The 57,671-nt window shown below is 69.3% G+C and carries 58 protein-coding genes, 1 pseudogene and 1 riboswitch (2 of these 60 only partly in view); of the genes and pseudogenes, 44 read left to right on the top strand and 15 right to left on the bottom strand.

What is annotated here, in order from left to right; genetic code table 11:
- Positions 1-511, bottom strand: partial view of a polyketide cyclase gene (locus QE397_RS18135; RefSeq protein WP_027506497.1) — the 5' portion only. It extends 5 nt beyond the left edge of the window; the window shows 511 of its 516 coding nt (coding positions 1-511); it begins with the start codon at positions 509-511; its stop codon lies off the left edge, out of view.
- 81 nt (positions 512-592) lie between these two features.
- On the opposite strand from QE397_RS18135, the gene QE397_RS18130 reads away from it, so the two are divergent.
- Positions 593-1,339 (top strand): 3-hydroxybutyrate dehydrogenase, encoded by a 747-nt coding sequence (locus QE397_RS18130; RefSeq protein WP_027506496.1) that lies wholly within the window; start codon positions 593-595, stop codon positions 1,337-1,339.
- Here QE397_RS18130 and QE397_RS18125 read toward each other — a convergent pair whose 3' ends face one another.
- Positions 1,340-2,152: a GAF and ANTAR domain-containing protein gene (locus tag QE397_RS18125; protein ID WP_056443510.1), complete on the bottom strand. Its 813-nt coding sequence runs from the start codon at positions 2,150-2,152 to the stop codon at positions 1,340-1,342.
- A 200-nt stretch (positions 2,153-2,352) separates the two neighbouring features.
- A complete protein-coding gene (locus QE397_RS18120) occupies positions 2,353-2,811 on the bottom strand; it encodes a hypothetical protein (RefSeq protein WP_307096508.1) in 459 nt (152 codons plus the stop codon).
- Between the two features lie 40 nt (positions 2,812-2,851).
- Here QE397_RS18120 and QE397_RS18115 point away from each other — a divergent pair, with 40 nt between their 5' ends.
- A complete protein-coding gene (locus QE397_RS18115) occupies positions 2,852-3,505 on the top strand; it encodes a DedA family protein (RefSeq protein WP_051613522.1) in 654 nt (217 codons plus the stop codon).
- Here the strand turns inward: QE397_RS18115 and speB are convergent.
- Complete coding sequence (speB, locus tag QE397_RS18110) at positions 3,469-4,410, bottom strand: agmatinase (RefSeq protein ID WP_222638891.1); 942 nt, start codon at positions 4,408-4,410, stop codon at positions 3,469-3,471. The genes QE397_RS18115 and speB overlap by 37 nt on opposite strands.
- Positions 4,411-4,485: 75 nt before the next feature.
- Between speB and QE397_RS18105 the strand changes: the two genes are divergently transcribed.
- From QE397_RS18105 to QE397_RS18065, 9 genes are all read left to right on the top strand, one after another.
- Positions 4,486-5,058 carry a helix-turn-helix domain-containing protein gene (locus QE397_RS18105; protein ID WP_056443515.1) on the top strand — a complete coding sequence of 191 codons (573 nt, stop codon included), beginning with the start codon at positions 4,486-4,488 and terminating at the stop codon, positions 5,056-5,058.
- Positions 5,055-6,770 (top strand): NAD(P)/FAD-dependent oxidoreductase, encoded by a 1,716-nt coding sequence (locus QE397_RS18100; protein WP_027506492.1) that lies wholly within the window; start codon positions 5,055-5,057, stop codon positions 6,768-6,770. The genes QE397_RS18105 and QE397_RS18100 overlap by 4 nt, the downstream gene beginning before the upstream one ends.
- A gap of 62 nt (positions 6,771-6,832) precedes the next feature.
- Positions 6,833-7,618: a M23 family metallopeptidase gene (locus tag QE397_RS18095; protein ID WP_307096504.1), complete on the top strand. Its 786-nt coding sequence runs from the start codon at positions 6,833-6,835 to the stop codon at positions 7,616-7,618.
- A gap of 47 nt (positions 7,619-7,665) precedes the next feature.
- Positions 7,666-8,517, top strand: a complete 852-nt coding sequence (locus tag QE397_RS18090; RefSeq protein WP_307096502.1) for a triacylglycerol lipase — start codon at positions 7,666-7,668, stop codon at positions 8,515-8,517.
- A gap of 189 nt (positions 8,518-8,706) precedes the next feature.
- Entirely contained in the window at positions 8,707-9,174 is a 468-nt protein-coding gene (locus QE397_RS18085; RefSeq protein ID WP_307096500.1) for an RNA polymerase sigma factor, read from the top strand.
- Positions 9,171-9,743: a methylated-DNA--[protein]-cysteine S-methyltransferase gene (locus QE397_RS18080; RefSeq protein ID WP_056443522.1), complete on the top strand. Its 573-nt coding sequence runs from the start codon at positions 9,171-9,173 to the stop codon at positions 9,741-9,743. Before QE397_RS18085 ends, QE397_RS18080 begins: the two co-directional genes overlap by 4 nt.
- Positions 9,744-9,762: 19 nt before the next feature.
- Positions 9,763-11,541: an acyl-CoA dehydrogenase gene (locus QE397_RS18075; RefSeq protein WP_307096497.1), complete on the top strand. Its 1,779-nt coding sequence runs from the start codon at positions 9,763-9,765 to the stop codon at positions 11,539-11,541.
- A 284-nt stretch (positions 11,542-11,825) separates the two neighbouring features.
- Complete coding sequence (locus QE397_RS18070; RefSeq protein ID WP_037186307.1) at positions 11,826-12,482, top strand: GntR family transcriptional regulator; 657 nt, start codon at positions 11,826-11,828, stop codon at positions 12,480-12,482.
- Between the two features lie 11 nt (positions 12,483-12,493).
- Positions 12,494-13,705, top strand: a complete 1,212-nt coding sequence (locus tag QE397_RS18065) for an MFS transporter (RefSeq protein ID WP_027506487.1) — start codon at positions 12,494-12,496, stop codon at positions 13,703-13,705.
- Here the strand turns inward: QE397_RS18065 and QE397_RS18060 are convergent.
- Positions 13,688-14,986, bottom strand: a complete 1,299-nt coding sequence (locus QE397_RS18060) for a M1 family metallopeptidase (RefSeq protein ID WP_051613539.1) — start codon at positions 14,984-14,986, stop codon at positions 13,688-13,690. The genes QE397_RS18065 and QE397_RS18060 overlap by 18 nt on opposite strands.
- On the bottom strand, positions 14,986-18,846 hold the full coding sequence (locus QE397_RS18055; protein WP_307096495.1) for a Pls/PosA family non-ribosomal peptide synthetase: 3,861 nt from the start codon (positions 18,844-18,846) through the stop codon (positions 14,986-14,988). Before QE397_RS18055 ends, QE397_RS18060 begins: the two co-directional genes overlap by 1 nt.
- A gap of 163 nt (positions 18,847-19,009) precedes the next feature.
- A riboswitch (SAM riboswitch) is annotated at positions 19,010-19,125 on the top strand.
- 63 nt (positions 19,126-19,188) lie between these two features.
- Between QE397_RS18055 and QE397_RS18050 the strand changes: the two genes are divergently transcribed.
- Together QE397_RS18050 and QE397_RS18045 are read left to right on the top strand one after the other, a co-directional pair.
- Positions 19,189-20,442: an aminotransferase class V-fold PLP-dependent enzyme gene (locus tag QE397_RS18050; RefSeq protein WP_285187298.1), complete on the top strand. Its 1,254-nt coding sequence runs from the start codon at positions 19,189-19,191 to the stop codon at positions 20,440-20,442.
- Between the two features lie 132 nt (positions 20,443-20,574).
- A complete protein-coding gene (locus QE397_RS18045; RefSeq protein WP_037186306.1) occupies positions 20,575-20,991 on the top strand; it encodes a hypothetical protein in 417 nt (138 codons plus the stop codon).
- A 3-nt stretch (positions 20,992-20,994) separates the two neighbouring features.
- On the opposite strand, the gene QE397_RS18040 is transcribed toward QE397_RS18045, so the two are convergent.
- Entirely contained in the window at positions 20,995-21,486 is a 492-nt protein-coding gene (locus QE397_RS18040; RefSeq protein WP_027506483.1) for a YbaK/EbsC family protein, read from the bottom strand.
- A 68-nt stretch (positions 21,487-21,554) separates the two neighbouring features.
- Between QE397_RS18040 and QE397_RS18035 the strand changes: the two genes are divergently transcribed.
- Positions 21,555-22,385, top strand: coding sequence for a crotonase/enoyl-CoA hydratase family protein (locus tag QE397_RS18035; RefSeq protein ID WP_222646831.1), 831 nt, complete (start codon positions 21,555-21,557; stop codon positions 22,383-22,385).
- Positions 22,386-22,409: 24 nt separating this feature from the next.
- Here the strand turns inward: QE397_RS18035 and QE397_RS18030 are convergent, their stop codons facing one another.
- Positions 22,410-22,862 (bottom strand): histidine kinase, encoded by a 453-nt coding sequence (locus QE397_RS18030; protein ID WP_027506481.1) that lies wholly within the window; start codon positions 22,860-22,862, stop codon positions 22,410-22,412.
- A gap of 109 nt (positions 22,863-22,971) precedes the next feature.
- Entirely contained in the window at positions 22,972-23,463 is a 492-nt protein-coding gene (locus QE397_RS18025; RefSeq protein WP_027506480.1) for an inorganic diphosphatase, read from the bottom strand.
- Between the two features lie 182 nt (positions 23,464-23,645).
- Between QE397_RS18025 and dacB the strand changes: the two genes are divergently transcribed.
- The 23 genes and pseudogenes from dacB to QE397_RS17910 all read left to right on the top strand — a co-directional run bounded on the left by dacB (position 23,646) and on the right by QE397_RS17910 (position 46,786).
- The gene (gene dacB / locus QE397_RS18020) at positions 23,646-25,034 is read left to right on the top strand and encodes a D-alanyl-D-alanine carboxypeptidase/D-alanyl-D-alanine-endopeptidase (RefSeq protein WP_056443541.1); all 1,389 of its coding nucleotides are present in this window, start codon (positions 23,646-23,648) and stop codon (positions 25,032-25,034) included.
- A 34-nt stretch (positions 25,035-25,068) separates the two neighbouring features.
- Complete coding sequence (locus QE397_RS18015) at positions 25,069-26,091, top strand: zinc-dependent metalloprotease (protein ID WP_027506478.1); 1,023 nt, start codon at positions 25,069-25,071, stop codon at positions 26,089-26,091.
- 13 nt (positions 26,092-26,104) lie between these two features.
- Positions 26,105-27,100: a tRNA lysidine(34) synthetase TilS gene (gene tilS / locus QE397_RS18010; RefSeq protein ID WP_307096489.1), complete on the top strand. Its 996-nt coding sequence runs from the start codon at positions 26,105-26,107 to the stop codon at positions 27,098-27,100.
- A 10-nt stretch (positions 27,101-27,110) separates the two neighbouring features.
- Positions 27,111-27,665, top strand: a complete 555-nt coding sequence (gene hpt / locus QE397_RS18005; RefSeq protein ID WP_027506476.1) for a hypoxanthine phosphoribosyltransferase — start codon at positions 27,111-27,113, stop codon at positions 27,663-27,665.
- A 4-nt stretch (positions 27,666-27,669) separates the two neighbouring features.
- Positions 27,670-29,016: an amidase gene (locus QE397_RS18000; protein WP_222638881.1), complete on the top strand. Its 1,347-nt coding sequence runs from the start codon at positions 27,670-27,672 to the stop codon at positions 29,014-29,016.
- Positions 29,017-29,220: 204 nt separating this feature from the next.
- Positions 29,221-31,848, top strand: coding sequence for an ATP-dependent zinc metalloprotease FtsH (ftsH, locus tag QE397_RS17995; RefSeq protein ID WP_307096486.1), 2,628 nt, complete (start codon positions 29,221-29,223; stop codon positions 31,846-31,848).
- Between the two features lie 103 nt (positions 31,849-31,951).
- Complete coding sequence (gene folE / locus QE397_RS17990; RefSeq protein ID WP_027506473.1) at positions 31,952-32,578, top strand: GTP cyclohydrolase I FolE; 627 nt, start codon at positions 31,952-31,954, stop codon at positions 32,576-32,578.
- A 45-nt stretch (positions 32,579-32,623) separates the two neighbouring features.
- Complete coding sequence (gene folP, locus QE397_RS17985; protein ID WP_051613538.1) at positions 32,624-33,451, top strand: dihydropteroate synthase; 828 nt, start codon at positions 32,624-32,626, stop codon at positions 33,449-33,451.
- Complete coding sequence (folB, locus tag QE397_RS17980) at positions 33,448-33,813, top strand: dihydroneopterin aldolase (RefSeq protein ID WP_307096484.1); 366 nt, start codon at positions 33,448-33,450, stop codon at positions 33,811-33,813. The genes folP and folB overlap by 4 nt, the downstream gene beginning before the upstream one ends.
- Entirely contained in the window at positions 33,810-34,337 is a 528-nt protein-coding gene (gene folK / locus QE397_RS17975) for a 2-amino-4-hydroxy-6-hydroxymethyldihydropteridine diphosphokinase (protein WP_027506470.1), read from the top strand. The genes folB and folK overlap by 4 nt, the downstream gene beginning before the upstream one ends.
- Entirely contained in the window at positions 34,334-34,801 is a 468-nt protein-coding gene (locus QE397_RS17970; protein ID WP_307096482.1) for a DUF3180 domain-containing protein, read from the top strand. The genes folK and QE397_RS17970 overlap by 4 nt, the downstream gene beginning before the upstream one ends.
- 79 nt (positions 34,802-34,880) lie before the next feature.
- Positions 34,881-35,996, top strand: coding sequence for a DUF6779 domain-containing protein (locus QE397_RS17965; protein ID WP_051613517.1), 1,116 nt, complete (start codon positions 34,881-34,883; stop codon positions 35,994-35,996).
- 156 nt (positions 35,997-36,152) lie between these two features.
- A complete protein-coding gene (locus tag QE397_RS17960; RefSeq protein WP_027506467.1) occupies positions 36,153-37,079 on the top strand; it encodes a Rossmann-like and DUF2520 domain-containing protein in 927 nt (308 codons plus the stop codon).
- Between the two features lie 10 nt (positions 37,080-37,089).
- Positions 37,090-38,019 carry a pantoate--beta-alanine ligase gene (gene panC / locus QE397_RS17955; RefSeq protein WP_307096479.1) on the top strand — a complete coding sequence of 310 codons (930 nt, stop codon included), beginning with the start codon at positions 37,090-37,092 and terminating at the stop codon, positions 38,017-38,019.
- Positions 38,020-38,114: 95 nt separating this feature from the next.
- Positions 38,115-38,555, top strand: a complete 441-nt coding sequence (gene panD / locus QE397_RS17950; RefSeq protein ID WP_222633175.1) for an aspartate 1-decarboxylase — start codon at positions 38,115-38,117, stop codon at positions 38,553-38,555.
- Positions 38,555-39,349 (top strand): type III pantothenate kinase, encoded by a 795-nt coding sequence (locus QE397_RS17945; RefSeq protein WP_307096476.1) that lies wholly within the window; start codon positions 38,555-38,557, stop codon positions 39,347-39,349. The genes panD and QE397_RS17945 overlap by 1 nt, the downstream gene beginning before the upstream one ends.
- 139 nt (positions 39,350-39,488) lie before the next feature.
- Positions 39,489-40,025 carry a cysteine dioxygenase family protein gene (locus QE397_RS17940; protein WP_235579015.1) on the top strand — a complete coding sequence of 179 codons (537 nt, stop codon included), beginning with the start codon at positions 39,489-39,491 and terminating at the stop codon, positions 40,023-40,025.
- Positions 40,025-40,471, top strand: a complete 447-nt coding sequence (locus tag QE397_RS17935; protein WP_027506462.1) for a rhodanese-like domain-containing protein — start codon at positions 40,025-40,027, stop codon at positions 40,469-40,471. Before QE397_RS17940 ends, QE397_RS17935 begins: the two co-directional genes overlap by 1 nt.
- A 22-nt stretch (positions 40,472-40,493) precedes the next feature.
- Entirely contained in the window at positions 40,494-42,026 is a 1,533-nt protein-coding gene (lysS, locus tag QE397_RS17930) for a lysine--tRNA ligase (protein ID WP_307096475.1), read from the top strand.
- A gap of 111 nt (positions 42,027-42,137) precedes the next feature.
- Positions 42,138-42,491: an Lsr2 family protein gene (locus QE397_RS17925; RefSeq protein ID WP_222633172.1), complete on the top strand. Its 354-nt coding sequence runs from the start codon at positions 42,138-42,140 to the stop codon at positions 42,489-42,491.
- 388 nt (positions 42,492-42,879) lie between these two features.
- Positions 42,880-45,416 (top strand): annotated as a pseudogene (locus QE397_RS17920) (ATP-dependent Clp protease ATP-binding subunit).
- A gap of 103 nt (positions 45,417-45,519) precedes the next feature.
- Entirely contained in the window at positions 45,520-46,272 is a 753-nt protein-coding gene (locus QE397_RS17915) for a VOC family protein (protein ID WP_307096472.1), read from the top strand.
- 76 nt (positions 46,273-46,348) lie between these two features.
- The gene (locus QE397_RS17910; protein WP_027506457.1) at positions 46,349-46,786 is read left to right on the top strand and encodes an OsmC family protein; all 438 of its coding nucleotides are present in this window, start codon (positions 46,349-46,351) and stop codon (positions 46,784-46,786) included.
- On the opposite strand, the gene QE397_RS17905 is transcribed toward QE397_RS17910, so the two are convergent.
- Complete coding sequence (locus QE397_RS17905) at positions 46,783-48,198, bottom strand: serine hydrolase (RefSeq protein ID WP_307096470.1); 1,416 nt, start codon at positions 48,196-48,198, stop codon at positions 46,783-46,785. The two genes, QE397_RS17910 and QE397_RS17905, sit on opposite strands and share 4 nt — an antisense overlap.
- Before the next feature lie 83 nt (positions 48,199-48,281).
- Positions 48,282-48,608, bottom strand: coding sequence for an antibiotic biosynthesis monooxygenase (locus tag QE397_RS17900; protein ID WP_027506456.1), 327 nt, complete (start codon positions 48,606-48,608; stop codon positions 48,282-48,284).
- A 36-nt stretch (positions 48,609-48,644) separates the two neighbouring features.
- Between QE397_RS17900 and QE397_RS17895 the strand changes: the two genes are divergently transcribed.
- Positions 48,645-49,433, top strand: coding sequence for an alpha/beta fold hydrolase (locus QE397_RS17895; RefSeq protein WP_307096468.1), 789 nt, complete (start codon positions 48,645-48,647; stop codon positions 49,431-49,433).
- On the opposite strand, the gene QE397_RS17890 is transcribed toward QE397_RS17895, so the two are convergent.
- Positions 49,365-50,237: an A/G-specific adenine glycosylase gene (locus QE397_RS17890; protein WP_037186305.1), complete on the bottom strand. Its 873-nt coding sequence runs from the start codon at positions 50,235-50,237 to the stop codon at positions 49,365-49,367. The genes QE397_RS17895 and QE397_RS17890 overlap by 69 nt on opposite strands.
- 69 nt (positions 50,238-50,306) lie before the next feature.
- Between QE397_RS17890 and QE397_RS17885 the strand changes: the two genes are divergently transcribed.
- The gene (locus QE397_RS17885) at positions 50,307-50,999 is read left to right on the top strand and encodes a carbonic anhydrase (protein WP_051613514.1); all 693 of its coding nucleotides are present in this window, start codon (positions 50,307-50,309) and stop codon (positions 50,997-50,999) included.
- Positions 51,000-51,041: 42 nt separating this feature from the next.
- Positions 51,042-51,755 (top strand): hypothetical protein, encoded by a 714-nt coding sequence (locus tag QE397_RS17880; protein WP_056443587.1) that lies wholly within the window; start codon positions 51,042-51,044, stop codon positions 51,753-51,755.
- Between the two features lie 204 nt (positions 51,756-51,959).
- On the opposite strand, the gene disA is transcribed toward QE397_RS17880, so the two are convergent.
- The 3 genes from disA to QE397_RS17865 form a co-directional block, all read right to left on the bottom strand.
- Positions 51,960-53,051 (bottom strand): DNA integrity scanning diadenylate cyclase DisA, encoded by a 1,092-nt coding sequence (gene disA, locus QE397_RS17875; RefSeq protein WP_027506453.1) that lies wholly within the window; start codon positions 53,049-53,051, stop codon positions 51,960-51,962.
- 121 nt (positions 53,052-53,172) lie between these two features.
- Positions 53,173-54,594: a DNA repair protein RadA gene (gene radA / locus QE397_RS17870; RefSeq protein ID WP_307096463.1), complete on the bottom strand. Its 1,422-nt coding sequence runs from the start codon at positions 54,592-54,594 to the stop codon at positions 53,173-53,175.
- A gap of 53 nt (positions 54,595-54,647) precedes the next feature.
- A complete protein-coding gene (locus tag QE397_RS17865; protein WP_056443593.1) occupies positions 54,648-55,232 on the bottom strand; it encodes a hypothetical protein in 585 nt (194 codons plus the stop codon).
- A gap of 259 nt (positions 55,233-55,491) precedes the next feature.
- On the opposite strand from QE397_RS17865, the gene QE397_RS17860 reads away from it, so the two are divergent.
- The 4 genes in view from QE397_RS17860 to cysS are tightly spaced (at most 11 nt apart) and all read left to right on the top strand, a layout consistent with a single transcriptional unit that may run on beyond the window.
- Positions 55,492-55,980 (top strand): CarD family transcriptional regulator, encoded by a 489-nt coding sequence (locus tag QE397_RS17860; protein ID WP_027506450.1) that lies wholly within the window; start codon positions 55,492-55,494, stop codon positions 55,978-55,980.
- A 7-nt stretch (positions 55,981-55,987) separates the two neighbouring features.
- Positions 55,988-56,668, top strand: coding sequence for a 2-C-methyl-D-erythritol 4-phosphate cytidylyltransferase (gene ispD, locus QE397_RS17855; RefSeq protein WP_307096460.1), 681 nt, complete (start codon positions 55,988-55,990; stop codon positions 56,666-56,668).
- Between the two features lie 10 nt (positions 56,669-56,678).
- The gene (gene ispF, locus QE397_RS17850; protein ID WP_222638871.1) at positions 56,679-57,191 is read left to right on the top strand and encodes a 2-C-methyl-D-erythritol 2,4-cyclodiphosphate synthase; all 513 of its coding nucleotides are present in this window, start codon (positions 56,679-56,681) and stop codon (positions 57,189-57,191) included.
- Positions 57,192-57,202: 11 nt separating this feature from the next.
- Positions 57,203-57,671, top strand: partial view of a cysteine--tRNA ligase gene (gene cysS / locus QE397_RS17845; protein ID WP_027506447.1) — the 5' portion only. Its footprint extends 938 nt past the window's final position; the window shows 469 of its 1,407 coding nt (coding positions 1-469); its start codon is at positions 57,203-57,205; the stop codon falls past the right edge of the window.

Genomic DNA, 57,671 nt, shown 5'->3' with positions numbered 1-57,671 from the left:
CCGTGTCGGATACCCGCAGCGGTCGAGGGTAACCGCGACGCACGGTGCGCTCGAGAATGCCGAGGGTCACGCGCAGGGACGATCCGGACACCACGGGGAATATGTCACGCTCCCGCCAGTCGGGATGGATGTCGGACCAGTCGTAGTAGGACGTGACGAGGGTGCCCTCCGTGCCGTCCTCGAAGGAGTGCGGCGCGAGCCGGTACCCGTAGCGGTGACCGATGGGCGGTCGGACCGTGCCGACGATCGTCCACGAGATGTCCCGATCGCGCTCGAAGGTCGCGATGGTGACCTCGACGTCGTAGGTACCCATCGGGAGGTCGCCGAGTGCCTCGCGATCCATGTGCACGACGAAGGTGTCTCCCGCGGACGTCACGGGTGCGCCGTCCGCGCTCATCAACATGCCCGAGCCGTCGATGGCGACGTGGCCGTCGGGATCGCAGAGCACGTCGAAGATGTCCGCCGCGGGCAACGGCATCACGCGCTGAAACTCGAGTCGTTCGTCGGTCATGGGTCCAGTCTGCACTTGTGCAGGAAGCGGGTGCGCAGGTCGTCATTGAAGACGGAGCGCGACGGGCACAGACTCGTGACCATGACGGACCTCACAGGACGATCGGCTCTCATCACCGGTGGTGCCAGCGGAATCGGGGCCGCGATCGCCCGCGCCCTCGCGGCGAACGGCGCTCGGGTCACCGTCGCCGACCTCGACGGTGACGCCGCCACGGCGCTGGCACACGAGATCGGGGGAGACGCGTGGCAGGTGGATCTTTCCGACGTCGACGCGCTCGCGGACCTCACCCTCGAGACCGACATCCTGGTGAACAACGCGGGAATCCAGCACGTGTCGCCGATCGAGGACTTCGACCCGGTGATGTTCCGCCGCATCCTGACACTCATGGTGGAGGCACCGTTCCTGCTGGTGCGTGCCGCTCTGCCGCACATGTACGAGTCCGGGTACGGACGCATCGTCAACATGTCGTCCGTGCACGGCATCCGGGCATCGGCCAACAAGTCGGCGTACGTCACGGCGAAGCACGCGCTGGAGGGACTGTCGAAGGTCACCGCTCTCGAAGGCGCCGAGCGGGGCGTCCGCAGCAACTGCGTCAACCCCGGCTACGTGCGAACACCCCTCGTGGAGAAGCAGATCGCCGATCAGGCGCGCGTCCACGGCATCGACGAGTCCGAGGTGCTCGAGAAGGTGCTGCTGACCGAGAGTGCGATCAAGCGGATGGTGGAGCCGGAGGAGGTGGCCGCACTGGTGTCCTTCCTCGTCGGAGACGAGGCGTCGATGATCACCGGCGCGTCGTACACGATGGACGGCGGCTGGAGCGCGAGCTGATCACTCGCCGCGCGAGACGCTCTCCACGAAGTCGCGGGCGATGTCACGGAGCTTGCGGTTGGCACGCTGTGACTCCGCGGACAGCATGCCGAACGCGGTGTCGCTGTCGACGCCGTGCAGCGCCATGAGAATGCCCTTGGCCTGCTCGATGGGGGCGCGGTGCTCGAGTGCGTCCTGCAGGCCCGACGCGACCTCGCGGGCCGACCGCACGCGCGCGTAGTCGCCGATCGCCGTGGACACGGTGGACGTCAGCAGCTCGAGGATCGACTCGTCGATCGACCCGAACGCGTCGGGGGCGGTGCCGTACAGGTTGAACGATCCGAGCTTCATGTCGGCGGTGTGCAGGGGCGCGGCGAGGAACGAGCGCACGCCCTCCTCGCGAGCAGCGTGTACGAACTCCGGCCAGCGCTGCTGCGCCGCATCGACGTCGACGCGCACGATCTCCCCGGTCCGGGCGGCCTCGAGGCACGGACCCTCACCGATCTCGTACTGATGGCGGTCGACCTCGAGCGTGCGGTCGTCGGTGTGCACGGCCGTGTACGTCAGGCCGCCGAACAGGATGCTCACACCAACGCTGGACGCACCGTCGACGGCCTCGTGTGCGATCTCCGCGGTGCGCTTCAGCAGCACCGCAAGATGGTCGTCGTCGCGGACGCTGCCGCCGACCACGCTCAGCATGGCCGCGAGTCGACGGGGAGCGACCGACCCGGTGGCCACCTCGGTGACCAACTCCGCCGCACGCGACGTCGACTCGTCCGCCTCCGCGCGCTCCGAGTCCGCTGTCGCCGCCACGGCGCTGTCCCTGCTCTCCACGGTTGAGAATCATCGCACGACGCGGGGACACCAGCAGCGACTCCGGTTGAGTTCGGTGGCCAGCGGGTATCGCAAGCATCAGGTACTCGTGTTGTCCGGACATCACGAAGTGCCAGAGCCGTCGAGTGAAGAAGCCCGCCGATGTCTCGGAGACCCCCACTGTGTGCCTGCGCACCGGTGGGGTTCTTCGTGTCGTGGGCTCAGCCGCGGCGTGCGTGCTCCTCGATCACGGCGGCATTGAGCGCGGCCGCGGCGCTGACGATCGCGGCGGCGTCGTCCGGGTCGCACTCGCCGTCGGCGACGCGCGCGACGGCATCCTGCATGCGTACGCACAGTGTGGCGACGGAATCGTCGTCGGTCGGCTCGTCCGCCACGGCGCTCGTACCCGCCGATTCGTCGTCGGCCGGCTCGGTCTGACGGACGTCCTCGATCACGTCGTCCCGCCCCGCGTCCGCGAGTCGCTCGAACTTCTCGGCCGGTGTCTCGGGACGGTAGTTGCGAGGGCTGCCGTTCACTACGGTGCGCGTGCCCGGCGACAGCGCCACGAAATTGACCCGAGTCCCGCCGGGATCGCCGCTGACCCGGAAGACCCGATCCGGGCGTGTGACACTGCGCACGATCATGCCGTCCGCGATGGCGTGCGGATTGCGTGGAGCCACATCGAACCTCGATTCACTGGTTGTGGGCCATCATGGTCGTATGACTTCCGTGATGGAGCGCCTGCTGGACATCGCACCGATCTGGGTGTTCCTCATCGTCTTCCTGCTGGTGTTCCTCGAGGACGCGATCTTCGTCGGTTTCGTGATCCCGGGAGAGACGGCCGCGGTCATCGGCGGTGTCGCGGCGAGTCAGGACCACGTGAGTGTCGTGGCGATGGCGGCGGTCGTGGTCGTCGCGGCCGTGGTGGGTGACTCGGTGGGCTTCGAGATCGGCAAGCACTTCGGCCCACGACTGTTGGCCATGAAGATTCTGGACAAGCGTCGCGACAAGCTGGACAAGGCGCGGGACCTGTTGGCGCGCAAGGGCGGGACGGCCGTCTTCCTCGGCCGGTTCGTCGCCTTCTTCCGAGCGGTGATGCCGGCGTTGGCCGGAATGTCGCGCATGCCATACCCGAAGTTCCTCGCGTACAACGCACTCGGTGGGCTCGTCTGGGGGACGGGGTTCGTGGTGCTCGGATTCGTCGCCGGCAACTCGTACGAACAGGTCGCGAAGACGGTGGGGCGGGACGCGGCGATCATCGTGGTCGCGGTGGTGGTGATCGCGCTGATCGTGTGGCGCGTCCGGGCTCATCGCTCCGAGAAGGGCGCGGCGCGGGCCTACGATCCCAGCGCGAGCACCGACAGCAGCTCGTAGGCCACGTGTGACGCGGCGATTCCGGTGATCTCCGCGTGGTCGTACGCGGGCGCGACCTCGACGATGTCCGCACCGACGATGTTCGCTCCCACCAACCCGCGCAGGGTGTTCAGCAGTTCCCGCGACGTCATGCCGCCCGCCTCGGGTGTGCCGGTACCCGGGGCGTGGGCCGGGTCGAGGACGTCGATGTCCACGGAGACGTAGACCGGGCCCGTGTCGAGACGGCGGCGCATCCGCTCGACGATCGAAGCCACCCCGTCCATCTCGTAGTCGTCGGACCGGATGATCTGAAACCCCAGGACGGCGTCGTCCTCGAGGTCCTTCTTGCCGTACAGCGGACCGCGGATCCCGATGTGCTGCGACCGCTCGAGGTCGATCAGCCCCTCCTCGCTGGCCCGTCGGAACGGTGTCCCGTGCGTGAAGGGTGCACCGAAGTACGTGTCCCACGTGTCGAGGTGCGCGTCGAAGTGCAGCACGGCGATCGGCCCGTGGTCGCGGTGCAGCGCGCGCAGGATCGGCAGCGCGATGGTGTGGTCGCCACCGAGAGTGAGGACCGTGCTGCCGTCCTTGCGCAGATCGGTGATCGCGTGCTCGACCGTCGTCAGTGCCTCGGCGATGTCGAACGGATTGACCGCGATGTCGCCGGCATCGGCCACCTGGCGGTGCGCGAACGGCGACACGTCCAGCGCGGGGTTGTACGGCCGGAGCAGTTTGGACGACGCGCGGATGTGGCCGGGACCGAAGCGCGCGCCCGGCCGGTAGCTCACGCCCGAGTCGAAAGGCACTCCGACGATGCTCACGTCCGCCCGGGAGACCTCGTCGAGTCGCGGCAGCCGCGCGAAGGTCGACGGTTCCATGTACCGCGGGTATCGCGAGCCGTCCAGAGGTCCCCTGATGTCGGTCATGAGCAGTGATGTTTCCTCACTTCAGGCGGTTGGTCAACACTTGTTTCCTGACGCGGAGCAGGGCATGATCGCGGCGTGTCCACCATCGGAAACCGGCTGCGGGAGGCCCGGGCCGCCCGTCGTCTCACTCTCGACGCGCTCGCGTCGACCGTCGGTGTGACCAAGGGCTACCTGTCCAAGGTCGAGAACGACCGCGCGTCCGCGTCCGTCGCCGTCCTGGTGCGCTGGTGCGACGCGCTCGAGATTCCCATGGGGTCGCTGTTCGACGACGTTCCGCACGGCGACGTCGTCCGCGCCGGCGAGTACCCCCCGATCGCCCTCGGGGGTCATGCCCAGACGGAGTACCTGCTGACCCCGGCGGGCGAACAGCGCGTGCAGGTCATCCACGGCAGGATCGAGCGCGGAGGAGGCAGCGGCGACGAGTCGTACGAGCTGCCGGCCGAGGTGGGGTTCGTCCTGGTGCTCACCGGTCGGCTGATCCTGACGCTCGACGAGCGCACCGTGCAACTCGACGACGGTGACGCGCTCACCTTCGATCCTCGTCGTCGGCACAGCTTCCGCGCGGAGGTCGACACCACTGTGCTGTGGGTCCTGACGCCGTCCCTGCCCTCCCGCCACGACAGAACCAGAATCGAGACGACCCCATGACCACGCCCGTCACTCCCGACAGCTCGGTCCACGAGCGATCAGCAGGGGACCGTGAGCAGCCGGTCACCATGTTCGGCCCCGACTTCCCCTTCGCCTACGACGATTTCCTCGCGCACCCGGCCGGGCTCGGGTCGGTCCCTCCGGACCGCCGCGGCACCCGCGTCGCCATCGTCGGGGCCGGTCTCGCCGGCACCGTCGCCGCCCGGGAGCTGCTGCGGATGGGACTCGAACCCGTGGTGTACGAGGCGGGGTGGATCGGCGGCCGCATGCACTCGGTCCCGTTCGAGGGGCACGAGGACACGGTCGCCGAGATGGGCGCGATGCGGTTCCCGCCGTCGTCCACCGCCCTGTTCCACTACCTCGACCACCTCGGCATCGAGACCACCCCGTTCCCCAACCCGCTCGCCGAGGCGACGCCCAGCACCGTCATCGACCTCAAGGGCACCAGTCACTACGCGCGGCAGCTGACCGATCTCCCCGACGAGTACGCCGAGGTGGCCAGGGCGTGGCAGCGCACGCTCGAGGAACAGTCCGAACTCGTCCCTCTCCAGCGCGCCATCCGCGCTCGGGACGCGGCGGCGGTGAAGCGCATCTGGAACGACCTCGTGGTGCGACTCGACGACACGACGTTCTACGGGTTCCTCGTCGGATCCCCCCACTTCGCGTCGTTCGCGCGTCGAGAGCTGTTCGGGCAGGTCGGTTTCGGCACCGGTGGCTGGGACACCGACTTCCCGAACTCGATACTCGAGATCCTGCGCGTCGTGGCCACGGAGGCGGACGATCACCACCGCGGCATCGTCGGCGGATCCAGCCGCCTGCCACGTGGTCTGTGGTCGGAGGCCGTGTCGGACGCGGCGCACTGGTCGGCGGGCACCTCGGTCGCGTCGCTGCACGGCGGCACACCCCGCCCGGGTGTCACGGAGATCCGGCGACGGACCGACGACGCCACCGGCGACCACACCTTCGCGGTGACCGACTCCTCGGGCCGGACGGACGAGTTCGCCTCGGTCGTCGTGACCGCGCAGAGCTGGATGCTCCTCAACACCATCGACACCGACGACGACCTGCTGCCCATCGATCACTGGACGGCCGTCGAACGCACCCACTACATGGGGTCGACCAAGGTGTTCGTGCTCGTGGACCGACCGTTCTGGAAGGACGTCGACCCCGAGACGGGGAGGGAACTGGTCAGCATGACCCTCACCGACCGGTTGAGTCGGGGAACGTATCTCCTCGATCACGGCGACGATCGGCCCGGCGTGATCTGTCTGTCGTACACGTGGAGCGACGACTCGCTGAAGCTGCTGCCGCTCTCACCCGACGAGCGGTTGACGCTGATGCTGGGATCGCTCGAGGAGATCTATCCCGGGGTGGACTTCCGCAGCCACATCGTCTCCGATCCGGTGACGCTGTCGTGGGAGACCGAGCGCCACTTCATGGGTGCCTTCAAGGCCAACCTGCCCGGCCACTATCGCTATCAGGAACGCCTCTTCTCGCACTTCGTGCAGGACGAGCTCGCCCCCCGGCATCGCGGGATCTTCCTCGCCGGCGACGACATCTCGTGGACGGCGGGATGGGCCGAGGGCGCCATCCAGACCGCGCTCAACGCGGTGTGGGGAGTCATGAACCACCTCGGCGGATCGACACATCCGGACAATCCCGGGCCGGGCGACGTCTTCGAGAGCATCGCCCCGCTCCGCCTCGGGGACTGATGCGTCGACCGGCGCGGTGAATCTCGGTCCGGGAGGACTTACCGAGCGGTAGCGTTCCTCCGGTGGTTCAGTTGCTCTCGCGCTCACAGGCGGCCGATCGGCCGCCCGTGACGACGCCTGCGACCGTTCCGGTGCGGACCGTCTCGGCGCAGGCGCTGGCCATCGTGCTCGTGCTCGCCGTCGCGGTGCTCGTGTTCCATCTGACCCGGCCGACGGCCGAGGAACCGGCCGTCGGGGCGGTCGCGGCTCCCGCTGCGGACCTGCGGCCGAGCTTCCTGGCGGAACCGGAGCGCAACCTGGGCCCGCTGCGCCAGATCGCGAAAGTCAACCGCGCCACGGCGGAGGAGGAGTACGCGGCCGCGATCGCCGTGCTCTCGACGGCGGCGAGCGCCGAGGAGAAGGATCGCCGACTGTACGAGCTGCCGCCGGCCGTGATCGGCGCCCGTATCGGCAGCTACGCCTCGCCGGCTCGCGGCACGTACACGTCCGGTTTCGGCCCGCGGTGGGGAACGATGCACAACGGCATCGACATCGCCGGCCCGATCGGCACACCGATCCTGTCGGTGGCGGACGGCCAGGTGATCGAGGCCGGCCCTGCGAGCGGCTTCGGGTTGTGGGTGCGCGTGCGACACGACGACGGCACCGTGTCCATCTACGGTCACGTGGACACCCTGGTCGCGGTGGCCGGTCAGCGGGTCGCGGCGGGGCAGCAGATCGCGACGATGGGGAACCGCGGCGACTCCACCGGGCCGCACCTGCACTTCGAGACCGTCGTCGCGGACAAGCACGTGGATCCCGAACTGTGGTTGATCGGCCGCGGTATCTCGCTCGGACCGGAAGGCGACTGACGAGTCCCATCCGTCACACCAGTAACACGCTCGGATACGATCAGGGCATGAGACGGGCACTTCTGACGGCGGCGACGGCACTCGCCGTGGCCGTGGGCACCGCACCTCTCGGCGCCGGTCCGGCCGCGGCCGACACCGCCGGCTCCTGCTCACCCGAGCATCCCCGTCCCGTCGTGCTGGTGCACGGCACCTGGGTCGACGGTCCGGACACCTGGTCCACCCTCACCCCGCAGCTCGAGGCGGAGGGCTACTGCGTCTTCACTCTCGAGTACGGCTACCGCGCCGAACCCGGCGAGAACCTGCTGCAGACCTACGGCGGCGACGACATCGCCACGTCCGCGCGAGAACTGCGCGCCTTCGTCGACGACGTCCGATCACGCACCGGCGCAGCCGACGTGGACGTCGTCGGGCACTCCCAGGGCGGTGTCGTGGCGCGTCAGTTCCTGAAGTTCGAAGGTGGAGCCGACGCCGTGCACACCCTCGTCACCCTCGGCGCCACCAATCACGGCACCACGTTCTCGGCGGGGCAGCTCATCGGATCGCTCGCGCAGCAGTTCGGACTGCCGGTCGGCGAGGTCGCCGCCGCGGCCGTCGGACCGTCGTTCGTCCAGCAGGTGGTCGGCTCGTCGTTCCTCGACGTGCTCAACGCGGGCGGCGACACCGTCCCGGGCGTCGACTACACCGTGATCGCCACCCGCGCGGACACCGTCTCCACGCCGCCCGAGAACACCTTCCTCGCCGCGGGCCCGGGCGCGACCGTGGACAACGTATGGGTGCAGGACGGCTGCCCGAGCAACACCGCCGGGCACATGGAACTGACCACCGACCCCCGCGCATTGTGGATGGTGCAGCGCGGGCTCGACCGGTCCTACGCCGATCGGGTCCCCAGCCCCTGCTGAGTGCCGGGGTGTGCGCGCTGGTGCGGTGGCCGGCTGGAAGGGGTGCACACGGCCGGCGTGTGGTGAACACCCGTTGCTGCAGGCTGGAGGGTGTGTGCGGTTGACGCAGGGGGTGTGCACGCAGCTCGGTGCACCTCGCGATCCCGTGGATTCTCACGTTCCGCCGCCCTCACGCGTTTACTGATCGTGATGCTTCCGTTCGAGACCGTCGTGGCCACCCACGGCCCCGTGGTGCTGCGGGTCTGTCGCGCCGTGGTCGGTCCCGTCGACGCCGACGACGCGTGGTCGGAGACCTTCCTCGCCGCACTCCGGGCGTACCCCGACCTGCCCGAGGACGCGAACGTGCAGGCCTGGCTGGTGACCATCGCGCACCGCAAGGCCGTCGACGTTCATCGCGCGGCAGCTCGTCGGCCCGTGCCCACCGACTCCGTTCCGGACGTCGCCACGATGGTGCCCGACGAGAACCACGCCCTGTGGTCCGCGGTCGCGGCCCTGCCCGACACTCAGCGACTGGCCGTCGCGTACCACCACATCGGGGGGCTCCCTCATGCGGTCGTCGCTGCGCTGCTGGGTAATTCGACCACCGCCGCCCGGCGTGCCTGTGCCGACGGCATCGCGACGCTACGCCGCACGACCACGAGGAGTGAGCTGCTGTGACCACCGCCGCCGAACTGACCGCGCTCCACGAGCGACTGACGCACCGCGCCGCCGAGGAAGGACTGCTCGACGTCGCGTACCGCACCCTCGACTCACCCGTCGGCACGCTCCTCGTGGCGGCCACCGAGCGAGGTGTCGTGCGCGTGGCCTTCGACGTCGAGAACCACGACACGGTCCTGCAGACGCTGGCCACCCGCATCAGTCCGCGGGTGCTTCGAGCGCCGGCCCGGCTCGACCCGGTGGTCCGCGGGCTCGACGCGTTCTTCGCCGGGACGTCCCGCGTCGTCGACGTCGACCTGGATCTGCGCCTCGCTGCAGGGTTCCGTCGCGACGTCCTGACGCATCTCCAGCGCATCCCCTACGGCGAGACCCGGAGCTACGCCGCCGTGGCCGCGGAAACGGCCAGCCCGAAGGCCGTCCGCGCCGTGGGATCGGCCTGCGCGCGCAATCCGCTGCCCCTGGTCATCCCATGTCATCGCGTGGTGCGGTCGGACGGAACGCCCGGTCGTTACGCCGGCGGTGAGGCCGCCAAGCAGCTTCTGCTCGCGCTCGAGACACAGAACTACTAGGCGGTATTAGTCTCGAAGCATGTCCTCTGCTGCTGATGTTCCCGCGCACCTCGTTCTGTCTCGTCGCGATCTCGAGTTCCTCCTCTACGAATGGCTCGACGTCGAGTCGTTGACCGAGCGGAAGCGCTTCTCCGATCATTCTCGGGAGACGTTCGACGCGGTGATGGAGCTCAGCGAGCAGATCGCGGTGAAGCACTTCGCGCCGCACAACAAGAAGGCGGATGCGAACGAGCCGCACGTCGGCGAGGACGGCAAGGTCGTCCTGATTCCCGAGGTCGAGCAGGCGCTGAAGGTGTTCAACGACGCCGGCCTCATCTCCGGGCAGTTCGACGACTCGCTCGGCGGCATGCAGCTGCCGACCACGGTGTCGAAGGCGTCGCTCGCGTGGTTCCAGGCCGCGAACACCGGCACCGCGACCTATCCCTTCCTCACGATCGGCAACGCCAATCTCCTCATCGAGTACGGCAGCGAGGAGTTGGTCGACGCCTATGTCCGGCCCATGCTCGAAGGCCGTTTCCACGGGACCATGTGCCTGTCCGAGCCCGGTGCCGGATCGTCGCTCGCCTACATCACCACCAAGGCCGTCGAGCAGGGTGACGGCACCTACGCGGTGACCGGAACCAAGATGTGGATCTCGGGCGGCGAGCACGAACTCGGTGAGAACATCGTGCACCTCGTCCTCGCCAAGATCCCCGGCGGTCCGGCGGGCGTGAAGGGCATCTCGCTCTTCGTCGTTCCCAAGACGCTGGTGAACGCGGACGGGTCGCTGGGCGAGCGCAACGACGTGAACCTCGTCGGCCTGAACCACAAGATGGGGTACCGCGGAACCACCAACACGCTCCTCGCGTTCGGCGAGAACGGCGGCGCCACAGGCTATCTCGTCGGCGAGCCGCACAAGGGCCTGTCGTACATGTTCAAGATGATGAACGAGGCGCGCATCGGCGTCGGCATGGGCGCGACCGCGCTGGGCTACACCGGCTACCTGCACTCGGTGGCGTACGCCCGGGACCGTGCACAGGGCCGGCCCGTCGGTGACAAGGATCCGGCTGCCCCGCAGGTGCCGATCATCGACCACTCCGACGTGCGTCGCATGCTGCTCGCGCAGAAGTCCTACGTCGAGGGCGGTCTGGCCCTGGGTCTGTACTGCTCCCGGCTGGTCGACGAGCAGATCACCGGCGAGCAGGACGCGGCGGATCGCGCCGGGTTCCTCCTCGACGTGCTCACCCCCATCGCCAAGGCGTGGCCGTCGCAGTGGTGCCTCGAGGCCAACAACCTCGCGATCCAGGTGCACGGCGGGTACGGCTACACCCGCGACTACAACGTCGAGCAGTTCTACCGCGACAACCGCCTCAACCCCATCCACGAGGGAACGAACGGCATCCAGGGCCTCGACCTCCTCGGACGCAAGGTCGTCGCGCAGGGCGGCCGAGGGCTCCAGCTCCTCGTCGAGACCATCACGGAGACCATCGACGCGATGTCGGGCGAGTACGCCGACGCCCTGCGAGCGGCAGTGGATCGCCTCGTGGCCGTCACCGGCACGCTGTGGGGTCAGGGCGACGCCGAGGTGGCGCTGGCCAACTCGTCCGCGTACCTCGAGGCGACCGGTCACGTGGTCGTCGCGTGGCTCTGGCTCGACCAGCTCCGCGCGATCGGCGACAAGGAAGGCGCCTTCTACGACGGCAAGCGTGTCGCGGCGCAGTACTTCTTCCGGTACGAGCTCCCCAAGACGGGCCCACAGTTCGACCTGCTCGAGAACCTGGACCGTACGACGCTGGACCTCGACACCTCGGTTCTGTAGGGCAGCGCTTGCCGGGTGGGGTGCTGCCGGGCATACCGCGCGGTGTTGCGCGCACCGTTCAGCGTGCGCAGAGAGTCGGGCGCTGCGCGTGGGGAGGCACCGCACTGCGGGTGGTGCGGTGCGTGCCTGATCACGGGTGTGCCTGGCGCACCGCGCGGTGTTGCGCGCACCGTCCAACCTGCGCACACCACCGCGCGCAGCGCCCGGACGCCCGGCGACGGTACCCAGTAATCCCAGTCACACCTACCTGGTCAGGTCGCGCAGCGACTGCTTAGATACAAGATGTGCGCAACACAGATGCAACCGAGACGTCGTCCGACCGGGCGTACGCGACGGTCAAGGAGCTCATCGTCTCCGGCGAGCTGCCGGGCGGGGAGCTGATCAGCGAGGGGCAGATCGCCGAGCGCACCGGCACCAGCCGCACCCCGGTCCGTGAGGCCTTCCTCAGGCTCGCGGCCGAAGGATGGATGCGGCTCTACCCCAAGCGCGGGGCCCTCGTGGTTCCCGTCGCCCCCGACGAGGCCACCCATCTCGTCGCCGCCCGTCGACTCGTCGAGACCGGATCGCTCGAAGCGTTCGCACAGGATCCGGGCAGCCGGGCCTCCGCCGCCGCACAGATGCGCGAGAGCCTCGACCGGCAGCGCGTTCTCGCGGAGGCGGGCGACTCCCTCGGCTTCGCTGCCGAGGACGCAGACTTCCACACCATCGTCGTCACGCACGGGGACAACCCCCTGCTGTCGACCTTCTACTCAGGATTGCGTGACCGGCAGCGCCGCATGACCGCGAACTCCGTGGCGCGCAATCCGGACGTGTTGGCGTCGATCATCGGCGACCACACCCGTCTCACCGCACTCGTCGAGCAGGGCGACGTCGCCGCGTACGACGACGCCCTCTCCCTCCACATGGCAGCCACGCACGCGCTGCCGCGTGGAATCCGCTGAAGGACCCCACCATGACCGTTCTCGACCGCACGACCACCACCCGCACCTGGCTGCCCGTGGCGCTCGGCATGCTCGCCGTCGCCTGGGGCGGCAACGAGTTCACGCCGCTCCTCGTGATGTACCGCGAGGGTCACGGCTTCTCGCCCGTCGTCGTCGACGTGTTCCTCTTCGCCTACGTCGTCGGCATCGTGCCGGCCCTGCTGATCGGGGGCCCGCTCTCGGATCGCTACGGACGGCGGCCGCTCATGGTGCCCGCGCCGGCCGTCGCCGCCGCGGGATCTCTCGTCATCGCCCTCGGCGCGCACTCGGCCCCGATCCTCGCGACCGGCCGCGTGCTCAGCGGCATCGCGTTGGGGCTGGGTATGGCCGTCGGCGGCAGTTGGTTGAAGGAGCTGTCCGCGGACGGCTCGGGTGCCCGCCGTGCCGCCATGTCGCTCACGGGCGGATTCGCCACGGGCGCGGGGGTCGCCGGGGTGCTCGCGCAGTGGGCGCCGTGGCCCGAGGTGCTGCCGTACCTGGTGCACGTCGCGTTGGCAGCACTGGCCACCGTGGCCCTGCTCGGGGTGCCCGAGACGCGAGCGCGTGCGGTGGACGGCGCCTCGTTGCTGTCCGATCTGCGTATCCCGTCGGCGGGTCACCGTCGGTTCGTGTCCGTCGTTCTTCCCATGGCGCCGTGGGTCTTCGGCGCGGCCAGCGTCGCGTACGCAGTGCTGCCTGGTCTGATGGCCGACCACTCCGGCGCGTTCCCCATCGCGTTCTCCGCACTGCTCGGCGTGGTCGCGCTGTCGTCCGGCTTCGCCATCCAGGCCGTCGGCCGACGCATCGACACCGCGTCGAGTGCGCGCGCCGTCCTGGTCGCGCTGGGCATCATCGTCGTCGGCATGGTGCTGGTCTCGGTCGCCGCCGACGTGCTGACGATCCCGATGGCGCTGCTCGCCGCCGCGGTGCTCGGGTGCGGCTACGGCATGGCGATGGTGTCGGGCCTGCAGGAGGTGCAGCGCATCGCGGGACCGCGTGATCTGGCCGGACTCACCGCGGTGTTCTACTCGGTGACCTATCTCGGCTTCGCGGTGCCGGCGATTCTGGCGCTGCTCGTGCAGGAGTTCCCCGACGCGATCACCTACCCCGAACTGTTCACGGCCGGTGCGGTTCTCGCCGCGGTGTCATTGGTGCTCGTCGCGACGAGAACGCGGTCGCACCTGCCGTCAGGGCAGTCGGGGTAGCCGCTTCTTCTCGAGCCAGGACTCCCAGAACTCGTCGGTGCTGCCGTACTGCTTCGCCAACCCGACGAAGTCCGACGTCGCCACGGTGGCGTGGCGGAAGGTCGTGGTCCACTCGCGGATCAGATCGAAGAACGCCGCGTTGCCGATGGTGCGCCGAAGTGCGTGCAGGGCAAGGGCTCCGCGCTTGTACACGCGGTCGTCGAACATGTCCTCCGGTCCTGGATCTCCCAGCACGATGTCCTGCGGCAGGGACGACAGGCGGCTGTGTGCGCGGGTGGCCTCCTGGTGCGCGGACGGTCCGCCCGAGCTCTCCGACCAGATCCACTCGGAGTAGCAGGCGAAGCCCTCGTGCAACCAGATGTCGCTCCACCGCGCGATGGTGAGGCTGTTGCCGAACCACTGGTGCGCCAGTTCGTGGGCGACGAGTCGCTCGTACTCGCGGTCGCCGTCACAGTGATTGGCGCCGAAGATCGACAGCGTCTGTGCCTCGACGGGGATCTCCAACTCGTCGTCGGTGACGACGACGGAGTACGACTCGAACGGATAGGGGCCGAACGACTCGACGAACGTCTCCATCATCTGCTGCTGACGGCCGAAGTCGTGATCGAAGTTCTGGCGCAGACGCGCCGGCAGGATCGCGTCGATCGGCACGGGGGAGTCGCTGACCCGGTGCTTCTCGTACTGGCCGATCTGCACGGTCGCGAGGTACGAGGCCATCGGTTCGGGCTGGTCGTACACCCAGGTGGTGCGCGAGGACTTCACGTACTTCCGCGTCAGTGTCCCGTTCGAGACGACGTGGTACGGGGAGTCGGCGGTGATCGAGATGGTGTACGCCGCTTTGGAACTGGGATGGTCGTCGCACGGGAACCACGATGCGGCGCCGTTGGGTTGGCTCGCGACGAGGGCGCCGTCGGTGAGCTCCTCCCACCCGACCTCACCCCACACGCTGCGAATCGGTGCGGGGTTGCCGCTGTAGGCGACGGTGGCCGTGAAGGAGGCGCCCTCGTCGATGGCACGCTGCAGCGTGACCGTCAGCTTGCCGCCCCGATGGGTGAACCGGACACCGCGCATTCCGGCGACACTCACCTTGGACGGGGTGAGGGCCGGACCCATGTCGAGTGAGAACTTGGTGATCGACCGGGTGGCCACCGCATGCACGACGGCCTTGCCGGACAGGCGGTTCGACTGCACCTTGTACTCGAGGTCGAGGGCGTATCGCTCGACCGAGTACCCGCGGTTGCCGTTCTGCGGCAGGTACGGGTCGATGGGAGAGTCCGGCATCACTTCTCGGTCCAGGGTGCGATGGGGTTGCCCTGCCACCGGCTCGACTCGGGGACGGTGTCGCCGCGCATGACCAGCGAGGCCGGTCCGACCGTGGCACCCGCCCCGATTCCCGCTGCGGGCAGTGCGACGCAATGCGGGCCCAGCGTGGCTCCCGCCCCCAAACTCACCGTGTCCATGCTCATGATCCGATCATGGAACAGATGTGTCTGCACGACGCACCCTCTGTTGACGGTCGCGCCGTCGCCGAGGGTGATGAGGTCCGCCTCCGGCAGCCAGTAGGTCTCACACCAGACTCCCTTCCCGATGTGGGCGCCGAGCCAGCGCAGCCACAGGTTCAGCACCGGGGTTCCCTCGGCGGCGCGGGCGAACCACGGGGCGGCGACGACCTCGACGAACGTGTCGGCCACTTCGTTGCGCCACACGAACGAACTCCACAGCGGGTGCTCCACCGCACCGATGCGGCCGACGAGCGACCACTTGGCGACGGCGGAGATTCCGGCCGCGACGGCGCCGGCGATCAGTAACACGACGCCGCTGAGCAGGGCGGCGGCCCAGTAGCCGAGCGTTCCGGCGATCCAGGTCAGGGCGGCGAGCACGCCGAACCCGATGCCGAACGACACGACGACGGGCACGAGTCGACAGGTCTCGACCACGGCGCGGGCGATCTTGAGTCGCCGCGGCGGGTCGAAGGTGCGGGTGGTGTCGGACGAGTTGGGCGCTCGGCGCAGGCGCACCGGCGGGCTGCCGAGCCACGACGATCCCGACTTCGCCTTGGCGGGTGCGGCCGACAGCACGGCGACGAGGCCGTTCTTCGGCACGCGTCGACCCGCGGCCGCCATGCCGGAGTTGCCGAGGAACGCACGCTTGCCCACCTTGGCCTCGCCGAGCAGCATCCAGCCGCCGCCGAGCTCGTAGCTGGCGATCATGGTGTCGTCCGCCAGGAACGCACCGTCGCCGACGGTCGTGAACTTCGGGACCATCAGGACCGTCGATGCCTCCACGTCCTTGCCGATGGTCGCGCCGAGCAGCCGGAGCCATCCCGGAGTGAGCAGACTCGCGTAGAGCGGGAAGAGGAACGTACGGGCCGAGTCCATCAGGCGTTCGGTGGCCCACACCTGCCAGCCGATGCGACTGCGTACCGCGTGGTGGCCGGGAATCAGCCCGATCGACAGCAACCGCACGGACACGAGCGTGACCGCTGCGAAGACGAGCAACGACACCGCGGTGGCGGGAGCGAGCAGCGCCAGCCCGAGGCCGATCGCACCGAGCAGGGTGGTCGCGTGCGCGACTCCGACGGCGACGAGGAGCAGGCCCGCAGCAATGGACAGGAGGGGAAGTCCCGACAGCAACAGCGACGTCACGCCGTAGACGGGCACCCAGCCGCGACCGCGCGGCGGCGCCTCGTCCGGCCACGGGTGCATCGCCTTGCCGACCTTCGCGGCGGGCGAGCCGGACCACTGCTGACCGGCTTTGACCTTGCCGGAGACGGCCGATCCCGCGGTGATCTCGGCGCGGCGGCCGATCCTGGCTCCGGGGAGCAGGGTCGACCGCGCACCCACCGTGGCGCCGGCGCCGACCTCGATCGAGCCGATGTGCACGACGTCGCCGTCGATCCAGTAGCCGGACAGATCGACCTCCGGCTCGAGCGAGCATCCGTCACCGAGAGTCAGCATGCCGGTCACCGGAGGCAGGGTGTGCAGATCGACGTCGCGGCCGACCGTCGCACCGAGTGCGCGGGCGTAGTAGACCATCCACGGCGCGCCCGACAGGTTCGAGGCACCGCTGGCGTCGGTCAACCGGTTGGCGGTCCACAGCCGGAGGTGCACGCTGCCGCCGCGCGGATGGGCGCCCTCCGTGACGCCGCGCATGAGGAGCCGTGATCCGGCGACGGAGATCGCCATCCGGCCCACGGGCGTCACGAACAGCAGGAACCCGAGCGCGAGCCACCACCAGGACACCGTCGGCAGCCAGGGGCGGGGAGCGAACCAGCTGAACGTGTTCGCCATGATGCCGAGCCAGGTCACCCACTGCAGCCCGGTCAGCGTCGTCAGCGGCAGGGTCGCGAGGACCTGCACCACCTGGGCCGTCCGGGGTGTGGGGACCACGATGCGCTTCTCGGTCACCGGCGGGGGGACGAGCGAGTCGAGCAACGCGACGAGCGAGCCGAGTCGCGGATGGTCGTAGAGCTGCGCGACCGTGATCTCGGGGAAACGCTCGCGCAATCGGGTCACGAGCAGTGCGGCCGAGAGCGATCCGCCACCGGCAGCGAAGAAGTCCGCGTCCAGGGATCCGATCTCGGCGCCCAGCACGTCGCTCCACAGCTCGGCCACCCAGCCGGCGGTCCCGGCGAGAGAGGCGTCGTCCGGAGTCGAACCACGCTTGGGCAGCGGCCACGGCAGAGCGGCGCGGTCGACCTTGCCGGAGGTGCGGGTGGGCAGTTCGTCGACGAGTGCGAGACGCGGAACCATCGCGGCGGGAAGCTGTTCCGCGAGGAGCTCGCGCGCGCGGACGAGGTCGAAGTCCGGGTCGGTGCTGGCGAGATAGCCCACCAGCACGGGTGTTCCGGAGCCGGTGGTCCGCACTGCGGCGGCTGCGCCGCTCACACCGGGGAGGGCCTGCAGGGCGTTGTCCACCTCACCGAGCTCGATGCGGCGCCCGCCGACCTTCACCTGATCGTCGGCGCGGCCCTGGAAAAGCAGCCCCTCGAGCTCGAGCCGCACGAGATCGCCGCTGCGGTAGGCGCGGTCCCATCCGAGAGTCGCCATGGGAGCGTACTTCTCGGCGTCCTTCACCGGATCGAGGTAACGCGCGAGGCCGACGCCACCGATGACGAGCTCACCCACCTCGCCCACCGCGACCGGCTCCTCGTCCGGGCCCACGACGGCGAGGTCCCATCCGTCGAGCGGCAGCCCGATGCGCACCGGTCCGACACCGTCCATGAGAGCGGCGCAGGCGACGACGGTGGCCTCGGTGGGCCCGTAGGTGTTCCAGACCTCGCGGCCCGGAACAGCCAGTCGCTCAGCGAGATCCGGCGGGCAGGCCTCGCCGCCGAAGATGAGCAACCGGACGTCCTCGAGCGCTTCGCGAGGCCACAGCGCCGCCAGGGTCGGCACCGTCGACACCACGCTGATGTCACGTGCGACGAGCCAGGGGCCGAGGTCCATGCCACTGCGCACGAGGGAGCGAGGCGCGGGAACGAGGCACGCGCCACTGCGCCAGGCGAGCCACATCTCCTCGCACGACGCGTCGAACGCCACGGAGAGCCCCGCCAGCACTCGATCGCCCGGGCCCATGGGTCGGTCCTGCAGGAACAGTCGTGCCTCGGCGTCCACGAACGCCGCCGCGTTGCGATTGCTCACCGCGACGCCCTTGGGCTTGCCGGTCGAGCCCGAGGTGAAGATGACCCAGGCGTCGTCGTCGGGTGTGGGATGGCCGACCGCGCGACCGGTCCCCGCGGTGTCGGTTCGGGTCACGCCGCCGTCCGCGATGATCGCGGTGACGCCGGCCTCCGAGAACACCAGCTCGGCCCGCTCGTCCGGGTCGTCGACGTCCACCGGGACGTAGGCCGCACCGGCGGCGATGACCGACAGGATCGCCGCGTAGAGCGAGTAACTGCCCGACGGCATGCGGACCCCGACGCGATCGCCGGCGCAGACGCCGTGTCGGGACAGCCACCGAGCGCCCTCGTCGATGTTGTCGAGCAGTTCGCTGTAACTGATGGTGGTGTCGCCGTCGTCGATGGCCGGCGCATCAGGGAATGCCCGCGCGGTGTCCTCGAGGATGTCGACGAGGGTGCGCACCGGGGCCGCCACGGAGGAACGGAGGTAGGCCTCGGGAACACGGGTCTGCAGTGACAAGACGAACGGCCTCTCGCATCGAACAGGGACGACGGAACGCTGGCGGGTGTGACGACACGTTATTGCACGCCCAGTTTGCGGGTTGGTGAACAACTCCGCCGACCAGGCGCGCGTGCGGCGAACCGGTTGACAACTCGGGCGACCGTTTGCCATCCTGCTTCCAGGTCACGAGTACCAGCATCAAGCCCCGGCTCGCTGGTCGGCAACCCTCCTCCGCGGTGGGGTGCTCCGGGTGACGACCTGGCCGCGCTCCGACGACGGAGGCGGCAAGCGCGGATCGACGCCTCTCGTCAGATCGCGGCCCTCGTGCCGTGCGTCGATCCCTCGACGGAGGGATTCATCATGACCACAGTTCTGCAGCGCCCCATCGCATCCGTGCACGGCCGCGACCAGCAGGTGACGTGTGCCGACGGTCGCACCACTCGCAGCATCGATCTCGACTACGCGGCCAGCGCTCCCGCGCTCGACGCGGTGGTCGAGCGAGTACGGGAGGTGTTGCCGCACTGCGCGAGTGTGCACCGCGGCGCCGGCCACAAGTCGCAGGTCTGCACCCGGGAGTACGAGTCCGCCCGGAACACGGTGCACCGCTTCTGCGGCGCGGATCCCGACGACGTGGTCGTGTTCACGCGGAACACCACCGACGCGCTGAATCTCCTGGCGGGCTGCGTTCCCGGGGACACGGTGGTGCTGGACATCGAGCATCACGCGAATCTGCTGCCGTGGCGGAACCGCCGGGTGGTGCGATCGGCGGACTCGGTCGAGGAGACTCTGACTCGGCTCGGCGACGAACTCGCGTCGAGACCTGCTGCGCTCCTTGCCGTCACGGGTGCCTCCAACGTGACGGGCGAGGTCCTGCCCCTCGATCGACTCGCGGATCTGGCGCACCGACACGGTGCCCGCATCCTCGTCGACGGGGCGCAACTCGTTCCGCACCGCGCCGTGGACATCACCGCGGCGGGCATCGACTACCTGGCTTTCAGTGGTCACAAGCTGTACGCGCCCTTCGGAGCGGGAGTGCTCGTGGGACGGCGTGACTGGCTCGATGTGGCCGAGCCGTACCTCGCTGGCGGTGGAGCCACCCGGCACGTGTCCGTCCTCGGTGCGTCGGTCGACATCGACTGGGCGCCGTCCCCGGCGCGGCACGAGGCCGGCACACCCAATCTCCTCGGCGCCGTCGCGATCGCCGCGGCGTGCGACGAGATCGGCGCGATCGGCCACGGTGCCATCGCCACTCACGATCAGGAGTGCACGGACGCCCTGCTCGGCGGGCTCACCGCTCTGGCCGGTGTGTCGGTCCTCCGCCTGTGGAGCGACTCCGCCGACATCGTCGGCATCGTGTCCTTCACCGTCGACGGTGTCGACGCGGGTGCACTCGCCACCACACTGGCCGACGATCACGGCATCGCGGTGCGGGCCGGGAAGTTCTGTGCCCACCCCCTCCTCTCGCGGGTCGGCGCGGCCGACGGTGCCGTGCGGGCGAGCATCGGGCTGGGGACCACCGCCGACGATGTCGACCGGTTCGTGGAGGCGGTGCGTGTGACGTGCCTCTCACTGCGGGATCGCGTCACCACCGGATCGTTAGCATCAGCATCATGACGAGGAGCAGGTTGTGGGGTCGACGACACGTCGACCTCTGCCGTGCGACCTCGACCGCCTGTCCGGTCCGGTGATCGTGCGACTCACTTCACCCCACAGCCTCCGCTGCACCCACGACTGACTGGACAACTCATGACCACGGTGTCTTCCGACTCCCTCGTCTTCCTCGACGGCGTCTCCGGTACCTCCCCGGACGTCGTCCGGTTCTCCGCCGCCGATCTCTCCGAGGCCCAGAGCCGCTACGCGACCCTCAAGGCCGAGCACCCCGGTGCTCGTGTCGTGGTGGACATCGACGTGCACATCGCCGCCGACGCCCGGACCGCCCGCCGCGAGGTGCTGGCGTCGGACAGCAAGCCTCGCCCCGGCACGCTGCAGTACGTCGGGACCGCGTCGGGTCTCGCAGGCCTTGTCGCCGACATCGTGACGGTCGACGTGGCGGACGGCGTGACCCTGCGTCCGGTGGTGGAGCAGACGCGGGAGTCCGTCGTCCGGGCGATCACCACCGAGGTGGTGCCCGCCCTGGAGGTTCGGCGTCTGCGCGCGTCCTGAGGCTCAGCCCTCGCGGGTCTCGGGGCCCATGTCCACAGCGAGCCCGGCGGTGATGCGCAGCAGTTCGGGGTAGGTCGTGCGGAAGAGGGTCGCGGGGTGACCCGCTGCAGCCCACAGCCGTTCGAAGCGTTCCAGCGCCGTGTCGACGAACGTCGGCAGATTCGTCGGGTGGCCCACGGGAGCGATCCCGCCCACCGGTTGCCCGGTGGCGTGTTCGACCACGTCGATCGGTGCGCGGGTCAGCGTGCCCTCGAGACGTCGACCGGTGGCATCGAGGTCCACGTTGTGTGCACCCGACACCAGCAGCAACACCGGGTCGTCGTCGAGCAGGAACACCAGCGACTTGCAGACGGCACCGAGCGGAACCCCGCTCACCGCCGCGGCCTGACGCGCCGTGTGCGTCGGCTCGGACTGCGTCACGATCACGCCGTGATGACCTCGGGCGATCAGAACGTCCGACACGTGTGCCGCAGCGGGATGGTGGATCCGCGTCATGGTCGCAGGATAGTCAGTCCACGCCGCCGGGACATCCGGTGAGCGGGAGCGCTGGCTATCCTGACCGGATGACACACACGGATGCGTGGAAAGCCTTCACGGTGACGACCGACGCCCATGTCGCGACGGTGACCCTCATCGGCCCGAACAAGGGCAATGCGATGGGTCCCGACTTCTGGTCGGAACTGCCTCTCGTCTTCTCCGCGCTCGACGCGGACCCCGAGGTACGCGCCATCGTGCTCGCCGGCTCGGGCCGCAACTTCAGCTACGGTCTCGACCTGCCCGCCATGGCAGGCGATTTCGGTGCGGTCATGGGGGACAAGGCACAGGCCGGTCCGCGCAGCACGTTCCACGACATGATCAAGCGCATGCAGGCGTCGATCAACGCGGTGGCCGACTGCCGCAAGCCCGTGGTGGCCGCCGTGCAGGGGTGGTGCATCGGCGGTGGGATCGATCTCATCTCGGCCGCCGACATCCGCTACGCCAGCACGGACGCGAAGTTCAGTGTGCGCGAGGTGAAGGTCGCCATCGTGGCGGACATGGGGTCGTTCGCCCGTCTGCCCGCGATCATCGGCGACGGTCATCTTCGCGAACTCGCGTTGACCGGAAAGGACATCGACAGTGCCCGGGCGCAGCAGATCGGTCTGGTCAACGACGTGTTCGAGGACGCGGAGGCCGTGCTCGCCGCAGCGCGTGCCACGGCCACCGAGATCGCGGCGAACCCGCCTCTCGTGGTGCACGGGATCAAGGCGGTTCTCGACCACGGTCGCGTTGCGGCAGTGGAGGATTCGCTGCGGTACGTCGCCGCGTGGAACGCTGCGTTCCTGCCGTCCGAGGATCTGACGGAGGCCATCACCTCGGTGTTCGAGAAGCGCCCCGCGTCGTTCCAGGGCAAGTAGAGAGACCCCGGTGGAGCGGCCCGATCAGCGGAAGGCGCTCTTCGGGTCGTTCCACAGCTGATCGGTGAAGTCCTCGAGGACGACGAGCACCACCGAGTCCTCAGCGCGGCGCAGGATCGACTTGCTCGCCCGGACCTGGAGGATGTCGCCCTTCGAGTCCGTCATGCGCCAGAGCGAGTCGGCGCGGGTGGCGACGGTGGTCAGGAACGTCTCGGCGATGTTGACTCCGAGCGGTTCGTTGGCCGGGAAGATGTCCTGCAGTGTGAGGGTCTCGTTCGACCGGGGGGACTCCTCGTCGAAGCCCATCAGTTCGTCGAAGGCCTCGTTGGCGAAGACGACCGTGCCGCCGGGCTCGACGGCGAGGACGGCCAACGGAATGCGGTCGAGCACGACGGTCACCGGCAGTGACGGGAACTGCGTCGTGGTCGAGACCGCCTCGGACGTGGGATTTCTCCGGTCGCTCACAGCGTCACTCATCGGTGGTACCGCACCCTTACGTCGTGGCTCGTTCGTCCTGACACGGCCCGGGGGACCGCGGATGCGATGCTATCAGCGGACAGCACCGCATCCGGGTTTCCGACGGTCTCTAGTGATCGCCCTGGTTCTTCAGGCGCTCGACCGATGCCTCGAACTCCGCCTCGGCCTCGGCGCGGCCGACCCAGTTGGATCCGGTGACGTGCTTGTTCGGCTCGAGATCCTTGTAGTGCAGGAAGAAGTGCTCGATCGCGTCGAGCTCGAACTGCGAGACGTCCGAGAGATCCTGGATGTGGTCCCACCGCGGATCGCCCGCCGGGACGCACAGCACCTTGTCGTCGCCGCCGGCCTCGTCGACCATCTTGAACATCGCCACGGGGCGGGCCTCGACGAGGACACCGGGGAACACGGACTCCGGCAGCAGGACGAACGCGTCGAGCGGATCGCCGTCCTCACCGAGGGTGTTCTCGATGAAGCCGTAGTCCGCGGGGTAGCCCATCGCCGTGTAGAGGTAGCGGTCCAGGCGTACTCGCCCGGACTCGTGGTCGACCTCGTACTTGTTGCGCTGACCCTTGGGGATCTCGATGGTCACGTCGAACTTCACGTCCACTGTCCTTTGCTCGGTGGCCCGGCTACCTGCTCGGCGGCCACGTACTGTCGTGCAGTCGTCTGTCGGGCGCATCGAAGGACGCGCCGGTGGTCAGACAGTAACCGGCCGCGTCGATAGGGTGCGAGGAGAGGTGCATCGCCGGAGAACGGCCACGGACCCGCGAGTGGAGGAGAGACGTGAGCTCAGGGAAGCGGCCGTCCGGCACGCCGTTACGCACGCGCGTGCTGCTGATCGGAGCCTCGGTCGTGGTGCTCGTGCTGGCGATCGTCGGCGTCGCGCTGATCACCCCCACGCTCTCCGAGGACTCGACACCCGTGGCGACCTCACCCGAGCCGTCGCCCGTTCTGCCCGCCCCGCAGGTGGTTCCGGTCTCACCCGACGCGCCGAAACCGAGCCCGGCGGGTCTCGAGGCGGTGCTCGCCGCACCCCTGCGCAATCCCGATCTGGGCCGCTTCACCGGATCCGTCGCGGACGCGATCACCGGTGAGGTGTTGTGGAGCGCCGATGCGGACACCCCCATGACGCCGGCGTCGACCACCAAGATCCTCACGGCCGCGGCCGCCATGATGGCGCTGCCCGCCGACCACCGTGTGACCACCAAGGTCGTGGCGGGCGACGCGGCCGGTCAGGTGGTGCTCGTCGGTGACGGCGACCCCACGCTCACGGCGGAGCCGGTCGGACGACCCGGGTTCTACGACGGGGGAGCCCGCATCGACGATCTCGCCGAACAGATCCGCAGGTCCGGCACGACCGTCACGTCCATCGCCGTGGACGGCGGCGCGTACTCGGGGCCGGAGCAGGCGCAGGGCTGGTTCCCCGGCGACGTGGCCGCCGGATACATCGCACCCATCGAACCGATCACCCTCGACGGGGGTCGCTCGGTGCCGACGGTCGACGAGTCGCCGCGCAGCGCCACTCCCGGTCTCGACGCCGGTCGGGCGTTGGCGCGCGCTCTCGGCCTGGACCCGGCCGTCGTGACGGACGGTCGCGCGCAGTCCGGTGCCGGATCTCTCGCGACGGTGCAGTCCGCGCCTCTGCGGCAGCGGCTCGGGCAGATGTTGGGGTTCTCGGACAACGTGCTCGCGGAGGCCGTCGGTCGCGAGATCGCCGAGGAGGTGGGCCGGCCCGCGTCGTTCGACGGGGCCACGGACGCAGTCCTGGAGACACTGCAGAAGAACGGCGTCGACATCACCGGAGTCACGCTCGAGGACACCAGCGGACTCTCCGTCGACAATCTCATCCCTGCCCGGGTGCTGGGCGCGCTCGTCACCCGGGCCGCCGGGTCCGGCACCGAGAACCTGCGGCCGATGCTCGACTACCTGCCCGTCGCCGGTGCCACGGGCACGCTCGCCGCCCGCTACGCGTCGGGTGACCGCACGGCCGCGGGGTGGCTGCGCGCCAAGACGGGAACGCTCTCGACCGCCAGTGCGTTGGCCGGATACGTGACCGACGAGAGCGGCCGGGTGTTGACGTTCGCGTTGATGTCCAACGACAGGCCGCCCGAGGTCGGTCGTCCGGCCCTGGACGCACTCGCGTCGACGCTCCGCTCCTGCGGCTGCACCTGACCGGTCGATTCCGAGAGAGAACAGGGGTGAGGGCATGTCCGACACTGGTGTGATCGATTGGGGTCTGGCCGCCCGGACGGGTGCCCGGCTCGCACCACGGGGTCCGAAGACGTCGCGGTACACCGCGGACGCGGCGCTGCGCGAACTGGCCGACGCGTCGGTACGCGCCGAGGGCCCCGTGCGCGAGGTCACGGGACTCGCCGACGGTCTGCCCGTCCCGGCGGCGCGCGTGCTCGATCGGCCGGAGTGGATCGCCGCCGCGTCCGAGTCGATGCGGCATCTCGTCAGTGACTCCGACGGCGACGACAGTTCGTTCCTCGGCGGCAAGCCGGGCGGCGTGCAGGCGGGCGCGATGCTGGCGTTCCTGTCGACGGCCATTCTCGGGCAGTACGACCCCTTCACCGGTCCGGACGGAACGCTGCTGCTCGTGGCACCCAACATCGTCTCCGTGGAGCGATCGCTTCGCCTGCGGCCCAGCGACTTCCGACTGTGGGTATGTCTGCACGAGGTGACGCACCGCGTGCAGTTCTCGTCGTCGCCGTGGCTCGCGGGTTACATGAAGGACAACGTCACCACGCTGCAGGGCGGCGCAGACGAGCCCCTGGCCGACGTCGTGGGACGCCTCGCGGCGGCGGTGCGGTCCCGCGGGCAGGACGGCGGCGACGGCGGCATCATCGGCCTGCTCCGGGCGACGCAGGCACCCGCGCAGCAGGAGGCACTCGATCGTCTGCTGGTGCTCGGAACGCTGCTCGAAGGCCATGCCGACCACGTGATGGACGCGGTGGGTCCCGCGGTGGTGCCGTCGGTCTCGGCGATCCGCAAGGCCTTCGACGCCCGTCGCACGCGGAAGCAGAACCCGGTGCAGCGCGTGATCCGCGCGCTGCTCGGGATGGACGCGAAGATGGCGCAGTACGTCCGCGGCAAGGCGTTCGTCGACGCCGTCGTCGGCCAGGTCGGCATGGAGCGTTTCAACACCGTGTGGACCGACGCGGACACGTTGCCGCTGCTCTCCGAGATCGAGGCGCCGGAGAAGTGGACGCAGCGAGTTCTGGGATGACCGGCGTCCCGGCATGACCGGGGCACGCCCGATGCCGGAGGGCCCGCACCTGCTCACGGTGCGGCGGGCGGTGCGCGCCTGGTTCGGGGAGCACTGCCCGGAGCGCGCCGTCGTCGTCGGGCTGTCGGGTGGTGCGGACTCGCTGGCGCTCACCGCCGCCTGTGTGGCCGAGGGCGCACAGGTGCACGCCGTGGTCGTCGACCACGCGCTGCAGGCGGGTTCGGCCGAGGTGGCGCACAGGGCCGCCGAGCAGGCACGAGACCTCGGGTGTTCCCGCGCCGAGGTGAGGACCGTGTCGGTGACCGGGGCGGGTGGACCCGAGGCCGCGGCCCGGCGCGCCCGGTACGCCGCTCTCGACGCGGTCCGCGGTGACCGCCCGATCCTGCTGGGCCACACGCTGGACGATCAGGCCGAGACCGTCCTGCTCGGACTCGCCCGCGGATCCGGGTCCCGATCGCTGCGGGGGATGGCGGCCTGGGACCCGCCGCGAGGTCGTCCGCTGTTGACCGTGCGCCGCGAGTCCACCGTCGGCGCGTGCGCCGAACTGGGTCTCGCCGCGTGGGACGACCCGCACAACCTCGACCCGTCCTTCGTTCGGGTCCGACTCCGCGGCGAGGTGCTCCCGCTGCTGGAGGACGTCCTGCACGGCGGTGTCGCCGCCGCGCTCGCGCGCACCGCCGACCAGCTGCGCGAGGACGGCGCCGTTCTCGACGCACTCGCCGCGGACATCGCCGTGTCCGCCCGCGTCGGCGACGCGCTGGAGGTGTCCGCCCTCGTGGAGGTACCGGGTGCACTCCGTCGGCGGGTGATCCGCGAGTGGCTGGCCGACCGGGGAGTGCCGTTGCGCAACGAGGCGCAGGTGCGCGCCGTGGACGATCTCGTCGGCGCGTGGCGCGGGCAGGGCGGCGTCGCGGTGGCCGGGGGCGGCCCGGTCGAGAGGTTGGTCGTCGAGAGACGACGTGGCAAGCTCGACCTGGTTCGGTGGACCGGCCGGGCCGCGAGCGAGTGAAGGGACACCCGTGTACGAGGGCGACATCGCATCGATCCTGATCTCCCGAGAGGAGATCGACAAGCGTATCGCCGAGCTGGCCGAGGAGATCGCCGCTCGCTACCCGGTGGGGGCTCCCGAAGGTGATCTGCTGCTCGTCGGAGTTCTCAAGGGCGCCATCATGTTCATGACGGATTTCGCACGCGCACTGCCGATCCCGAGCCAGCTCGAGTTCATGGCGGTCAGTTCGTACGGATCGTCCACGTCCTCGTCGGGCGTCGTCCGCATCCTCAAGGACCTCGACCGCGACATCCACGGCCGCCACGTCCTCATCGTGGAGGACATCATCGACTCCGGTCTGACGCTGTCGTGGTTGATGAAGAACCTCGCCACGCGCCAGCCCGCGTCGCTCGAGGTGGTCACCCTGCTCCGCAAGCCCGACGCGGTGAAGGTGGACGTCGACGTCGCGAACGTCGGCTTCGACATCCCGAACGAGTTCGTCGTGGGCTACGGCCTCGACTACGACGAGCGTTACCGCGACCTTCCCTACATCGGACTGCTGGAACCCCGGGTCTACGGAGGCTGATCGAATGTCGCGCGAACAGGTCGGCCCCACCGCCACGTCCATCGCGGACGACGTCCGGAACGGGCGGGTCCAACCTGCCGCGGTAGCCCGAGAAGCGTTGGACCGCATCGCCGCTCGGAACGACGACCTGCACGCGTTCGTCGTGGTGCGTCCCGACGAGGTGCTCCGGGAAGCGGACGCGATCGCCGTCCGAGCGGATCTACGGGCCCTGCCGCTCGCCGGCGTTCCGGTGGCGATCAAGGACAACGTCCCGGTGACGGGCTACCCGATGCGCAACGGTTCGCTCGCGACATCCGACACTCCCGCCGCCGCGGATCACCCGGTGGTCGCGCGCCTGCGCGGCGCGGGCGCCGTGGTCGTCGGTCTCACCTCGGTTCCCGAGCTGTGCCTGTGGGGCGCGACGGACGGTGCCGACGGCATCGCCCGCAATCCGTGGAACCGTGACCTCACCCCGGGCGGATCGTCCGGTGGCGCCGCCGCCGCGGTCTCCTCGGGCATGGTGCCCGTCGCCCACGGCAACGACGGCATGGGGTCCATCCGGATCCCCGCCGCGAACTGCGGACTGGTCGGCATCAAGCCGGGGCTCGGCCTCGTCCCGTCCGAACTGGGCAACGGCTCGTGGTTCGGCATGTCGGAGAACGGTCCGTTGACCACGACCGTCGCCGACGCGGCGCTCCTGCTCTCGGTCATGGCGGACGATCCGGATCTCGCCTACGTCGACGCTCCCGAGACCACGCGCATCGGGGTCGCCGTGGAGTCGCCGTCGCCCGTCGTGCGAGTGGATCCCCACTTCCGGCAGGCCGCACTCGACGTCGCCCGGGAGCTCGAGCGGATCGGGCACCGCACCAGCACGGCAGCGCTGCCCTACCCGGCCAGTCCACTCGGGCAGCTCGCCCGCTGGACGGCCGGCGGAGCCGCGGACGCCGCCGGGCTCGACGTGTCGGCGCTGCAGAAGCGAACCCGTCGCCACATCGCGGTGGGTCGGCGAGCGGCACGGTTCGTGCGGCCGTCGCAGACCGAGACGCTCACGCGACGCATGCGCTCGTACTTCGAGAGTGTCGACGTGGTGCTGACGCCGGCGCTCGCCGCGCCGCCGATCCGTGCGGACCGGTGGAGCGAGCGCGGGTGGGCAGCCAACATGGCGGCCAACATTCGCTACGCACCCTTCGCGGCACCGTGGAACTTGCTGGGGTGGCCCGCCGTGAGTGTGCCCGCGGGACTCCATCCCGAGTCGGGGACTCCGCTGGCCGTGCAGCTGGCGGGCCCTCCCGGGTCCGAGCGTCGACTGCTGGCGCTCGCGGCACAGATCGAACAGCATCGGCCCTGGCCACGCACCGCGGCCGACCGGTAACACTCGTCACGCGCAGCTGGGCGCGGGAACCTCACCGCGTGTCGGCGCGTTGACCGAGATGTGCGCGCCGCCCGGCCGTCCGCATCCGCGGTAACCTGGCTTGTCCGGTGCGCAACCGGCAACGATCGAGAACTGCTGCCGGCCGACCGACGCGAACCATGACCACCTGCCTGTGAGTCCGACTGCCATCGAGGGCGACGCTGTATGAACCGCAAGACTTTGTTCCGCAACCTGGCGATAGTCGCCGGCATCCTGTTGGTGATCTTCGCCTTCAGCTACTTCGGCGACGACACGCGGGGGTGGAAGAGTGTCGACACGTCGGTCGCCGTCGCGCAGCTCGACGACCAGAACGTGCAGACCGCGCAGATCGACGACCGTGAGCAGCAGGTCCGTCTGACGCTGAAGAGCGGCAACGACGCCACCGGCAACGAGACGCAGATCATCTCGCAGTACCCGGACGCCGCGTCGCAGCAGATCTTCGACAAGGTCGCCGCGTCGGGTGCCGAGAGCTACGACACCGAGGTGACACAGGACAGCTGGTTCACGTCGATCCTGGTGTTCCTGCTCCCCATGATCATCCTGCTGGGCATCTTCATCTTCGTGATGTCGCGCATGCAGGGCGGCGGGCGTGGCGGTGTCATGGGCTTCGGCAAGTCCAAGGCCAAGCAGCTCACCAAGGACATGCCGAAGACAACATTCGCGGACGTGGCAGGCGCGAACGAAGCGGTCGAAGAGCTGTACGAGATCAAGGACTTCCTGCAGAACCCGGCCCGCTACCAGGCACTCGGCGCGAAGATCCCCCGCGGCGTGCTGCTCTACGGCCCTCCCGGAACCGGCAAGACGCTGCTCGCCCGCGCCGTCGCCGGTGAGGCCGGCGTGCCGTTCTTCACCATCTCGGGTTCCGACTTCGTCGAGATGTTCGTCGGTGTGGGTGCCTCACGGGTGCGCGACCTGTTCGAGCAGGCCAAGCAGAACAGCCCCTGTATCATCTTCGTCGACGAGATCGACGCCGTCGGTCGCCAGCGTGGCGCCGGTCTCGGTGGTGGCCACGACGAGCGCGAGCAGACCCTCAACCAGCTGCTCGTCGAGATGGACGGGTTCGGTGAGCGCACGGGCGTCATCCTCATCGCCGCCACGAACCGTCCCGACATCCTCGATCCCGCCCTGCTGCGCCCGGGCCGTTTCGACAGGCAGATCCCGGTCGGCGCCCCCGACCTCGCAGGACGCCGCGCAATTCTCGCGGTGCACTCGAAGGGCAAGCCGATCGCGCAGGACGCCGACCTCGAGGGTCTGGCCAAGCGCACCGTCGGCATGTCGGGCGCGGATCTCGCGAACGTCATCAACGAGGCCGCACTGCTCACGGCGCGGGAGAACGGCACCGTGGTCACCGAGGCCGCCCTCGAGGAGTCGGTGGACCGCGTCATCGGCGGACCTCGACGCAAGAGCCGCATCATCAGCGAGCACGAGCGCAAGATCACGGCGTACCACGAGGGTGGTCACACCCTCGCGGCGTGGGCGATGCCCGACATCGAGCCGATCTACAAGGTCACCATCCTCGCCCGCGGCCGCACCGGTGGTCACGCGATGACGGTGCCGGAGGACGACAAGGGCCTGATGACGCGCTCCGAGATGATCGCGCGCCTCGTCATGGCGATGGGCGGCCGCGCTGCCGAGGAGCTCGTCTTCCACGAGCCGACCACGGGAGCGTCGTCCGACATCGACCAGGCCACCAAGATCGCTCGCGCCATGGTCACCGAGTACGGCATGAGCAGCAAGCTCGGCGCCGTCCGGTACGGCCAGGAGCAGGGCGATCCCTTCCTGGGCCGCTCGATGGGCGTCCAGTCCGACTACTCGCACGAGGTCGCGCGGGAGATCGACGGGGAGGTGCGCAACCTCATCGAGGCCGCGCACACCGAGGCGTGGGCCATCCTGAACGACTACCGCGACGTCCTCGACATCCTGGCCACCGAGCTGCTCGAGCGCGAGACGCTCACGCGCAAGGATCTGGAGAAGATCTTCACCGGCGTCGAGAAGCGTCCCCGCATCACCGCGTTCAACGACTTCGGTGATCGAGTTCCGTCGTCCAAGCCCCCGGTGAAGACGCCGCGCGAGCTCGCGACCGAGCGCGGGGAGCCGTGGCCCCCCGTCTCGATCGTCAAGGAGCCGAGCTACGCCGGCCAGGCCCAGAACGGCCAGGCACAGAACGGCCAGAACGGCCACGCCCAGAACGGGCACGGCCAGAACGGTCACGGTCAGAACGGGCAGGGCCAGAACGGGTCGACCCCGAACGGTCAGGGTGGCGCACATCGCGGCGGCCGTCCCGGCTCCTCGATGCCCGACTACGGCGCACCGGCCGGCTGGTCCGCACCGGGATGGCCTCCTCGCGAGAACGAGGCACCTCGGTACCCGGAGCCGCAGGGTTACGGCCAGCCGCAGGGCTACGGCCAGCCGCAGGGCTACGGGCAGCCGCAGGGTCAGGGTGACCCGCAGGGCTACCAGGGTCCGCGTGGGTACCAGGAACCGCGCGGCTACGACGAGCCCCAGCCTTACCAGGAACCGCAGCCCTACCAGGAACCGCAGCCATATCAGGAGCCGCAGCCCTATCGGGAACCGCAGGCCTACCGGGAACCGCAGCCCTATCAGGAGCCGTACCAGGATCCGCAGCCGTACGGGCAGTACCCCGGTTCGGGTGTGGGGGAGCCGGCTCAGCCCGAGCCGCGTTACCGCAACCCGCAGAACCCGGAGGGGCAGTACCAGCCTCCGCGTGACGAGGCCGAGGATCCCCAGCTGCCGCCGAACACCCAGCGGTGGGAGGGCCCGGACGCGCGCTAGAGTCGCTCGTCCGACCCTCTCGTCCGTGCGGCCGCACCCGCCCGCACATCACTCCGGCTGCTCTGATCCATCGGCAGCGCGTCCGTCAGCGAAGGGACCTCCCGTGTCCGTCAACCAAGCCGATCAGTCGATCGACGAGCCCGTGTCCGTGGTGTCCGGTCGGACGTTCGATCAGGAGCGCGCCGAGGCGGCCGTTCGCGAGCTGCTGCTCGCGGTGGGTGAGGACCCCGAGCGCGAGGGGCTGAAGGACACGCCCGCTCGAGTGGCGCGTGCATACCGGGAGATGTTCGGCGGACTGTTCGTCGATCCCGACGAGGTGCTGGGAACGACGTTCGACGAGGCGCACCGCGAGCTCGTCCTCGTGCGGGACATCCCGATGTACTCGACGTGCGAGCACCACCTGGTGTCCTTCCACGGCGTCGCGCACGTCGGCTACATCCCGGGCAAGTCGGGCCGGGTGACGGGCCTGTCGAAGCTGGCGCGGGTCGTCGACCTGTACGCGAAGCGGCCGCAGGTGCAGGAGCGTCTCACCTCGCAGGTCGCCGACGCGATGATGCGCAAGCTCGAACCGCGCGGAGTCATCGTGGTGATGGAGGCCGAGCACCTCTGCATGGCGATGCGGGGAATCCGTAAGCCGGGCGCCAGCACCACCACCTCCGCCGTACGCGGTGTGTTCCAGTCCAGCGCGGTGTCCCGGTCCGAGGCGCTGGATCTCATCCTTCGCAAGTAGGCGCCGCTCGTGTTCACGCTTCCGCACGCGGACGGGCCCGTGGTGATGGGCGTCGTCAACGTCACGGCCGACTCGTTCTCGGACGGCGGCCGTTACCTGGACGTCGACGCCGCGGTGCGGCACGGCCTCGAACTGCACGCCGCGGGTGTCGACATCGTCGATGTGGGGGGCGAGTCGACACGTCCGGGAGCCGACCGCGTCGACCCGTCCGTCGAGGCGGAGCGCGTCGCACCGGTGATCGCCGAGTTGGTCTCTCACGGCGTGTGCGTCAGCGTCGACACGATGCGGGCATCCGTGGCGACCGCGGCGATCGGTGCGGGCGTGTCCATCGTCAACGACGTCTCCGGTGGCCGCGCCGATCCCGACATGGCGGGTGTCGTCGCCGATGCCGGTGTCGCCTGGGTGCTCATGCACTGGCGTTCCACCGTCGACTGGACCCACCGACCCGGTGCCGCCGAGGAGCACGACTACGGCGACATCGTCGAGGACGTGCGCAGCGGACTGCTCCGTCAGGTCGACGCGGCCGTCGCCGCCGGGGTGGACAGTTCCCGCATCGTCCTCGATCCGGGGCTCGGCTTCGCCAAGAACGCGGAGCACAACTGGGCGTTGCTCCGCCGACTCGATCGTCTCGTCGACACGGGCATTCCCGTGCTGGTGGGTGCGTCCCGCAAACGATTCCTCGGCACTCTGCTCGCCCGCGACGGGCAGCCTCGCCCTCCGCACGGCCGCGACGCTGCGACGGCCGCGATCTCGGTGCTGTCCGCCGTGGCGGGCGCCTGGGGGGTGCGCGTCCACGACGCCGTCGGCACTCTCGACGCTCTCGCCGTGCACCGGCAGTGGCACGGCCCGACCGAACCGAAAGGCACGACATGACCGATCGCATCGAGCTGCGCGGATTGACCGTGCGCGGCAATCACGGTGTCTTCGACCACGAGAAGCGCGACGGGCAGGACTTCCTCGTCGACCTCGTCGTCCACATGGATCTCGCCCCGGCCGCGGCATCGGACGACCTGACGAAGACGGCGCACTACGGCGAGTTGGCCGAGGCCGCCGCCGCGGTCGTCGGGGGGCCGAGTCGCGATCTCATCGAGACGGTCGCGAGCGAGATCGCCGACGGTGTCCTGACGGATCCGCGCGTGGAACGCGTCGAGGTCACCCTGCACAAGCCGTCGGCTCCGATCCCCCTGACCTTCACGGACGTGGCCGTCGTGGTGAGCCGATCGAGGTCTGCGTGACCCGCGCGGTGCTCTCGATCGGGAGCAACATCGGGGACAGCGAACAGCAGTTGCGGGCCGTGGTCGAGGGTCTGGGTGACGCCGTCGTCGCAGTGTCGACCGTGTTCGCCACCGCCCCGTGGGGCGGCATCGACCAGCAGGACTTCCTCAACGCCGTCGTGATCGTGGACGACGAGAACACCGACTGCCGGGGCTGGTTGCGACGGGGACAGCAGTTGGAGACGGCCGCTCACCGAGAGCGGGTGCAGCGCTGGGGACCGCGGACCGTCGACGTGGACATCGTCGTGTGCGACGACGTCGTCAGCGACGACCCCGAGCTGATTCTTCCGCACCCACTGGCGCACGAGCGCGCCTTCGTCCTCGCACCGTGGCTGGACGCCGATCCCGACGCCGTGCTGCGTGGCCGATCGGTGCGCGACCTGCTGGCCGAGCTGCCGGAGTCCGAACGTGCCGGTGTGCGTCGCACCGAGACACGGCTGTGGGACCCGGTGCGCTGCGGGCGGGCCGGCGGTGACTCCACGTGAGCCCGACGCGCGTGCGCGACCTCGTCGCGCTCGCGGCGTTCGCCCTGGTGGCCACCTGGATCCTCGCGTCCTCGTTCTACGGGTCTGTTCCGCCGATCTCGACGTTCGCCGGAGCGTCGCTGTATCCGGTGGCGGTCGTCCTCGTGGTCGTGGGTCTGCTGGTGCGGTCCCGATTGCGCACCCGGAGGATCGGCCCCGGGCCCGGCCAGCTGCATCCGATCACGGTCGCCCGCGCCGTCGCGCTGGCGAAGGCCGCGGCCCTCGTCGGTGCAGCGGCGGCGGGAGTGTGGGCCGGTCTGCTGATCCATCTGCTGCCCCTGCGGTCCTCGGTGCGCGCGGCGTCGGAGGACACGCCGGGAGCGCTGATCGGCCTCGTCGCCGGGATCGTCGCCGTGGCCGCTGCCCTGTGGCTCGAGCACTGCTGCCGGACACCGGACGACGGAGCCGACGAGCCCGCCCACTGACCCGATCGCGGCCGTCCTCGGACACCCCGTCCGTGCATGGTGAAGTGCGACAGCCGCCCGAGCCGTTACCCTGGGATTCATGACGGACACCGGCAGGAGCAAGGCGAACCGTCGCACGAAACGCGGCGGCAACCACACGGCTCTCGCCGGTCTGGTTCTGCTGGGCGTGGTGGCCAGCGTTCTGATGATCCTCAGCGACAGCGTTCCGCTGCTGCGCGTGGGCATCGTGGCAGCGCTGTGGGCCGCCGTTCTCGGCGCGTTCGCGATGACGAAGTACCGCCGCGACGCCGCGGTGGATCAGATGAAGGCGCGCGATCTGCAGACCGTCTACGAGCTCCAGCTGGAGCGGGAGATTGCCGCGCGCCGCGAGTACGAGCTCGGCGTCGAGTCGCGGGTGCGCGCCGAGATCGGTGCCGACGGAGACGAGATGCGTGCTCTCCGAGCCGAACTCGCGTCGCTGCGCCGCAGCCTCGAGATGCTGTTCGACGGCGAGTTGCCGGACGACCGCGCTGCCATCGCCGGCGAGGCGATGCGGATGCGGGAGCTGGCCGAGCGCTCCTACAGCGGCTACGAGCCGGCGCCGTCCGGTCTGTACGTTCCCGGATCGCGCACCCGCCCGCCGAGCTTCGCCCCCGATCCGACCTACTCCCGGCCCGGCTTCGCCACTCCCTTCGACGACCCGGTCACGGCGGAGACGTCGGTCATCGGCGGCGAGTTCGATCACGACGGCACCTTCCATCCGGCACCCGCACCGCAGTCGCCGCGCACCCCCGAATGGAACCCGTCGAGTCACCGCGCCGACAGCATTCCCGTCGCCCCCGAGCCGGAACCCCTGCCCGAGCCGGAACCCGAGCCGGAACCGCTGCCGGAACCCGAGCCGCAGCCCGAACCCCTGCCGGAGCCCGAGCCGCTTCCCGAACCCGAGCCGCAGCCCGAACCCGATCCGCTGCCGACCCTGGACGTCGAGCCCGAACCCGAGCCGGAAGAGCCCGAGCTTCCGGAACCCGCGCCCGTCGCACCCGTGCAGTCGGGCGGTCGACGACGCGCTGCGGATCCGGACGACGAGTCCGACGCACCGGTCGACGCAGGGTCGGGAGCACATTCGAGTGGGCGCTCCGTCGCGGACATCCTCGCGGGGATGGGCACCGCGGACGCGTCGACAGGATCGGGTCGCCGGCGCCGCCGTGCCGAGTAGACACCGCGCCGAGTGAGAGCTGCGTCGAGCGAGATCTGCGCCGCGGGTGTGACCGGCGTCGCATGGCGGTCGGTCGACGCCGGACACTAGTGTGGGCGTCGATGAGTCCGGTACCCGCCGAGCGGGACTGGAACTGTATCCCCGAGAGGACCCTTCTTGTCCCCCGATCGAGTCACGTCCGACCCCGCCCCGGCGCGCCTGTCCGTCGGTGTCGTGTCCGCAGGCCGAGTCGGTACCGCGCTGGGTGAGGCGCTCGAACGCGTCGGCCACGTCGTGTTCGGCTGCGCCGCCGTCTCCGACGCGTCCCGGCGCCGCGCCGAGACCCGCCTCCCCGACGCGGAGATCATGCCGGCCACGGACGTGGCGCGGCGCAGTGAACTGCTGATCCTGGCGGTGCCGGATCAGGAACTGGACGCGCTGGTCCGCGGGTTGGCGCGCACCGATGCGGTGTCGCCCGGAACTCTCGTGCTGCACACGTCCGGCGCCAACGGTGTCGGCATCCTCGCGCCGCTGGCGGGCCGAGGAGTGGTGACGATGGCCGTGCACCCCGCGATGACCTTCAGCGGCAAACCCGAGGACACCGACCGTCTGGCGACCGCGTGCTTCGGCATCACGGCGGCCGACGAGATCGGCCTCGCGATCGCGCAGGGACTGGTGCTCGAGATCGGCGGCGAGCCCGTGGGTGTGCCCGAGGAGGCGCGCACGCTGTACCACGCCGCGCTCGCCCACGGGTCGAACCACCTGGTCACTCTGGTCGTCGACGCCCTCGACGCGCTGCGGGACGCGTTGGCCCACGAGGAACTTCCCGGCCAGCAGCCGGTGGAACAGCGTCCCGGTGGTGTGGCGGAGCGGGTTCTGGCGCCACTGCTGTCGGCGGCGTTGGACAACGTGCTGCGCAGCGGACAGGGCGCGTTGACCGGTCCGGTGGCGCGCGGCGACGGGGCGACGGTGTCCAGGCATCTCGACGCGTTGACCGATCTCGACCCGCGGATCGCCGCGGGCTATCGCGCGATGTCACTGCGTACGGCCGAGCGGACCGGCGCGGACGACACCGTGATGAACGTCCTGCGGGACAACGAATGAGGAGGCAGCCGTGAGTGCACTCGACGGCGCGTACACACCGGGTGAACTGACGGTGCATCACGCACCCGATGTGGTCCGTTCGGTCACCCGAGCCCTGCGCTCGGCGGGACGCCGAGTCGCGCTCGTGCCCACCATGGGTGCGTTGCACGCCGGTCACGTCCAGCTCGTGGAGATGGCGAAGCGGAGCGGCGCTGTCGTCGTGGTGTCGATCTTCGTCAACCCGCTGCAGTTCGGGGCGGGGGAGGATCTCGACGCGTACCCGCGCACCCTCGACGCCGACCTGGACGTGCTGCGCGCAGCCGGGGTGGAACTGGCCTTCGTCCCGAGTGTGCAGGACATGTACCCGCACGGTCCGCGGACGACAGTGCACCCCGGTCCGCTCGGTGCCGAACTCGAAGGCGCTTCGCGGCCCGGCCATTTCGCCGGGATGCTGACGGTGGTCGCGAAGCTGCTCGGCATCGTCGCACCCACCACGGCCTACTTCGGGGAGAAGGACTACCAGCAGCTGGTCCTCATCGACCAGATGGTGCGCGACCTGAACATCGACGTCGAGATCCGCGGCGTCCCCATCGTCCGCGAGTCCGACGGTCTGGCCCTGTCCTCGCGCAACCGGTACCTCGACGAGCATCAGCGGTCCCTCGCGGTGGCCCTGTCGGCAGCGCTGATCGCCGGCACCCATGCTGCCGAGGGTGGTTCGGATGCCGTTCTGGCGGCGGCGCAGTCGGTGCTCGACACGGTGCCGGAGGTGGACGTCGACTACCTCGAGGTACGCGGAGCCGATCTCCGTGACGCACCCGAGGAGGGAGACGGCCGGTTGCTGGTCGCCGCCCGCGTGGGCACCACGCGCCTGCTCGACAACGTGGGCGTCGCTCTCGGTACCGGATTCCAGGGTCGCGATCTGGAATCCGCAGCCGGACAACGCCATCTCGGCCACTCCTGACTCCACTCCGACCGACCGACCGGCCCGCCCGCCCAACCGACCGGCCTCCGGCCTGCCCGCAACTCCGCCCGGCTCCAGACAGGTAAGGACCCACCATGCTCCGCACGATGATGACCTCGAAGATCCACCGCGCCACCGTGACCCACGCCGATCTGCACTACGTGGGGTCGGTGACCATCGATCAGGACCTGCTCGACGCCGCCGCGCTGCTCGAGGGTGAGCAGGTGACCATCGTGGACATCGACAACGGTGCTCGGCTCGAGACCTACGTCATCGCGGGGCAGCGTGGTTCGGGAGTGGTCGGGATCAACGGCGCCGCAGCGCATCTCGTGCACCCGGGTGATCTGGTGATCATCATCGCTTACGGCATCCTCGATCCGGCCGAGGTCGCCGAGTACGCGCCGAACGTGGTGTTCGTCGACGCCGACAACCGCCCCGTCCAGGTTGGCTCCGATCCGGCGGACAGCCCGGCCGGCTCCGGACTGATCTCGCCGCGCACACTCACCGCGGACACGCGTGACACGGTCTCGGTCTGATGCTGCTCACCGTCGACGTCCGCAACACCAACATCGTGTTGGGCGTGTTCACCGGCAGCGGTGACCACGCGCGGCTCACGCGGCAACGCCGGATGCGGACGGACGCGTCGATGACGGCGGACGAGCTCGCGTTGACCTTTCGCGGTCTCCTCGGTCCCGACGTGGAGACCATCACGGGTGTCGCGGCGCTCTCGACGGTCCCGTCGGTGCTGCGCGAGATCCGGACGATGCTGGGGCGGTACTGGTCGCACGTTCCCCACGTGGTTGTCGAGCCCGGCGTGCGCACGGGAGTGCCTCTGCTGGTGGACAATCCGAAGGAGGTGGGCGCCGACCGCATCGTCAACAGCCTCGCGGCCCACCACCTGTACGACGCGCCGTGCATCATCGTCGACTTCGGGACGTCCACGTGTGTCGACGTCGTGTCGGCCAAGGGGGAGTTCCTGGGCGGATCGATCGCACCCGGACTCGAGATCTCCATGGACGCGCTCGCGTCCCGCTCCGCGGCGCTGCGCAAGGTCGAACTGGTCAGGCCCAGAGGCATTCTCGGCAAGAACACCGTCGAGGCCATGCAGTCGGGTGCGATCTTCGGCTTCGCCGGTCTCGTCGACGGCATCGTCGACCGGGTGTGCCGCGAGGTGCCCGGCTTCGACGGCGACGACGTCGTCGTGGTGGCCACCGGCGACACGGCGTCGCTCGTCATGGACGACTCCTCGTCGATCGATCGCATCGAGCCGGACCTCACGTTGGCGGGACTGCGGCTGGTCTACGAGCGCAATCAGGCCCGTCGCCGCTGATCGAGGCCACGACGGTCGAGGTGGCGCGCTGCCGAACTGTGTGCCACACTTTCGGGGTGACTGATCGCACGGGTGCTCGGGAGTGTTGTCGGGGCTGACGCCTGCCCTGACTGTCATCACACCTCCCTGGAGTCCTGTCGTGCTCTCGCTCTCTGCTGTCGCCCCCACCTCTCTGCGTCCCGCCGATCTGCTGCGCCTCACCGATCAAGGTGCGGCGGACGTGCTCGACGGTCGCCATGATGCGCTCCTCCCGCCCGGTGGAGTGTTCCCAGCCGGTGAACGGTGGTGTGCCCGTCTGCATTCGGACGATCTGGTCGACCTGTGGCTCATCAGCTGGGTGCCGGACAAGTCCACGGAACTGCACGACCACGCCGGATCGCTCGGCGCGCTGACCGTCCTGAGCGGCTCGCTCAGCGAATACCGTTGGAACGGTGAGGGTCTGCATCACCGCCGCCTGGACGCGGGTGATCAGGCGTCCTTCCCGCTGGGGTGGGTCCACGACGTCACCCACGCCCCGGCCCCGACATCGGACCCGGTGACCGTGAGCGGTCCGACACTGAGCGTGCACGCGTACTCGCCGCCGCTGACGGCCATGTCCTACTACGAGATCGGCGAGCGCGGTGCTCTGCGCCGCACCCGGTCCGTCCTGACCGACCTGCCCGAGGGAGACGCGTGATGACGACTCGACCCACCACCCGATCGAGCATCGACGATATGCTCGAGCGCGCACGGTCCACGTACCGCCGCACGGACGTCTCCGAGCTGGCCGATGCCGTCGCCCGCGGCGCGGTGCTCGTCGACATCCGCCCCCAGGCACAGCGCGCGCTGGAGGGGACCATGCCGGGGGCACTGGCCGTCGAGCGCAACGTCCTCGAGTGGCGGTGCGACCCCACGAGCAGCGCACGCCTGGCCATCGCGGTGGATCACGACGTCGAGTGGATCGTGCTGTGCTCCGAGGGCTACACCTCCTCGCTGGCCGCCGCGGCGCTGCAGGAACTGGGGCTCACGCGAGCGTCCGACGTCATCGGTGGGTACCGCGCCATCGTCGACGCCGGGCTCACCGGCGTCGTGGGGAGCGCACGGCACTGCCTGCGCGAAGGGCGCACTCTCGTCGCGCACTGACCTCTCTATAGGCTGAGCAGTCGTGACCGAGACACCACGAGCAGACACCGACCCCGCCGCCGTTCCCACCGACGACACCCCGGAACAGGTGCGCATCCGCCGCGAGAAGCGCGCCCGGCTGCTGGAGTCCGGGCGCGAGGCGTATCCGGTGTCGGTCGCGAGGACGCACTCGCTGGCCGAGGTCCGGGCTGCGCATCCCGCGCTCGAGCCGGACACACACACCGGCGAGCAGGTGGGGGTGGCCGGTCGCGTCATCTTCCTGCGCAACACCGGCAAACTCTGCTTCGCGACGCTGCAGGACGGGGACGGCACGCAGCTCCAGGCCATGATCTCCCTCGCCGGTGTCGGCGAGGACGCGCTGGCGCTGTGGAAGTCGGACGTCGATCTCGGCGACATGATCTTCGTGCACGGCGAGGTGATCAGCTCCCGACGCGGCGAGCTGAGCGTCATGGCGGACGAGTGGCAGATGGCGTCCAAGTCGCTGCGGCCCCTGCCCGTCGCCCACAAGGAGATGAACGAGGAGTCCCGCGTCCGCCAGCGGTACGTCGACCTCATCGTGCGTCCCGAGGCGCGGGAGAACGCCCGCCGCCGCGTCGCCGCGCTGCGCGCACTGCGTGACGGGCTCGAGCGCCGCGGATTCCTGGAGATCGAGACCCCGATGCTCCAGACGCTGCACGGCGGCGCCGCGGCCCGACCGTTCACGACGCACTCGAACGCGCTCGACATCGACCTGTTCCTCCGCATCGCTCCCGAACTGTTCCTCAAGCGGGCGGTCGTGGGCGGCATCGACCGGGTCTTCGAGATCAACCGCAACTTCCGCAACGAGGGCATCGACTCCACGCACTCCCCGGAGTTCGCGATGCTCGAGACGTACGAGGCCTACGGCACGTACGACGACTCCGCGGTGATGACGCGCGAGCTCGTGCAGGAAGTCGTCCAGGCCGTTTACGGGTCGCTCCAGGTCACCCTCGCGGACGGTTCCGCGTACGACTTCGCGGGCGAGTGGACCACCATCGAGATGTACCCGTCGTTGTCGGCCGCCGTCGGTATCGAGGTGACACCGGAGACGAGCCCGGACGACCTGCGTGCGCTGGCCGATCGGGTGGGTCTCGCCGTGCCGACGGACAAGGGGTGGGGACACGGCAAGCTGGTCGAGGAGCTGTGGGAGCACAGCTGCGGGGACCAGCTCCACGCTCCGACGTTCGTCCGCAACTTCCCCGTGGAGACGTCGCCACTGGTCCGCGCCCATCGCAGCATCCCCGGTGTGGTGGAGAAGTGGGACCTGTACGTCCGGGGCTTCGAGCTCGCCACCGGCTACTCGGAGCTCGTCGATCCCGTCGTGCAGCGTGAGCGCTTCGTCGATCAGGCCCGGCTGGCGTCGGCCGGCGACGACGAGGCCATGGTTCTCGACGAGGATTTCCTCACCGCCATGGAGTACGCGATGCCCCCCACAACGGGTACCGGAATGGGCATCGACCGCCTTCTGATGGCGCTCACCGGGTTGGGTATTCGCGAGACCATCCTCTTTCCATTGGTACGTCCCGACCGCGGCTGACGGCGAATAGAAACATTCCACTCGGTACGCTGCATTGCCTCGGTAATGCGCGCTATTATCGACCTCGCTCGGCGAAAAGTGTCGCTGTGTTCGGAGGGGGGAATGCGTCGAATGGTCAAGAAGGTGACGGTCACGCTGGTCGACGACGTCGACAACGTACCGGCTGACGAGACGGTGTCGATCGGGTTGGACGGCACGTGGTTCGAGTTGGATCTGTCCAACTCGAACGCCGATGAGCTGCGGAAAGTCATGGACCAATGGATCCAGCACGCGCGGCGAGTGTCGACGCGGACGACCGGGGGAGGATCGGCCGCGAGCTCGTCCGGGGGCACGCGGACACGCGGCGCGGCCGATCGAGCGCGTAGTGCTGCAATACGGGAATGGGCGCGCACGCAAGGTTTCGAGATCAGCGCGCGGGGCCGCATATCGTCCGAGATCGTGCGGGCCTGGGAACTTTCTTCGTGATTCTGTCCTGTCTGTCGGAGTCATTGTCATTCGATTGAATGACAATGACTCCAATGGATGGGCGAAATGTCCGTCACGTCTCATCACGCCGACCCATTGCCGTGCGTGCCGATCCGGAGTAGGCCGTTCGCTGCGGGCGAAGGCGGGAACGGCGAATCCGCCGCTGCTGGTGGTAACGAATCTCCGGTGCAGTGCGTTGTGACTGCATACCAGGGTGCCGGTGTCGTCCCGAACGACGCGCCGAGGGCATGGAAGCCACCGTTCGCCGTCGGATGAACTTCGCCGGCGGAGCGGCACTCGAAGGTCACGGCAACTAGAGTGAGAGTCGGGCTCGAGGTTCGGACTAGAGGGTCCGACGCCTGCCCCGTCATCAGTGTGAGGGAGAGCGATGTTCGAGAGGTTCACCGACCGCGCACGGCGCGTCGTCGTCCTGGCCCAAGAAGAGGCCCGGATGCTCAACCACAACTACATCGGCACGGAGCACATCCTGCTGGGTCTCATCCATGAGGGTGAAGGCGTGGCGGCGAAGTCTCTGGAGTCGCTCGGGATCTCCCTCGAAGGTGTGCGCAGCCAGGTCGAGGAGATCATCGGCCAGGGCCAGCAGGCACCGTCCGGGCACATCCCGTTCACTCCGCGTGCCAAGAAGGTCCTCGAGCTCAGCCTGCGTGAGGCGCTGCAGCTCGGACACAACTACATCGGCACGGAGCACATCCTGTTGGGCCTCATCCGTGAGGGCGAGGGCGTGGCGGCGCAGGTGCTGGTCAAGCTCGGCGCCGACCTCAACCGCGTGCGCCAGCAGGTCATCCAGCTCCTGTCCGGATACCAGGGCAAGGAGCCCAGCGAGTCCGGCAGCAGCCGCGGCGAGGCGGGTACGCCGTCCACGTCGCTGGTGCTCGACCAGTTCGGCCGCAACCTGACGCAGGCCGCACTCGAGGGCAAGCTCGACCCGGTCATCGGACGCGCGAAGGAGATCGAGCGCGTCATGCAGGTGCTGAGCCGCCGCACCAAGAACAACCCGGTGCTCATCGGTGAGCCCGGTGTCGGCAAGACCGCCGTCGTCGAGGGCCTCGCGCAGGCCATCGTCAACGGCGAGGTGCCCGAGACGCTCAAGGACAAGCAGCTCTACACGCTGGACCTGGGCTCGCTCGTCGCCGGCAGCCGATACCGCGGCGACTTCGAGGAGCGCCTGAAGAAGGTGCTCAAGGAGATCAACACCCGCGGCGACATCATCCTGTTCATCGACGAGCTGCACACGCTCGTCGGCGCGGGTGCTGCCGAGGGCGCGATCGACGCGGCCTCCATCCTGAAGCCGAAGCTCGCTCGTGGTGAGCTCCAGACCATCGGTGCCACCACGCTCGACGAGTACCGCAAGTACATCGAGAAGGACGCGGCCCTCGAGCGTCGCTTCCAGCCGGTGCAGGTCGGCGAACCGTCGGTCGATCACACGATCGAGATCCTCAAGGGTCTGCGCGACCGGTACGAGGCGCATCACCGCGTCTCGATCACCGACAGTGCACTCGTGGCGGCCGCGACCCTGGCCGACCGGTACATCAACGACCGCTTCCTGCCGGACAAGGCGATCGACCTCATCGACGAGGCGGGCGCGCGTATGCGCATCCGTCGGATGACGGCGCCGCCGGACCTGCGCGACTTCGACGACAAGATCGCCGATGCTCGTCGGGAGAAGGAGTCCGCGATCGACGCGCGCAGGACTTCGAGAAGGCTGCCAACCTGCGCGACAAGGAGAAGCAGCTCGTCGCGCAGCGCGCCGAGCGCGAGAAGCAGTGGCGTAGCGGAGACCTCGACGTCATCGCCGAGGTCGACGACAACGAGATCGCCGAGGTCCTGGGCAACTGGACCGGCATCCCCGTGTTCAAGCTGACCGAGGAGGAGACCACGCGTCTCCTGCGCATGGAGGACGAACTCCACAAGCGCATCATCGGCCAGGTCGAGGCGGTCAAGGCGGTCTCGAAGGCCATCCGCCGTACCCGCGCAGGACTGAAGGACCCGAAGCGTCCGTCCGGCTCGTTCATCTTCGCCGGCCCGTCCGGTGTGGGTAAGACGGAGCTGTCGAAGGCTCTGGCGAACTTCCTGTTCGGCGAGGACGACGCGCTCATCCAGATCGACATGGGCGAGTTTCACGACCGGTTCACCGCATCGCGTCTGTTCGGTGCGCCCCCCGGATATGTGGGCTACGAAGAGGGTGGCCAGCTCACCGAGAAGGTGCGCCGCAAGCCGTTCTCCGTGGTGCTGTTCGACGAGATCGAGAAGGCTCACCAGGAGATCTACAACACGCTCCTGCAGGTGCTCGAGGACGGCCGTCTCACCGACGGTCAGGGTCGTACGGTCGACTTCAAGAACACCGTGCTGATCTTCACCTCGAACCTCGGTACGTCGGACATCTCCAAGGCCGTCGGGCTGGGCTTCTCCTCGGGTGAGGGCAGTGGCTCCAACTACGAGCGCATGAAGCTCAAGGTGCACGACGAGCTGAAGAAGCACTTCCGCCCCGAGTTCCTGAACCGCATCGACGACATCGTCGTCTTCCACCAGCTCACCAAGGACGAGATCATCCAGATGGTCGATCTCATGCTGGCGCGAGTGGAGGTTGCGCTCAAGAACAAGGACATGGCCATCGAGGTCACGGACAAGGGCAAGGCGCTCCTGGCGAAGCGTGGATTCGACCCGGTGTTGGGTGCGCGTCCGCTGCGTCGCACCATCCAGCGCGAGATCGAGGACCAGCTGTCCGAGAAGATCCTGTTCGGCGAGATCGAGCCGGGTCAGATCGTGCTGGTCGACGTCGACAACTGGGACGGCGAAGGACAGGGCGAAGACGCAGTCTTCACCTTCCGCGGCGAGAAGAAGCCGATCAGCCTTCCCGACGAGTTGACCGTCGACCTGGCGAAGTCGGGCGAGAGCTCCGAGTAGTACGTACGCACGGCAACGGGCGGGACCCTCACGGGTCTCGCCCGTTCTGCGTTCGTGGTGTCTCTCGCGATGAGTTCGGCCGCACCGCCCGGTCTGTACCGGTATGGCTACTGCAACCGTGAACTCGATGCTCCTGTCCAGCCCCGATCCCGAAGCGCTCGCCCGGTGGTACGGGGAGGTGTTCGAGGCGCCGCCGATGTCGGTGGGCCCGTACACCGTGATCGACCTCGACGGCTTCTTCGTCATGTTCGACAAGCGTGACGACGTGACGGGCCCGAATCGAGAGGGTGCGCGCGTCGTCCTGAACGTGGAACCGGACGACGCGGAGGCGGTCGCCGGTCGGATCGACGCGCTCGGCGGCGAGTGGGTGAGTCCCCTCGAGAGCCGCGACGGGGACCTGTTCGCCACCGCGAAGGATCCCGACGGCAACTGGATCCAGCTGGTCCGTCTGCGGGACGAGATGGAAGCGCAGATGGGCGCTCCGACGACGCCGTTCTCCGGCATCGCGGTCCGAGACATGGAGGACACCACGCGCTTCTACCGCAATGTCCTGGGCATGCGCGTACTGCCGTCCGAGATGGGTACTTCCTGGATTCGCATCGACCGACGCACCAGCATGCTCGCCTACCCCAAGCCGGATCACGTACCGGCCACGCACACCGTGCTGAACATCCCGACGCGTGACATCGACGCCACGGTCGCCGACCTCACAGCGCGAGGTGTCGAGTTCGTCCGATACGACGGGGCACCGCAGGACGACAAGGGTGTCATGCGGGGGAACGGCCCGGACATCGCGTGGTTCACCGACCCGTCCGGCAACGTCCTTGCGGTGATCGCCGTCGACCCGAGCGTCTGACCTGGCATCGGTTCGAAGTCGACAGCCGCTGGATACTCTGAACGAGTCAAGAGTTCCCCAGCGACAAGGATGGCTGATGCCTACTCGTACAGCACGGACAGCATGGAACGGTTCACTCGAGGAAGGCTCGGGACAGGTCGAGCTCTCCAGCTCGAAGGTCGGCACGTACGACGTGTCGTTCCCCAAGCGTGCGGCGGACGACGCGGGCGGCACCACCAGCCCCGAGGAGCTCATCGCCGCAGCGCATTCGTCCTGTTACGCCATGCAGCTCTCGGCCGTCATCGCCGAGGCCGGTGGCACTCCGCAGAGCCTCGACGTCACCGCCGAGGTGTCGCTCGGACCGGACGAGGTCGGCTTCAAGCTGACCGGCATCACGATCACGGTGCGCGGTGAGGTCGACGGTCTGGACGCCGACGGCTTCGCGAAGGCAGCGCAGAACGCCAAGGAGACCTGCCCGGTGAGCAAGGCTCTGACGGGCGTCGAGATCACGCTCGACGCCGCTCTCGAGAGCTAACGCAACAGCTCGAACGTCCCCTGGACGACGGCGAACGCGTAGGCGTTGTCCAGGGGGCCGATCGCCTCGTCGGACTGCAGTTGGGTGGCCACCACCCAGTCCTGTCCCCGAGCGTCGGTCAAGAGCCAGGACCCCGCCACGTCGCCCGCGGCGTTGCCGTTCTTGTAGCCCACGTACGGCCAGCGAGCGGGATCGACCTCGGCGCCGGGGTTCAGCGCAAGGACCTGGCGCACGACGTCGCTCTGCGGACCCGTGATCAACGCCGCGTACGCGCGGCAGATGTCGTTCGCGCTGCCGAACCACTCGACTCCGTCCGGCGTACCGGGCCTCGTCGCGATGCCCTGGTAGTCGAGGTCGGCGGTCACCGGATCGACGGGTTCGCTGTCGATGGTGCGATTCTCGATACCGGCCAGGATGTCGCGGCGGGTCTGCGTGTCGGCGTCGCGCCACTGCGCCCGCAGGTCCGGCCGTCCCCACCCGAGCACGAAGAACTCGCGTGTCGTCGGAAAGGGCGTCAGCGCCGCAGGATTCGCGGCGCCCATGATGGTGACCTCGGACTCGACCGCGTCCCGTCCGATGCGATCCATCAGCAGATCGGTGGCCGTGTTGTCGCTGATCGCGATCATCGCGTCGGTCGCCTCGCGCACCGTCACCGGTGTGCCCTCGGGAGCGAACTGCAACTGTCCCGACGGGGCCGACTTGCGTGCGTCGGTCACGGTCAACTGCTCGTCCCACGACAGCGTCCCGTTGTCGACGGCCCGCGCGACCGCGCCGAGCACGTACAGCTTCGCGACAGAGGCGAGCGGCAGGGAGTCGTCCGCGTTCAGGCTGTGAACGGGAGTACAGGTGCCGTCGGTGACGCGGGAGGCGACGTAGGACGTGCGGGCACCGAGAGCGGTGAGCGCAGCGTCCGACGAGGCGAAGGAGTCGACGCCCTCGGTGTCGGGCAGAGCCTGGATCCCGGACAGTAGGCCGTCCTCGGTGGCGCGCAGTCGCAGCGTCACGGGCGCGTTCCGGCCGGTGCTCAGTCGCACGGTGGACTCGAGGCCGTCCTCGGTTCGTTCGCCCACGGTGAGTGGGCCACTCGCCAGGATCTGCGCGACGGGACCGAGCAGCCCGCCGACCTGAGCCAGTGCCTGCGCCAGCTCGGGCGCCGCGAAGGAGTCGATCGCGGCCGGGTCGAGCGTGGTGGGGTCCGGCGTCGTGATCCAACCGAGGACGGTGTCGGTGACCGCCGTGATCGGCGCGCCGGCGGCCGGGGCAGCGGTCGTGTCGGCGGGTTCCGTCGTGGATTCGTCGCCGCGCGCGGCTCCCGACTCGAGCAGCGGATCGACGCCTGCGGAGCATCCGGCGAGCGTGAGAGTCGCGGTGACGGCAGCGGCCAGAATGGCGTACCTGCGTGACGTGGGCATGTGTCGCCGACCTCGTTCCCGCTCGAACTGCTGTGGCTCGAACTGCCGTGAAGAACCGACCTTACCTACAGCCATGTCCGGGTTTACCGGTCGGCCGGTCCGTCTCGACGGGCCGGAACGTCCAGGACGACGTCGAACTCCAGCAACGAGGCACCCGAGGCGACCGGCTTCGCCCGCTCACCGGAATGGGCCTCGCGAGCCGGTCCACCCGACCAGGCCTGGAACGACTCCTCGTCCTCCCACTGCGTGACGACGAAGTAGCGGCTCTCGCCCTTGACCGGGCGGAGCAGCTGGAAACCGAGGAAACCGGGTGAGCCGTCGACCGATCCGGCGCGGGCGGCGAAGCGCTTCTCGAGTTCGGGGCCGGCGCCCTCGGGCACCTCGATGGCGTTGATCTTGACCACTGGCATGGACCCGAGGCTACCTGCGACGGTTACGGTCGAGCGATGCTGGACGACCACGGCGGCTCCGGAGTGCCCCTCGTGCTGCTGCACGGCCTGATGGGCGGCCCGGACACGTGGCGGCGGCAGGTGCCCTGGTTGCGGGAGCACGGCCACGTCCTCGCCGTCCGGGCGGCGGGACACGGGCGTGCTGCTCCGGCGACCCTCACCACCGAGGCGTTCGTCGACGAGCTGCGCGAGGCGCTGGCGCCGTTCGAGTCCGTGATCCTGATCGGTCACTCCATGGGCGCGCTCCACGCGTGGTGCCTCGCGGCGCGCGAACCGGATCGGGTGCGCGGGATCGTCGTCGAGGACATGGCTCCCGACTTCCGCGGTCGCACCTCCGACGGGTGGGCCGCCGTCATCCGTGCGTGGCCCCAGCCGTTCCCCGACGAGGCCGCGGTTCTGGCGTACTTCGGTGACGTCGCGGGGCAGTACTTCCTCGACTCCTTCGAGCGGACGCCGGACGGGCTGCACCTGCACGGAGACGTGGACACGTTCGCGGCGATCTCGGACGAATGGGGACGACGCGACTTCTGGGACGAGTGGCGAGCAGTGCGTGCTCCCGCGCTGCTGCTCGAGGCGGAGCACACGGTCACTCCAGCGGGTCAGATGGCGAGAATGGCTGCACTGCATCACGACTCGACGTACGAGGTGGTCGCCGGCGCCGGGCATCTGGTGCACGACGATCGGCCGGGGGAGTACCGGCGCGCTGTCGAGTCGTTCCTACGAGCCCTCCCCGGCGAGCGCGAAGGCGCCGGCGGACGTCTGCTCGACGAGCCCGTCGACCAGTAGCGAGTTCAGGGCACGGTCACGTTGGCCGGGATCGGTCGTCCACACCAGATCGAGCTCGGACTTCTCCACCGGACCCATCGTGGAGCGCAGTACGTCCATCAGTTTTCCGCGCACCTGCCGATCGGTTCCGGCGAACTTCTGCACCTTCCTCGGCGGTCCGTCGTGCGCCGGCCGACCGGCCTCGACCCACGCGCACGACGGGAGCGGGCAGTCCGCGCAGGCGGGATTGCGTGCGGTGCAGATGACGGCGCCGAGCTCCATCAGTGCCGCCGACAGAGTGGCCGCGGTGGCGACGTCCTCGGGCAGCAAGGCCTCGGTGTCTGCGAGATCTCGTGTGGTGCTGGGGTTTCCGGGCTCGGCGCGGCCGTGGACTGCACGGGCGACGACCCGCCGCACGTTGGTGTCGACGACGGGGACCCGCTGCCCGTAGGCGAAGCAGGCGACGGCGCGCGCGGTGTACGCCCCGACACCCGGCAGGGTCAGCAGCGTCTCGACATCCGACGGCGTCTCGTCGCCGTGGTGCTCGGCGAGGACGGCGGCGCAGTCGTGCAGGCGTGCGGCGCGACGGGGATAGCCGAGCTTGCCCCAGGCCCGCAGGACGTCGGCCCGCGACGACGCGGCCATGGCGGACGGCACCGGCCATCGCTGTACCCACTCGACCCAGATCGGAGCGACCCGCGCCACCGGAGTCTGCTGCAGCATCACCTCGCTCATCAGGATCTGCCACCCGCTGACACCGCTACGGCGCCAGGGCAGATCCCTGGCCTCGCGTCGGTACCACGAGACCAGAACCTCGCTGTCCATGTCTGTGATCCTTCCCGGAAGTCGGGGCCGCCACCGGCGGGTGACTCATGTTTCGGTAACAATGAGGCCATGCCTAATTCGAGTCCCCGCTCAGCATGGAACGCACTCGTCGAGGGTAATCGCCGTTTCGTCGACGGCCGCCCGGAGCATCCCAGCCAGGGGGTGGATCACCGCGCGTCGCTCGTCGACGGTCAACACCCCACCGCGATCGTCTTCGGGTGCTCCGATTCCCGGGTGGCAGCCGAGATCATCTTCGACCAGGGCCTTGGCGACATGTTCGTCGTCCGCACGGCCGGCCAGGTCGTCGACTCGGCCGTTCTGGGTTCCCTGGAGTTCGGCGCCGAGGTCCTCGAAGCGCCCCTCATCGTCATTCTTGGCCACGACAGCTGTGGCGCCGTCAAGGCGACCATCAACGCGCTGGACGAGGGCACCGTCCCCGGTGGCTTCATCCGCGACATCGTCGAGCGGGTCACGCCGTCCGTCCTCAACGCCCACCGGCTGGGGTACACGCGCGCCGACGACGTCGAGGCGCGCCACGTCCTCGAGACCGGAAAGCTGCTGATCGATCGGTCGTCGATCCTCGAGAAGCGCGTCGCCGCGGGAAAACTCGCCATCGTCGGCCTCACGTACAAGCTGGCCGAGGGCAAGGTGGAGTTCCAGGGCGCGCTGGGCGACATCGGACACGTCGAGATGGGGTCGACCGACCGCACCGATGCGAGTGATCTGCTCACCTCGTCGGCGACGGCGAGCGACACGCCGTAGTAGGTGCCGCTCGGTCACCGCGTCGGCACATACGGTTGACCTGTGCTCGAGCCGAACGGACCCTTGCCTCCCGAGATCTACTGGCGACGCCGCGCGCTCGCGATCGGTGGCGCAGTGGTGGTCATCGGACTCGTGGTGTGGCTGGTGGTGTCGCTCGCCGGTGGCGGGTCGCAGGATTCCGAGTCCACCGCGGCGTCCGCCTCGCTCGCACCGTCCGCTGCCACGACGTACCGCCCCGACGCGTCCGCGACCGGAGGCTCAGCTCCGGCAGGAGGTTCCGGTGGTGGCGGCGGAGGCGGAGACGCCGCGTCCTCGTCGTCGGCGACGTCCACGTCCGCCACGACGTCCTCTGCGCCCGTCGCTCCCGGTCAGTGCGCGGATCAGTCTCTCGCCGTGAAGGCCTCGCCCGATCAGCCGTCCTACCCCGCGGGGCAGGAGCCGGCGTTCACCGTCGTCGTCACCAACATCGGAACCTCGGCATGCGAGCGCGATCTGGGTTCGGGTCTGCAGCAGGTGCTGGTCTACACGCTGGAGGGTCAGCGACTCTGGTCGAACGTCGACTGCTTCCCCACCACGACTCCCGACATCCGCACGCTGCAGCCCGGTGAGCAGGCGCCGTTCGCCGTGAAGTGGTCCGCGACCACCTCCGAGCCCGGGTGCGCGGCGCCGCGGAACCCGGTGGGCCCCGGCGGATACAGCGTGGTCGGCCAGCTCGGCCAGCTGCGCAGCGCGCCGGAGACGTTCAACATCACGTAGCGCACGTCCGTTCCGCGTCAGCGAGGTCGGTTCCCGCGGCAGTTCCGCGTTCCGGCAGGTGCTGCAGTCGCAGCACGAACACGAAACCCCTCCGGGAAGACCGGCCGACTAATCGAACGGGAAGGCCGGGAGCCGGCCGATCAGTCGAACGGGAAGGCCGGAGGCCGGCCGATCAATCGAACGGGAAGGCCGGAGGCCGGCCGATCAATCGAACGGCCCCGAGATGCTGGCCTCGGCCATGCGGGACAGGCCTTCTCTGATGTGCCGGGCCCACAGCCCACCGATGCCCTCGACGGACTGCAGGTCGGCTGCGGTGGCGGCCAGCAGTGTCTGCAGGGTGCCGAAGTGCCCGACCAGTCGGTGGATCTGCGTGAACTGCAGCCGCGGAACGCGGGTGAGCAACCGGTACCCGCGGGGACTCATCGGTGCGTCGAGCGCCTCGATGGTGCCGGGATAGCCGAAGGCACGAGCGATCACCGTGAGGTCGAGCAGGTCGACGTCGGTGAGCCGGTCGAGTGCCGCGAGGGAGCGTTCGACGGCCGCGGTGGTGGGTGTGTCGGTGCCGGCGAGGTAGTCGCGGACGACGAGTTGGCGCGCGGAGTCGTTGTCGCCCACCAGCTCTTCGAGCTGCAGGGCGAGCTGGCGCCCGTCGATACCGAGCTCGAGAACGTTCTGTTCGATCTCGACGGACACGCGCCGGACCATCTCGAGGCGCTGCGCGACGGTGAGCGCATCGCGCAACGTCACCGAGTCCTCGATCTCCGTCACGGACAGTTGGCGGCTGACCTCGTCGAGGCGCGCCTTGTACCGCTCGAGGGTGGCCACGGCCTGGTTGGCGCGGGACAGGATGGTCGCGGAACCTTCGATGACGTGCCGGGTTCCGCCGACGTAGACGCTGAGAATGCTCATCGACTGGCTGACGGACACCACGGGGTAGCCGGTGTGGATCGCGGTGCGCTCGGCGGCCCGGTGGCGGGTACCGGACTCGACCGTGGGGATGGTGTGGTCGGGGACGAGCTGCACGTTGGCGCGGACGATGCGCGAACCGTCGGTGGACAACACGACGGCGCCGTCCATCTTGGACAGTTCGCGGAGCCGGGTGGGGGCGAACTCGACATCGAGATCGAAGCCGCCGTCGCAGATGCTCTCGACCTGTTCGTCGTACCCGAGGACGATCAGTCCGCCGGTGCGGCCACGCAGGATGCGCTCGAGACCGTCGCGCAACGTGGTGCCCGGGGCGAGGTCGGCGATGGCGTCACGCAGGGACGAGTGGGGTACCGGGAAGCCGAGGGAGATGTCCGGAGTCGTCACGGTGTCGGTCACTGGTCCCCCTCCCACGTCGTTCCCGGTTGCCGGTGGTGCAGAGTCAGGGTACCGGTACTCACCGCACCGGCGTTCCGTCCGCGGGTCGAGTGGTCTACTTCCGTCGTCGCTCGAAGGCTCCCTGCATCGCGCCGGCGACGTCGGAGACCCGGACGACCCGCATGCCCGGTGGATCTCCGGCCGTGTCGTCCTTCACGCCGCGACGCTGGTCGGACGGGACGATCGCGGAGGTGAACCCCAGCCGCGCGGCCTCGGCGAGGCGCCGGTCGACGCCGACCACGCGCCGGACCTCCCCGGCCAGCCCCACCTCGCCGAGCACCACCATTCCCGGGGGCAGGGCGGTGTCACGGGCCGCGGAGGCGACCGCGAGTGCCAACGCGAGATCGACGACGGGCTCGGTGGTCCGCATACCGCCGATGGTGGCGGCGTAGACCTCCCGGCTGCTGAGCTGCACGCCGCAGCGACGTTCGAGGACCGCGAGGATCATCGACACCCGGGCGGCGTCGAGACCACTGACGGCCCGGCGGGGCGTGGGCATGTGCGACGGCGCGACGAGCGCCTGGACCTCCGCGAGCAGGGCCCTCTTGCCGTCCATCGTGACGGTGACGGCGGTGCCAGGGACCGAGTCGGCGCGGTGGTGCAGGAACAGGCCGGACGGATCGCTGACGCCGTGAATGCCGCCCTCGCGCAGTTCGAAGCAGCCCACCTCGTCGGCGGCGCCGAAGCGGTTCTTGACGCCCCGGACCATGCGCAGGGTGGAGTGCTTGTCGCCCTCGAAGTGCAGGACGACGTCGACGAGGTGCTCGAGCGAGCGCGGCCCGGCGACCGCGCCGTCCTTCGTGACGTGGCCGACGAGGATGACGGCCGTGCCGCTGCCCTTGGCGAGGGACGTCAGCGCCGAGGTGATGGCACGGACCTGGGTGACGCCGCCGATGACGCCGTCCACGTCGGACGCCTGCATGGTCTGCACGGAGTCGACGACGACGAGGGTGGGCGCGACCTGGTCGACGTGGCCGAAGATGGTGGCCAGGTCGTTCTCCGCGGCGAGGAACACGCGCTCGTGCACGGCGCCCGTCCGGTCGGCGCGCAGACGCACCTGCCCCGCCGACTCCTCACCCGTGACGTAGAGCGCGATGTCCTGCGGGCTGCGCTCGGCCCACTGCTTGACCACCTCGAGCAGGAGGGTGGACTTGCCGACGCCCGGTTCACCCGCGAGCAGCACCACCGAGCCGGGCACGATGCCGCCGCCGAGCACTCGGTCGAGCTCGTCGACCCCGGTGGGACGGGCGATGGAGGACGTGCTGGAGACCTGTGTGAGCGGAAGTGCCGGCGACGTCGGGATCATCGACGCGCCGCCCGCCCGAACGGCGCTCGCACCCGCGCGGGACGACACGGAGGCGAGGAGGGTGACCTCGTCCATCGAGCCCCACGTCTCGCACTCGGGGCAGCGGCCGACCCACTTGGCCACGGTGTGCTGACAGGCCGAACAGCGATAACTGGTACGAGTCTTGGCCACTCGCGAAGACTAGAGGTGTCTACCGACAGGAATGCTCGGCCGACGGGGGACCGTCAGCCGTTGGCCTCTTCGTCGAGGCGCGGGGTGACGGGGCCCGGATCGACGGGCACGCTGACGGTGACGTCGCCGGCCTGCTGGAACGTGAAGGTGACCGGGACGGTGAGTCCGGGGCGCACGTTCTCGGAGAGGTCCTCCATCACGGCGGTGATGGACTGCGACCCCTCGGGGGCGGTGGGGTCCTGGTCCGCGGGCACTCCGGACGCGACGGACGCCTGCGCCGGGATCTCGATGGAGGTGCCACCGGTGGCACCGGTGACGACGACCTCGGCGGCACCCTCGGTCTCGATGCCGGTGATGCGGTCCGGTGTGGTCTCGCTGGTGTTGATCGCCGTGAAGATCAGCTCCGCGCGGCCACCGGGCTCGAGCACGAACTCGTCGGAGGAGGGGTAGGCGACGTGCACGTTGCGCAGGGAGACGGTGCCCTGGTCCGCGCCGTTACCGTTGACCGCGGCGACCTGCGTCGCCGTCTGGGAGATCTGCCCGGCGCTGCACGCGGAGAGGCTGATCACCGTGCCGAGAGCGAGCGCGACGCCGGTCGCGACTCGGGCCGGCCGGATCCGGGCGGTAGATGCGGTCACTGGTCGTCCTCCACTGGTCGTCATCGAGAGTTGTGCCGACGGGCGGCCACCACCACGCAGCGTAGTAGTTCGCCGTCCGGACGTGTGGATCGGGTGACGCCAGTCGGTGCCGGAGCGGGCCGAACAGCCTGCTCGATACATGTATCCCGCCCCCTGTCAAGAGCGTCCCCACCAGCCCTGTGCCCCTGACCTGCACCGTTGGAACGACCCCGGATCGGAGGCGTGTTAAACTGGCCATATCGAAAGGGGCACCGAACACATGATTTTCAAGGTCGGAGACACCGTCGTTTACCCGCACCACGGAGCGGCGCTGATCGAAAATATCGAGACACGCACCATCAAGGGCGAGGCCAAGGAATATCTCGTTCTCAAGGTAGCCCAGGGTGATCTCACCGTTCGAGTTCCTGCCGACAACGCCGAGTACGTGGGTGTCCGGGACGTCGTCGGCCAGGAGGGTCTGGACAAGGTGTTCCAGGTTCTCCGCGCGCCGCACACCGAGGAGCCCACCAACTGGTCGCGCCGGTACAAGGCCAACCTGGAGAAGCTCGCGTCGGGTGACGTGAACAAGGTGGCCGAGGTCGTGCGCGATCTGTGGCGTCGTGAGCAGGACCGCGGCCTGTCCGCTGGTGAGAAGCGCATGCTGGCGAAGGCACGTCAGATCCTGGTCGGCGAGCTCGCACTCGCCGAGGGAACCGACGAGGTCAGGGCGGACTCCATGCTGGACGAGGTTCTGGCCGCGGCGTCCTGACGCGCGTGTGACGGACGTCGTCGCGCTCGTTCCGGCAGCCGGATCGGGCGTACGCCTCGGGGAGAACATGCCCAAGGCGTTCGTGGAACTCGCGGGACGCACTCTGCTCGAGTGGGCGCTGGACGGCCTGTCGGCCTCCGGCGCCCTTTCTCGTGTCGTGGTGGTGGTCCCGAACATTCTGCAGGACACGACCTCTCGTCTGGTCGAGTCCTGCGTCCTGCCGGTCGACGTCGTCGTCGGCGGAGCCGAGCGCACCGATTCGGTGCGGGCCGGCCTGGCAGTGGCCGGTGCGGCGGACATCGTGCTCGTGCACGACGCCGCACGCTGCCTGACGCCGCCGAGCCTGATCACCCGCGTCGTCGAGGCGGTCGGCGCCGGTGCGTCGGCCGTGGTGCCGGTGCTGCCCGTCGTCGACACGATGAAGTCCGTCGATGCCGACGGTGTGGTCACCGGAACGGTCGACCGGGCCACGCTGCGCTCGGTGCAGACGCCGCAGGGATTCGACGGGGTGACCCTGAGGCGTGCCTACGATTCCTTTCCCGAGACGGCCACCGACGACGCCGGCCTGGTCGAACGTCTGGGAGTCGACGTGCACACGGTCGTAGGCGACGCCGAGGCCTTCAAGATCACCACCCCGATGGATCTGGTCCTGGCTCGCGCACTCGTCGCCCGCCGGACACAGTCGTGAGAGGGAGACCATGCGCGTAGGGATCGGTTCCGACGTCCACCCCGTCGAGGTGGGGCGTGAGTGCTGGATCGCCGGACTGTTGTTCGAGGACGCCGACGGCTGTGCCGGGCATTCCGACGGCGACGTCGCGGCGCACGCACTCTGCGACGCGCTGCTGTCCGCGGCCGGTCTGGGAGATCTGGGCTCGGTGTTCGGCACGGGTCGCCCCGAATGGGACGGCGTCAGCGGCGCCACCATGCTCATGCACGTGCGCGAACTGCTCGCGCAGCAGTCGATGCGCGTGGGCAACGCCGCGGTCCAGGTCATCGGCAATCGTCCGCGCGTCGGCCCACGTCGGGTGGAGGCGCAGACACTGCTCACGAACATCCTGGGGGCGCCCGTCTCCGTCTCGGCCACCACGACCGACGGGCTCGGCCTGACCGGCCGCGGCGAGGGTGTGGCCGCGATCGCCACCGCTCTCGTGCTGGAGAGTGCGGTCCCGGACGACGCTCGCGTGGTACAGGGCGAGTCGAATCCCCGGTAGGATCGGCCGTCGTGACCCTGCGCTTCTACGACACCGCGACCAGGGCCGTGCGTGAGTTCACTCCGCTGGCCCCCGGACACGCCTCGGTGTATCTGTGCGGGGCCACGGTCCAGGGACATCCCCACATCGGTCACGTGCGCAGCGGCGTCGCGTTCGACGTCCTTCGGCGGTGGCTGACGGCCGCCGGCTACGACGTCGCCTTCGTCCGCAACGTCACCGACATCGACGACAAGATCCTGAACAAGGCCGCCGACGCCGGCCGTCCGTGGTGGGAGTGGGCGGCGACGTACGAGCGCTCCTTCACCGCGGCCTACGACGCCCTCGGTGTGCTTCCCCCGTCGGCCGAACCGCGCGCCACGGGTCACATCACGCAGATGGTCGAGCTGATCGGTCGGTTGATCGACGCGGGTCACGCGTACGCGGCCGCCGGCGACGTCTACTTCGACGTGCGGAGCTGGGGCGAGTACGGCGCTCTGTCCG

This window comes from Rhodococcus sp. SORGH_AS_0301, from assembly GCF_030818285.1.
Classification (GTDB): domain Bacteria; phylum Actinomycetota; class Actinomycetes; order Mycobacteriales; family Mycobacteriaceae; genus Rhodococcoides.
Note: the sequence above shows the minus strand (reverse complement) of the source record. Positions and strands in the feature narration are given on the sequence as shown.

Coding starts and splice junctions, on each gene's coding strand:
- QE397_RS18130 (WP_027506496.1), top strand. CDS start 593: ATGACGGACCTCACAGGACGATCGGCTCTCATCACCGGTGGTGCCAGC.
- QE397_RS18115 (WP_051613522.1), top strand. CDS start 2,852: ATGACTTCCGTGATGGAGCGCCTGCTGGACATCGCACCGATCTGGGTG.
- speB (WP_222638891.1), bottom strand. CDS start 4,410: ATGACCGACATCAGGGGACCTCTGGACGGCTCGCGATACCCGCGGTAC.
- QE397_RS18100 (WP_027506492.1), top strand. CDS start 5,055: ATGACCACGCCCGTCACTCCCGACAGCTCGGTCCACGAGCGATCAGCA.
- QE397_RS18090 (WP_307096502.1), top strand. CDS start 7,666: ATGAGACGGGCACTTCTGACGGCGGCGACGGCACTCGCCGTGGCCGTG.
- QE397_RS18085 (WP_307096500.1), top strand. CDS start 8,707: ATGCTTCCGTTCGAGACCGTCGTGGCCACCCACGGCCCCGTGGTGCTG.
- QE397_RS18075 (WP_307096497.1), top strand. CDS start 9,763: ATGTCCTCTGCTGCTGATGTTCCCGCGCACCTCGTTCTGTCTCGTCGC.
- QE397_RS18065 (WP_027506487.1), top strand. CDS start 12,494: ATGACCGTTCTCGACCGCACGACCACCACCCGCACCTGGCTGCCCGTG.
- QE397_RS18060 (WP_051613539.1), bottom strand. CDS start 14,986: ATGCCGGACTCTCCCATCGACCCGTACCTGCCGCAGAACGGCAACCGC.
- QE397_RS18050 (WP_285187298.1), top strand. CDS start 19,189: ATGACCACAGTTCTGCAGCGCCCCATCGCATCCGTGCACGGCCGCGAC.
- QE397_RS18045 (WP_037186306.1), top strand. CDS start 20,575: ATGACCACGGTGTCTTCCGACTCCCTCGTCTTCCTCGACGGCGTCTCC.
- QE397_RS18040 (WP_027506483.1), bottom strand. CDS start 21,486: ATGACGCGGATCCACCATCCCGCTGCGGCACACGTGTCGGACGTTCTG.
- QE397_RS18035 (WP_222646831.1), top strand. CDS start 21,555: ATGACACACACGGATGCGTGGAAAGCCTTCACGGTGACGACCGACGCC.
- QE397_RS18030 (WP_027506481.1), bottom strand. CDS start 22,862: ATGAGTGACGCTGTGAGCGACCGGAGAAATCCCACGTCCGAGGCGGTC.
- QE397_RS18015 (WP_027506478.1), top strand. CDS start 25,069: ATGTCCGACACTGGTGTGATCGATTGGGGTCTGGCCGCCCGGACGGGT.
- tilS (WP_307096489.1), top strand. CDS start 26,105: ATGACCGGGGCACGCCCGATGCCGGAGGGCCCGCACCTGCTCACGGTG.
- QE397_RS18000 (WP_222638881.1), top strand. CDS start 27,670: ATGTCGCGCGAACAGGTCGGCCCCACCGCCACGTCCATCGCGGACGAC.
- ftsH (WP_307096486.1), top strand. CDS start 29,221: ATGAACCGCAAGACTTTGTTCCGCAACCTGGCGATAGTCGCCGGCATC.
- folP (WP_051613538.1), top strand. CDS start 32,624: ATGGGCGTCGTCAACGTCACGGCCGACTCGTTCTCGGACGGCGGCCGT.
- folB (WP_307096484.1), top strand. CDS start 33,448: ATGACCGATCGCATCGAGCTGCGCGGATTGACCGTGCGCGGCAATCAC.
- QE397_RS17965 (WP_051613517.1), top strand. CDS start 34,881: ATGACGGACACCGGCAGGAGCAAGGCGAACCGTCGCACGAAACGCGGC.
- panD (WP_222633175.1), top strand. CDS start 38,115: ATGCTCCGCACGATGATGACCTCGAAGATCCACCGCGCCACCGTGACC.
- QE397_RS17945 (WP_307096476.1), top strand. CDS start 38,555: ATGCTGCTCACCGTCGACGTCCGCAACACCAACATCGTGTTGGGCGTG.
- QE397_RS17935 (WP_027506462.1), top strand. CDS start 40,025: ATGACGACTCGACCCACCACCCGATCGAGCATCGACGATATGCTCGAG.
- QE397_RS17925 (WP_222633172.1), top strand. CDS start 42,138: ATGGTCAAGAAGGTGACGGTCACGCTGGTCGACGACGTCGACAACGTA.
- QE397_RS17915 (WP_307096472.1), top strand. CDS start 45,520: ATGGCTACTGCAACCGTGAACTCGATGCTCCTGTCCAGCCCCGATCCC.
- QE397_RS17910 (WP_027506457.1), top strand. CDS start 46,349: ATGCCTACTCGTACAGCACGGACAGCATGGAACGGTTCACTCGAGGAA.
- QE397_RS17905 (WP_307096470.1), bottom strand. CDS start 48,198: ATGCCCACGTCACGCAGGTACGCCATTCTGGCCGCTGCCGTCACCGCG.
- QE397_RS17900 (WP_027506456.1), bottom strand. CDS start 48,608: ATGCCAGTGGTCAAGATCAACGCCATCGAGGTGCCCGAGGGCGCCGGC.
- QE397_RS17895 (WP_307096468.1), top strand. CDS start 48,645: ATGCTGGACGACCACGGCGGCTCCGGAGTGCCCCTCGTGCTGCTGCAC.
- QE397_RS17890 (WP_037186305.1), bottom strand. CDS start 50,237: ATGGACAGCGAGGTTCTGGTCTCGTGGTACCGACGCGAGGCCAGGGAT.
- QE397_RS17885 (WP_051613514.1), top strand. CDS start 50,307: ATGCCTAATTCGAGTCCCCGCTCAGCATGGAACGCACTCGTCGAGGGT.
- QE397_RS17860 (WP_027506450.1), top strand. CDS start 55,492: ATGATTTTCAAGGTCGGAGACACCGTCGTTTACCCGCACCACGGAGCG.
- ispF (WP_222638871.1), top strand. CDS start 56,679: ATGCGCGTAGGGATCGGTTCCGACGTCCACCCCGTCGAGGTGGGGCGT.